Source organism: Stenotrophomonas sp. STEN063 (assembly GCF_056854515.1).
Genome location: NZ_JBXFWF010000034.1, coordinates 1 through 46,666, shown reverse-complemented (window position 1 = coordinate 46,666; position 46,666 = coordinate 1). Strand labels below are relative to the sequence as shown.

The window sequence follows — 46,666 nt, the reverse complement described above, 5'->3', positions numbered from 1 at the left end:
GGGGGTTGGGCCGCCAAATTGTCGGGCCTCGCCTGGCTGGCAACGCGACTGGGGGGTTACGCCCCCCGCCGTGCTGGGCGGGGCTCTACAGGGGAGGGCTCCTGCAAGGGGCGCCGGCAAGGCCCCTGCGGAGCATGGCCCGGCCTTGGCTATGGCAGCCCCTAAGTTCCTGATTTCTTCCGGTAAAAGCCCCCTAAATGGCGGCGAAAAACCTGCCCTTGTGGTAGACTCCGCAGGTTGATCCGAGTTTCCGGCAGGGTGGCCCTTCAGGGTGCCGCCAACGGACGGGATCGCTACCAGACAACGGAACCCGAATGGCAGAAAACGCCAAGGAAATCATCCAGGTCAACCTGGAAGACGAGATGCGCAAGAGCTACCTCGATTACGCGATGAGCGTGATCGTCGGCCGCGCACTCCCCGATGCCCGCGATGGCCTCAAGCCAGTACATCGCCGCGTCCTTTTCGCGATGAACGAGCTGGGCGCGCACAGCAACAAGGCGTACTTCAAGTCGGCGCGTATCGTCGGTGACGTGATCGGTAAGTACCACCCGCACGGCGACCAGTCGGTCTACGACGCGCTGGTGCGCTTGGCGCAGCCATTCTCGCTGCGCTACATGCTGGTGGACGGCCAGGGTAACTTCGGTTCGGTTGACGGCGACTCGGCAGCAGCAATGCGTTATACCGAGGCCCGCATGTCGCGCCTGACGCATGAGCTGATGGCCGATATCGACAAGGAAACCGTCGATTTCCAGCCCAACTACGATGAAAAGGAACTGGAGCCGACGGTCATGCCGACCCGGTTCCCGAACCTGCTGGTCAATGGTTCTGCCGGTATCGCGGTGGGCATGGCGACCAACATCCCGCCGCATAACCTCACCGAAGCCATCACGGCCTGCATCGCGCTGATCGACAATCCGTCGATCGACGTTGATGGTCTGATGGAGCACATCCCGGGCCCGGATTTCCCCACCGCCGGCATTATCAATGGCACTGCCGGCATCATCGCCGGCTACCGCACTGGCCGTGGCCGTGTGCGTATCCGTGCCAAGGCCGATATCGAAGTGGCCGACAATGGTCGCGAGTCGATCATCGTCACCGAGATTCCGTACCAGGTGAACAAGGCGCGGTTGATCGAGAAGATCGCCGAGCTGGTCAAGGAAAAGAAGCTCGAAGGCATCAGTGAGCTGCGCGATGAGTCCGACAAGGACGGCATGCGCATCTACATCGAAATCAAGCGCGGCGAGTCGGCCGAGGTTGTGCTCAACAACCTGTACCAGCAGACCCAGATGGAGTCGGTGTTCGGCATCAACATGGTGGCGCTGGTCGATGGTCGGCCGAAGCTGTTGAACCTCAAGGAAATGCTGGAGGCGTTCATCCGCCACCGCCGTGAGGTTGTCACCCGCCGTACCATCTTTGAACTGCGCAAGGCGCGTGCGCGTGCGCACGTGCTGGAAGGCCTGACGGTTGCCTTGGCCAACATCGATGAAATGATCGAGTTGATCAAGACCTCGGCCAACCCGGCTGAAGCCAAGGAGCGCATGCTCTCCAAGGTGTGGCAGCCAGGTCTGGTTGGCGCCCTGCTGGGCGCTGCCGGCGCCGAGGCATCGCGTCCGGAAGACCTGCCCAAGGGCATTGGCCTGGTCAACGGCAACTACCAGCTCAGCGAAGTCCAGGCAACGCAGATCCTGGAAATGCGCCTGCACCGCCTGACCGGGTTGGAGCAGGACAGGCTGACCGAAGAGTACAAGCAGCTGCTGGAATTCATCGCCGGCCTGATCCGCATCCTGGAAAACCCGGACGTGCTGCTGCAGGTCATCCGCGAAGAGCTGGAGAGCGTGCGTGCCGAGTTCGGCGACGAGCGCCGCAGCGAGATCCGCCACAGCGAAGAAGACCTGGATATCCTGGATCTGATTGCGCCGGAAGACGTGGTGGTGACGCTGTCGCGTGCCGGTTACGTCAAGCGCCAGCCAGTCAGCGCCTACCGTGCGCAGCGCCGCGGTGGCCGCGGCCGCAGCGCCGCAGCGACCAAGGACGAGGATTTCATCGAGCAGCTGTGGCTGGTCAACACGCACGACACGCTGCTGACCTTCACCAGTTCTGGCAAGGTGTTCTGGTTGCCGGTGCATCAGTTGCCGGAGGCCGGTTCCAATGCACGTGGCCGTCCGATCATCAACTGGATCGCGTTGGAGAACGGTGAGCGCGTGCAGGCCGTGTTGCCGGTGCGCGAGTACGACGAGAACCACTTCGTGTTCTTCGCCACCCGCAACGGTACGGTCAAGAAGACTCCGCTGAGCGAGTTCGCGTTCCGTCTGGCGCGCGGCAAGATCGCCATCAACCTGGACGACGGCGACGCGCTGGTTGGCGTTGGCCTGACCGATGGTGAGCGTGACATCGTGCTGTTCGCCTCCAACGGCAAGACCGTGCGCTTTGGCGAAGACAAGGTCCGCTCGATGGGCCGCACCGCCACCGGCGTGCGCGGTATCAAGATGCCCAAGGGCGAGGAAGTGGTCAGCCTGATCGTCGCCGAGAGTGCCGGCGGGGTTGAGGATGAGAACGAAGAGGACAATGGCGTCGAGGAAGTGGCAGCGGACAGCGGCGAGATCGTCGAAACCGCAGACGATGCCGGCGTGCAGTACATCCTGACCGCGACCGAGAACGGCTATGGCAAGCGCACCCCGCTGGCGGATTACCCGCGCAAGGGCCGCGGCACCCAGGGCGTGATCGGTATCCAGACCAGCGAGCGCAACGGCAAGTTGGTCAGCGCGGTGTTGCTGGGTACTGGCGATGAAGTGCTGTTGATTTCCGACGGTGGCACCCTGGTGCGTACCCGTGGCTCGGAGATCTCGCGCGTCGGCCGTAACACCCAGGGCGTGACCCTGATCCGTCTGTCCAAGGGCGAGAAGCTGCAGGCGGTTGAACGCCTGGATGCTTCGCTCGATGCCGAGGACGAGGTGCTGGAAGAGGATGCTGCAGGTACCGTGGAAGCAGTGGCACCGGCAGCGCCGGAGGCCTGATTCTTCGGGCTTTGAGTTTGGAAAAAGCGCCGGCATGCCGGCGCTTTTTTTGTGCTCTTGTCTGGCTTTATCAGCCAGGAGCTTGCCCTCACCCCAACCCCTCTCCCGCGCGCGGGAGAGGGGCTGACGCACCGCGAGCGCAAGCATTGCTAGCCCCTCTCCCGTTCACGGGAGAGGGGTTGGGGTGAGGGCAAGCTCCTGGCCAGCAGCCTCAAATCCCAAGCCAAATCCCTGCGACTAATGTCGCAGCGACATTCCGTGCCAGCTGTCCGACTCTCTACCGGCAACATCCTTGGAGAGGGAGAGGCACCAGATGTACCAGGATCTCGGTCGCAACCAGGCCAACTACACCGCGCTGTCGCCGTTGAGCTTCCTGCGCAAGGCGGCAACCGTGTATCCGCAGCGCGTGGCGGTCATCCACGGGGAGCGCCGCCTGGATTGGGTGCAGGTCTACCAGCGCTGCCGTCGGCTGGCTTCGGCCCTGCAACGCCTGGGTATCGGCAAAGGCGATACGGTTGCCGCGCTGCTGCCCAACACTCCAGCAATGATCGAACTGCATTACGGGCCGGCGATGCTCGGCGCGGTGTTGAACACGCTCAACACCCGGCTTGATGCGCAGACCCTGGCTTTCATGCTCGACCATGGCGAGGCCAAAATCGTATTCAGCGACCGTGAGTTCGCACCGCTGATGGAACGGGCGTTGGCACTGTGCAAGCAGCCGCCGCAGGTCATCGACGTCGATGATGCAGAGATAGAAAGCGGTGCGTTCCTTGGTGAGATCGAGTACGAGGCGCTGCTGGCCGCCGGCGACCCTGACTTCGCGTTCGAGCTACCAGTCGATGAGTGGGATGCCATCACTCTGAACTACACCTCGGGTACCACTGGTGATCCCAAAGGCGTGGTCTATCACCATCGCGGCGCGTACTTGAATGCGGTTGCGAACATCATCGACTGGGGCATGCCACAACACCCGGTGTACCTGTGGACGCTGCCGATGTTCCACTGCAACGGCTGGTGTTTCCCGTGGACCATGGCTGCGGTGGCCGGCACCCAGGTCTGCATGCGCCGGTTTGATCGCAAGCGTGTGCTGGAGTTGATGCGCGAGCATGGCGTCAGCCACTACTGCGGCGCGCCGGTCATCCATGCCGCACTCGCCGCTGCGCCGGAGGAAAGCAAGCAGGGCTTGGTCGGTATCAAGGGCCAGGTCGCGGGTGCGGCGCCGCCGGCAGCAGTGCTGGAGGAAATGGAGCGCATGGGCGTGGAGATCACCCACGTCTACGGCCTGACCGAGGTCTATGGCCCGGCGTCGATCTGCCAGCCGCAGGCCGAGTGGGCGCAGCTGCCAATTGCAGAACGTGCCGAGCTCAACAGCCGCCAGGGCGTGGCCTGCCTGCTGCAGGAAGACATGCAGGTACTGGACCCGGAGACTCTGCAGCCGGTGCCATGGGATGGCATCAGCGTTGGCGAGATCATGTTCCGCGGCAATATCACCATGCAGGGCTATTTGAAGAATCCGCGAGCAACGGCTGAGGCGTTCGCCGGCGGTTGGTTCCATACCGGTGATCTGGCGGTGGTGTATGCCAACGGCGCGGTGAAGATCCGCGATCGCTCCAAGGATGTGATCATCTCCGGGGGCGAGAACATCTCGTCGCTGGAGGTGGAAGATGTGCTGTGCCGGCACCCGGCGGTATTGGCGGCTGCGGTGGTCGCGCGACCGGATCCGAAGTGGGGCGAAACGCCTTGCGCCTTTGTTGAGTTGAAGGAAACCTCGCATCTGGAATCGGCCGAGGCGTTGGCGCATTGCCGCCAGCATCTGGCCGGTTTCAAGCTGCCGAGGCGCTTTGTCTTCGGTCCGCTGCCGCGCACGGCGACGGGCAAGGTGCAGAAGTTCAGCCTCCGCGACGTCGCCAGGGAGCTGGTCGATATCGAGTGATGCGCCAGCCTGTCGGTGAGGCGAGCTCCGTAGTGCCGAGCCATGCTCGGCATGGGCATTACCAGTAAAGCCTCTGCCGAGCATGGCTCGGCACTACAGGGAACGCATCTGCCGGGCATAGCTCGGCTCTGCAGGTGCGATTGGCGCCGCGTCCCGGGCGGTGACTCAGCGCGGCGTACGCACCATGCGTTCGAGCAGGTGCTCGACGATGCCGGCGGGGTTGGCGGTGCGGCCTACGTGGGTGACCGAGGTCTGCACCACCGAGCTGCGCTTGGCGGTCAGGAAGTGGAAGCGGGCGCGCGGTGGCAACTGTGCGATCGGCCCGGCACCTGGCTCACCACGGCAGATCGCGACGATGGCATCCAGCCACGGCTGCACACCAGCCAGATCAAGTTGCGGTGCAAACGCCTGCAACCGCGCGACATCGATCTCGATGGCGGCCTGCAGGTGTCCTGCGCTGGGGCAGGAGACGATCACGCCGACGTTGATGAATTCTTCGCGCTCCACCCGCGGTACGACGCGGATGATGGCGTAATCATAGGTGTGCAGCGTGGGCACGGATGGCCTCCTGTACGAAGGCTTCGCGCAATTGCAGGCGGCGCTTCAAATAGCTGGCGTAAGCAGAACGGTAGGCTGTCGCATCGGCAAAGGCGGGCTCATTCTGCAGCCAGCTGTCTGGAATCTGCGCGACGATGCCGTCGATGACCGCGTCGGTCAGCAGGGGAGCCAGCGCCGCGTCGGCGTCGGCGATGCGGCTGGCGACTGGCAGCAGCACGTGGTCCTTGATCAATACGAAAGGCTTGCCGCAGGCCTCGCCGGCGTTCTCCCAGTCGTGGTGGAAGTACAGCGCCGCGCCGTGATCGATCAGGTAGAGCTTGCGGTGCCAGACCATCAGGTTGGGGTTGCGCGCGGTGCGGTCCACGTTGCTGGTGTACGCATCAAACCAGACGATGCGCGAAGCCAGTTCGGCATCCGGTTGCATCGCCGCAGGGTCGTAATTGATCGCGCCGGGCAGGTAGTCGCTGCCGAGGTTGGTACCTTCGCTGGCGCGGATCAGGTCCTGGATCTCCGGGTCGGGCTCGGTACGGGCGAACTCGCGGTCCAGTTCGACCAGGACGATGTCCGGCATCGGCAGGCCCAGCGCCTGTGCAAGCCGACCAACCACCAGCTCGGCGATCAGTGCCTTGGGGCCTTGGCCGGCGCCGCGGAACTTGATGACGTACATGCCATCGTCGTCGGCTTCGATCACCGCTGGCAGTGAGCCGCCTTCGCGCAGCGGGGTGATGTAGCGGGTGGCGTGAACAGTTTTCACGGGAGTACGCGGTCAGAAAGAAAGGCAAGCCTAGCGCAAAGCCGGTGTGTTCGGTGGCTCGCTGGTTGCCCCCGGCGCTGGACGCATGCCGTGGATGACAGGGCGTGGCTGTGCGATCTGTGGCGTGGAGTCGTTAGTCAAAGTGAAGAGTGGTGGATGAGGTGGATACTGCCAGTGCCGCCCTGCGATGGGCTGGCAATCACCCGGTTGCGTCCTTCGCGCTTGGCCTGATACACGGCCAGGTCGGCGCGCTCCAAGGCGCTTTCCAGATCGTCCGCTGCTGCCACCATGGTGACGCCAAAGCTGGCGGTGATGGTCTGCTTCGCCGGTGAGCAGTGCATCTCGCTGATGCCAGCACGTATGCGTTCGGCGACGCGGGCAGCGGTGGCCAGATCAGCGCAGCGCAACAACAGTACAAATTCCTCGCCGCCGAAGCGCGCGACCAGATCGCCAGGACGGGTCATCTGCTGCAGCAGTACACCGACCTGCCGCAACACGTTGTCGCCGGCGGCATGGCCCCAGGTGTCATTGACCTGCTTGAAATGATCGACATCGCAGGCAAGCAACGCCCACTGGTTGGCGGGGCCGTGTTGCAGGCGCTGGTTCGCTATCTCGAAGAAGGCGCGGCGGTTGAGCAGCAGGGTGAGCGGATCATGGTTGCGCTCATGGCGCAGCTCTCCCATCAGTTGCTGGGCCAGCCCACCCAGCAGCAGGAACAGCAGCCACAGGTTGAGCAGCAGGTTGAAGGCCAGCATCCACAGCCACAGGCCGGAACGCGGCAAGCCGCTGCTGGTGAACCAGCCGGCCAGCAACCAGGCCAACAGCGGACGCAGGATCGCGTATGCCACCAGCAGCAGATAGGTCCTGCGTAGCAGGCGCTCGAAGAGAGTGTCCGGTTGCTCGCGGCCAAACAGCGCCTGTAGTGCCAGGGCGAGCAGCAGGCCCATGCCCAGGTTGAGGAAAACGATGCGTGCGCCCAGCACGTCGCTGAGCCTGGAGAAGCAGAACAATGCGAACAGGGTGATCAGGCTGATGGCCAGCGCGGCCGGGACCGGCACTCTGCCGCCGGATCTGAGCGCGAAACCCTGCGCCGTGGCCCAACTGCCCGCACAGTACAAGGCGCCGGTCAGCACCGACCAGGTCGCCAGCCGGTTGTTGTCCATCAGGATCTGTGCGGCCAGCGGAAAGGCAGTGCAGATATAGCCGGCCGCCAGCCACAGCAGGTAGCGGTGGTCGCGTAATGAACGCCAACCGGCCAGCAGCGCCAGTCCCAGCAGCAGGGAGGTAGCGGGGACTACAAGTGGGAAGTACTGTTCAGCGGTGGCGCTCAAGGGTCAAGCCACGTTCGACGAATTGGATAGGCGAGGGTGCGAAGTATATGGGCAGGCAGGCGATATGCGATGGTTGGCGCAGCACGCGCACGGCTTCCGCTTGGTGGTGCAGCGGAGTCGGGACGAAGGCCGTGCTGGGCCTGTTTGCGGCCTTGGCGCTGGCGTCCTGCAGTACCGTGCCATCGCCTGCGCCGGGCCCATCGGCAACGCAGGTGCGCGATGAGGTCGTGCGGCGCATTCCGCCGACCGTCGATGATCGCATTGGTTGGGCAAGCGATATCCGCGTGGCCTTCGAGGCGCAAGGCATCGAGGCGTCGGTCGAGAACATCTGCGCGACCTTGGCGGTGATCGAACAGGAATCTGGCTATCGCTCCAATCCCGACGTAGCCAATCTGCCGCGGATTGCCCGGGGCGAAATAGACCGCCGTGCCGCTGCCATCCACATTCCCAAACTACTGGTGGATGCCGGCCTGAAGGTGAAGGGCGGCGACGGGCGCAGCTACGGTGAGCAGTTGGCGCGGGTGCGCAGCGAACGAGACCTGAGTGAGTTGTACGAGGAGATCATTGGCCGCGTGCCGATGGGGCAGCGCTTGTTTGCCGGCAAGAATCCCGTGCAGACCGGCGGCGCGATGCAGGTAAGCATTCCGTTTGCGCAGGCCAATGCACAGAACTACCCCTATCCGGTGTCGCGCAGCATCCGCGATGAAGTATTCACCCGGCGCGGCGGCGTGTACTTCGGCATCGCCCATCTGCTCGACTATCAGACGCCCTATACGCAGAAGGTGCATCGTTTCGCTGATTACAACGCGGGCCGTTACGCCAGTCGCAATGCGGCGTTCCAGAGCGCGGTGAGCAGCCTGACCGGTGTTTCGCTCGCGCTGGATGGCGATCTGCTGGTGCCGGATGCGCCCATCGACAAGCCAGGCCAGACCGAACTGGCGGTGCGCAGGCTGGCGCCGCGACTGGGTATGGATGAGCGTGAGATACGGCGCGCGCTTGCGCTGTCGGATCGCCTGGATTTCAGTGGTAGCGCGCTGCACTCGCAGGTGTTCGCCATGGCGGATGCACGCGCCGGGAAGGCCGTGCCGCGTGCCTTGATTCCCGGCATTCGCCTGGACAGCCCCAAGATCACCCGCGAACTGACCACCGAGTGGTTCGCCAACAGGGTGGACAGCCGTTACCGCCAATGCCTGCAAAGGTAGTGCCGAGCCATGCTCGGCAGCGGCGTTACCGATAAGCAGATTGTAGGAGCGGCGTCAGCCGCGAAGCCGACGCCAATGAAGTGCGGGAAGAGCTGCGATCTGGCAGATCAGCAGCTTCGCGGCTTACGCCGCTCCCAAAAAATCCTGATCCGCGCGTCAGCTTGATGACCGCTACGGCCAATGGCGCAGCGTAGTGCCGAGCCACGCTCGGCAGGGGCTTTACCGATACACAGTCTGTAGGAGCGGCGTAAGCCGCGAAGCCGACGCCAATGAAATTGTGCAGGAGTAACCGTGATCAGATGGACCACCAGCTTCGCCGCTGACGCTGCTCCCACAACCGCACAATATCGTTTGGCTTGCTTCTTCAGGCCTTGACCGGGCGCCGTGCCAGCGCGCGGGCGCCGGTGATGATCATGCGGATCATCTGCGACATTTCCTCGATCAGTTCAGGGTCGCGCTCTTCGGGCAGATCAATCGCACTGCCGCCCATCGCGAACACCAGCCGGGTAATGGCTTTGGCGGCCAGCGCGGGTTCGTGCAGGGTTGCACCGTCCAGTGCAGCCAGTCGCACCAGGTCGGCTTTCAGCTCTTCCTCGAAGTACCCCAACTCGCGGTCCACCGCATGCTTGAACGCATCCGAGCCGGCCGTGCCTTCACGCAGCAGCACATGCATCAGCCGGTCGTCGGCGCGCAGCTGCTCCATGAAGGTTTCCACCGACAGACGGATCACGCCGCGGTTGCTGTCGGCTGCGCGCAACCGCGCCTGACCGATGATGGTGCGCAGCGAACGGCCGGCCAGGTCTATCAGGGCAACCGTCAGTTCGTCCATGTCGCGGAACTGGCGATAGAACGAATTTGGGGCGATCCCGGCCTCGCGCGCGACCTCGCGCAGGCTCAGCGTGGACACGCTGCGGTGCGGGCCGATGAGGGCGAGGGCGGCGGCCAGCAGGTCGTCACGCGAGATGGAAGCCTTGCGCGCCGGGTGCAGGTCGTCTTGTGCGGGCAGGGGCTGTTCGCGTGCTGTCATGGGGCTCGGGCCGGTCAGGTGCGTGAATCATAGCCTGTACTGGCAATATACAACTGTATACACAGTCGTATGCTCGGACGTATAGTGCGCCCCATGAGTGCTGTCTACCGCAATACCGCGCCGCCACCGATCCCGTGGCTGAGCGAAGGCTTCTTTGATTTCTGGTCCACCCGGGTGCATCCGCTGTGGACGCTGCGGCGGCCAGTGGCCCGGCTGGTGGCGCGCCACAAGGCCAGCGCCGACGCCGTCACCCTGGAATTGCAGCCCAATCGCCACTTCCGTGGCCTGCAGGCCGGGCAGCACGTCAATCTGGGCGCGGAACTGGATGGCCGCCTTACCACGCGCAGTTACAGCCCTGTCCTGCTTGAAAATGGTCGTCTGGCGATCACGGTCAAGCGTATTGCCGGTGGCAAGCTCAGTCAGTACCTGTCTGAACAGGCGGGCATCGGCGAGGTGTTTGCCCTGGGGCAGGCCTTTGGCGAGATGCTGCTGCCAGCAACGCCGCCGCCGAAGCTGCTGATGCTGGCTGCAGGCAGCGGTATCACCCCGATGCGCGCCTTGCTGCGGCAGTTGGATGCACAGGGCATGCCGGGCTCCGTGGACCTGATCTATTGGGTACGTCAGCGCGAGCAGTTGTGCTTCATCGATGAGTTCAATGCCATCGCCGCCCGCCACCCGTCGTTCCGTCTGCATCTGGCGGTGACCGCTGAGGGCGCCGCGCGCGTGGACAGTCATGATCTCGACTGCCTTGGGGATCTGCAGGCAGCGCATGTGCTGGCCTGCGGCCCGGGCGGTTTTGCCAATGCCGCCCGCGCACGTCTGCAGGACCAGGTGGCGCATTTCGACAGCGAGGCGTTCAGCGTGCCGCAGCTGGCCGAGGTGGAGCAGGGCAGTGTGCAGATCCAGCTGCTGAAGACCGGTCGCACGCTCACCGTGCCGCGCGGGCTTGCCTTGCTGCCTGCGCTGGAAGCGGCCGGCATCAAGCCAGCCAGTGGCTGCCGGATGGGCATCTGCAACACCTGTGTCTGCGGCAAGGCCTCGGGCATCACCCGCCACACCGTGACTGGTGATTACACCAGCGAACCTTCCGTGCCGCTCAAACTGTGCGTCAGCAGCGCCAGTACCGATCTGACCCTGGAGCTGTAAGTCATGTCTTCCGTGCACAACCGCGTGCTGTCAGCTGCCGAACTGCAGACCTTCGGTGATGAACTCGACGCCGTAAAAGCCCGCCATCAGGCCTTGCTGGGTGCCAGCGATGCCCGCTACATCCGCCGGATCGTCGCGGCGGTGCGTTGGACCGGTGTCGCCGGACGCGCCCTGTTGTTCCTGGGCGCATTCGTGCACAGCGTGCTGGTGCCGGCATGGATTGCTGGCGTGCTGCTGCTCGCGCTGTCCAAGATCCTGGAAAACATGGAGCTGGCGCATAACGTCATCCACGGGCAGTACGACTGGATGGGCGACCCGCAGCTGCAGGGCAAGACCTACGAATGGGATATCGCCGGCACTTCGGAGAACTGGCGCAAGACCCATAACTTCCGCCACCACACCTATACCAATGTGCGCGGGCTGGACGATGACATCGGCTACGGTCTGCTGCGGATCTTCCCGGAGCAGCGTTGGCATCCGTTTTTCCTGGCCCAGCCGTTCGTGGCGGTGGTGTTCGCGCTGCTGTTCGAGTGGGGCATCGCGATACAGGATCTGCGCATCGGTCGCGTGCTGGTCGGCAAGATGACCCTCAAGCAGCTGTGGCACCAGGCCCGCCCGGTCGGTCGCAAGGCGATGCTGCAGGTCCTGAAGGACTACGTGCTGTTCCCCGCATTGGCCGGCCCGTTCTTCCTGCCGGTGCTGCTTGGCAACGTGGCGGCCAATATCATCCGCAACGTCTGGACCTACGTGGTGATCTTCTGTGGTCATTTCACCGCCGATGCCGAGACCTTCCCCAAGGAATGCATCCGCAACGAAGGCCGTGGCCATTGGTACCTGCGCCAGCTGCGCGGATCGTCCAACCTGACCGGCGGCAAGTGGATGGACGTGATGACCGGCAACCTCAGCCATCAGATCGAGCACCATTTCTACCCGGATATCCCCGCCAACCGCTACGCGGCGATGGCGGTGGAGGTGAAGGAGATCTGCGCGCGTTACGGCCAGCACTACAACACCGGTTCGCTGCCGCGCCAGTTCGGCCAGGTGATGTGGCGCATCCTGCGCCATGCCTTCCCGAGCAAGCCGGCACCGGAACGGCCGTTGGTTGCTGAGCCGCGCGCCGAAGTTGGCTGAGTTGCTTGCACCCCCGGCAGGCACGCGCCATGGGTCGGACGAAAGCATGGTTGTCTGGTGTGAGCGCCGATCAGTCTCCCAGTTCGCTCACGGCCTTGGCAGATGTTCGGGAGGTGCGGACTGTCGGCTGGTCGCGCAAGCCAAACAGTGGCCGCAGTAGCCCGCTGCGGCGGATCAGTTCATAGGCGCCAAGGCATAAAGCGAACGTCACTGCGATCAGGATGGCTGCCTCGATGCCAGGGCTCAGCTGCAGCGGCTTGAGCTTGTGTGCCAGCACGACAATCACTGTCTGGTGCAGGATGTAGAGCGGGAACACCGCCAGGGTGAGATAACGCAGGATCGGGCTGTCGGCCTCGCGCCAACGGTAGGCAAAGCCCAGCAAGGCGGCGATCGCGCACCATTGGTCCACCGCCCAGGCAACCCGGAGCGCAAGGCGAAGCGCCAGCGGCGGCGGTTGCGCGTCGTTGTAGCCGGCGAAGTACCAGGTGTGGATCAGCGCTGCATAGCAGACGCCTGCCATGGTCAGTGACAGCCAGCGCAGGCGCTGCAGCGACTCCCAGAACCGGCTGCTGAAGGCGGCGAGATAACCGATCAGGAACACGCTGCCGTACTGGGCATGGTTGTACCAGTCATCGGTCAGCGCATGGGTCTGCTCGAAGCGGTTGACCAGCAACAGACGCGCGATGGCCAGGACTGCCACCGGGACAATCAACGCGCCCCAGCCGTTCAAGGCTAGACCGGTCCATTGGCGCAGGCGCTGCAATGCGGAGCTGGGCAACAGCCGCCACAACAGCCAGGCCAGAACGGTGTAGCTCCACAGATAGGGCAGGAACCAGAGGTGGTTCCAGGTCGGGACGCGCAGGCAGCCGTCGCTGTCACAGAAACCCTGGTAACCGCTGAGGTACTTGCCGTAGAACGCCCAGTAGGACTCGCTGTATCCGCCGGGTAGTTGCTCGACCACCTGGTAGTAGGCCTGTGGTGGCACGATCACCGCCATCCCGAACAGCAATGGCAGCAGCAACTGCCATGAGCGGCGGCGCAGTAGGCCGGCAGACTGGCGTTCGAACATGAAGGCGGTGGCGACACCGGAGATCAGGAACAGCAGCGACATCCGCCATGGCGAGGTCAGCAGCATGAACGGCTCCGGCGCAATGCCCGCGGCCGGGCTTTTGACGTGCCAGTCCCAGCTCACGTAGTACATGCCAACGTGGTAGATGACCAACAAGCCAAAGGCGATTACCCGCAGCCAATCCAGGTCATGGCGTCTGTGCATTGCGTGTCCAGCGTATGGAGAGGGGCGTCATTGCAACCCGGGACGCGCTCCCGCGGTGCAGGAAGGGCCGATCTGCGGGGGTCTGGGGACGAGTGGCGGCGATCCGGGGACGGGCAGCGACGGCTGCGGCGGCCTCGCCGTCTAGAATGCGCAGATGAATCAAGCTGCGTCATCGACCTTGTTGAATCGCTCCATCCCCTGGCGCCAAAGCATGGAGCTGCTGTTCTGGTTGCTGCTGGTGTTGATCAACTGCAGCGGCAATGCGATCACCACCTGGATGGATGCCAATCGCACCGGTGCGCCCACCATGGAATGGTGGGAACCCTGGGTCTGGGAATTCTCCAGTGGACTGGTCTGGCTGCTGTTGCTGGTACCAGCGATCGTCTGGTTCAGCAGGCGCTGGCCGCTGCATCTGGACAACTGGCGACGACGCCTGCCCTGGTACCTGCTGGCCAGCGTGCCGATCTCCCTGCTGCACGTGCTGGCGATGTTCGGGCTGAGAATGCTCGCCTATGCACTGGTGGGGGAGCGCTATCAGGTCGGCTCCTGGCTGGACGAGCTGCTATACGAATACCTCAAGGATGTGCGCACCTACGCCGCCATCCTGTTCTGCATCGATGGCTACCGCTTTCTGCTTCGCCGTCTGCAGGGCGAGGCACAGCTGCTGGCCGAGCCTGATGAAGGGCCGCCGGTGGAGCCCATCGATCATCCGGAGCGGCTGCTGGTCCGCAAGCTGGGCCGTGACTTCCTGATCGCAACGGCCGATATCGAATGGGCGCAGGCCGCCGGCAACTACGTCAACCTGCACCTGCGCGGACACGACTACCCGCTGCGGATCACCATGGCTGCACTGGAGCAGAAATTGGATGCGGCCTGTTTCGTCCGCGTCCATCGCAGTTGGTTGATCAACCTGGCACATCTGGTATCGATCGAACCGCTCGAAGGCGGCGAGGCCTTGCTGCATATGGCTGATGGCAAGCAAGTCGCCTGTAGTCGGCGTTATCTGTCGGCGCTCAAATCAAGGTTGAGCAACCGCCGGGAGGAAGCTGCCTCGCCTTGAGCACGTCTGGGGCGGGGCTCTTGGCGCGCTGGCAAAAAGCGGCACAATGCGTTCATCCGGTCCACACGAGATCATCACGATGCAGAAGTCGGTTCTTGCAGCAGTATTGGCGACAACGATTTCGCTCGCTGCGCTTGTCGTCCAGGCGCAGGAGACACAGCCCTTGTTGAACGAGATGCAGGTGATGGCGGAGGCAGATAAGGCGCTGAATGCAAGGTTTGGCCGCGCTGACTCGATGGTCAATGGACCGCGTTTTGACACGGCCAACAACGCGTGGACGCTGTTGATCGAGCGTGGTGAATCCAGTGCGCTCCACCGTTACCAGATATCCGTCAACGAGACCTCGGGTGAGGTCTGCGTGCGCGAACTACCAGCCACCGATTGCGTCACCAAAGGCAACGCGGAAGCTGCATTGCAGGCAGCACGTGACAAGCGGCAAGCGCTGGCAGAGGCAATGCTGCATCCGGCGCCTGATCTGCAGGGCGTGATGAAGGCGGTCTTGCGGCATCAAACAGCGCCCGGAGGCTATCTGGCAAGCAACCGCATGCCGGTTTATGTCTCCATCCGTTCACCCAAGGGCGAAAGCGCAATTGACCTGTCGTCCGAGTCGATCCGGGACCTTGGAGACCTCGGCGTCAAGCTGATGCCGGGCTCGGCGTGGCAATCACCGAGAGAGGACGCGCGTGTAGACACTTCGATGACGATGGGCTTGGGCATTCCTACCCGGCGTCCGGATGGCGATTACGACCTTGGCTTTGGGTTCTGGTGCGGCGGAACCTGCGGATCGCAGCACGCTGCCGTGCTGCGCCGCGACGCGTCAGGTTGGCGTGTTCTCTCTTCGACGATGACCATGATCTTCTGAGCTGCGTTTGTTCATGCGCGCTTTGCATATACGTGAGTAGTGCGCAACTTGGCGCATGTTGGCTTTACTTGGGCAAGAGGGATTTTCATGAGGCATCAGCGTGCACGTGCAAAAGCCGACTTGGGACCCTTGGATGCAAGGACCATTGGCATGGTGGTACGACCGCTGTTCCGGCGCCGTAATGACTACAGCCAAGCCACTCTCGATGAGCTCCCTTCTGAACTCAGTAGGTTTGGGGTTCTGACCGTCAAAGATCTGCGGCTCCTGATGAAGAAGCACAGACGGACCCTCCTGGAAAACGAGAAGACCAGAATGCGTCATGCGGAGGTGTCATGGCTGGGTCAGCAGGCGGATTCTGCCTATTTCGATGCGTTCGCGGGGAAGTCCTGGTACGCCCTTCCCGGCCTCGTAAGGCAAGCCATGGAACTGGAATTTGGCGAGGAAGCTGCGGTGTATGTTCTGGAACGCTAGTTCCAGCAACTTTGTACGTAGTCACTCCGCAACGGCCGGCTCACAGTGTTCTGGCCTTCTGTGTGGATGCACGCCATCGGATGATGTTCATGTAATGTCAAGACTGTTGCCGGAGGACAGGTCTCACGGGATTTTTTACCGCCAAATCCCGGCACAATGCCGAAAGGGGAACTTGAGTTGGGCAGCCCTGTGAGGGAGGCTGGCGCCAGGAGCGGAATGATCGATCCGCCAACCCCGTTGCGGCTGTTGGTGCGTTTGATCTCCCAACCCTTGGACGGAGTGCTGCGATGAGCCTGGTTATCTGGCGGCGTTGTTGGATGGTTTTCCTGGTGCTGGGCGGGGTAGTGACGCCGGTCGCCGCGCAGCAGGGCAGGGAGGTGACCCAGCCGCCGGTACTGATTGCGATCTCCAAGGACGAGCAGCCAATCCAGCTGCAACGGGCGATCATCGACGGCGAAGTGCAGGCCGGTGTCGCCCAGACCCGGATTGAGCTGGTGTTCCACAACCCCAATCGGCGGGTGATGGAGGGTGAGCTGCAGTTCCCCTTGGCCGATGGCCAGCAGATCAGTGGCTTCGCCCTGGATATCGATGGGCAGCTGCGTGACGCGGTGCCGGTTCCGAAGGAACGTGGGCGGCAGGTGTTCGAGGCGATCACCCGCCAAGGCCAGGACCCGGCGTTGCTTGAGCAGACCGCCGGCAACCAGTTCCGTCTTCGCGTGTATCCCTTGCCTGCTGGCGGCAGCCGCCGGGTGCAGTTGACCATCCGCGAGGTGATGCCGCTGTCCAGCGCGGGCTGGCAATGGCGTTTGCCATTGCAGTTTGCCGCGTCCGCCGGCGAGGTTAGCCTGCGCCTGCGCGCGAGCGGCGCGGACAAACTTGGGCAGGCGCCGTTCCGGCTGATGACCGGCGCGCTGGATTGGCAGGGCAGCGGTCGCCAGTTGCCGGCGCAGCTGCAATGGCAGCTGCCAGCCAAGCCGCAGTGGGCGCTGCGGGCCGCGCGCCACGACGGACAACAGTATCTGCTTGCCCAGCTGCCGGTGGCAGCGCTGGCTGCGCGCCGCATTCCGTCAAAGGTCGGCCTGCTATGGGATGCATCGGGATCGGCGGGGACACGCAACCGGGTGCGCGAGTTCGCGCTGCTCGATCACTATTTCGCAGCGATGGGCGAGGGCAGTGTCGTGTTGACGGTGCTGCGCGATACGCCTGAAGCGGAGCGGCGTTTCAGCATCCGCAACGGTGACTGGAGCGCGTTGCGGCGCGTGCTGGAGCAGACGCCGAACGATGGTGCCAGCGCGCTGGCATCCTGGAAGCCGGATGCAGCGCTCGGCGAATACCTGCTGCTCAGTGATGGCCTGTCCAACTGGGGGGCATCGGTTTCGCCAGTGTTGGCGGCAGACCAGCGCTTGTTCGCAATCAGCAGTGCAGCCGCCGGCGCCGACATGGCGCGCCTGCGTGGTTGGAGCGAGGCGAATGGTGGCAGCCTGGTGCAGCTCGAAATCGACGATGTCGGTGCGGCGGCGAGGCGCTTGCTGGCTGAGCCGACGGCGGTGGAAGTGGCGCCCGCGCCAGGTCTGCATGATGTGGTGATCGACCGCCGCAGCCTGGAGCAAGGCTGGCTGTGGCTGTATGCACGTGCCGATGCGGTGCAGAGCAAGGTGCAGGTGCGGATCAATGGCGGCCAGTGGCAGACACTGAGCGTTGCGCCTGACAACGCTGATGCGCGTCTGATGGCCGGGTTGTGGGCGCAGGCGCGCCTGCAGCAACTGGCTGCGGACCCGCGCGGCAATCGCGAGGCGATGCAGTTGCTGTCGCAGCAGTTCGGCATGGTCAGCGAAGGCAGCTCGCTGCTGGTGCTGGACACGATCGAGGACTACCTGCGTTATGCGATCCGTCCGCCGGCTGCGTTGCGTGCTGAATATGAGCGCCGATTTGCTCGTCAGCTTGCTGACCGCGAGGCTGCGCGTAAAGCCCATCTCGATGATGTGGCCGAGCAATGGAAACAGCGTCAGGCATGGTGGGACAAGCGTTGGCCGAAAGATGCACCGCCGAAGGTGGCGCAGTCTGCGCAGTCGGAGAGGCTTCGTTTGCACGACGCGCCGGCACCGGCAATGGCGTCGCCCTTGCCCGCGCCGCCACCGCCACCCGCTTCGCCCGCTCCGCCCGCGTATGTCGAGGCCGAATCATCGTCATTGGACAGGGTAGTGGTTACCGGCAGCGCTGCTGCTACGCGCCAGTATCCTGCCGTCGATATGCCGGTCAATTCCGGCGAGGTCCAGATCAAGCTCGGCGCCTGGGAGCCGGACTCGCCGATCGCACAGCGCCTGCGCAAGGCACCTGCCGCCGAGTTGTATGCGTGGTATCTGGACGAGCGCGAGGCCAAAGCCAGCAGCAGCGCGTTCTTTCTGGATGTGGCCGATCTGCTGCTTGCTGCTGGGCAGCGTGAGCTTGCGCTGCGGGTATTGTCCAACCTGGCCGAGATGGAGTTGGACAACAGGCACATGCTGCGCGTATTGGGCTATCGCTTGATGCAGGCCGATGCGCCCGCGCTTGCGGTGCCGGTGTTCGAGCAGGTGCTGGTGATGGCTGAGGATGAGCCGCAGAGCTTCCGCGATCTGGGTCTGGCGCTGGAAGCGGCAGGGCGTCCGCAGCAGGCGGTTGATCCGCTGTACCAGGTGGTGCAGCGGCCATGGGACGGTCGCTTCGATGGCGTCGCGTTGATCGCGCTGGATGAGCTGACGAATCTGCTTGCACGTGGTGGCCAGTCGCTGGAAGCAACCCAGGTGGACCCGCGCCTGCGCAAGGCGATGCCACTGGACCTGCGCGTGGTGCTGGCCTGGGACGCGGATAACAGCGACATGGATCTATGGGTGACCGACCCCAACGGCGAACGAGCGTACTACGGCAATCGTTTGACCTATCAAGGTGGGCAGATGTCGCAGGACTTCACCGGCGGTTATGGTCCAGAACAGTTCTCGCTGCGTAATGCCAAGCCGGGCATCTACAAGGTGGAGGCAAACTATTTTGGCAGTCGCCAGCAGTTGGTGACTGGTGCGGCTACTTTGATGCTGCGCTTGAGTACCCATTGGGGTACGCCGAAGCAGAAGGATCAGGCGGTGACCATGCGCCTGCAGGGCGCCACCGATACCGTGTTGGTGGGTGAGTTTGAAGTGCGTTGAGTCAGTTGCTGCGCCAATCTGCGCTTTGTTTGTGGGAGCGGCGTAAGCCGCGAAGCAAACAATGCGTCAGTATGAAGGATTGGCAGCGTCAGCTTCGCGGCTTACGCCGCTCCCACAAAAAAAGGCCGATGCCAGAATGCTGGCATCGGCCTTTCGGTGCCGCTTGCTTACTTGCGACGTGCCAGCAGGCGGTAGCTGCCGGTGGCGTTCGGATCGAAGCTGTGCGCGAACACGATGTAGCGGCCGGCTTCCAGGTCGATTTCCAGGTTCGGATCGAGGCTGGATTCGCTGTCATCCTGCTGGGCGACTTCTTCGCCGTTGCGCATCAGCGTGATCATGCCATCCAGGCTGGACGAGCCTGCGGTCATGCTGATCACGTACTTGCCCTTGCGCGGGATCTCCAGCGTGTACATGTCACGATTGCCAGCACGCAGCTGGCCCTGTACTTCGCGACCGATCTTCAGCTCGGGGCGAATCGGGCCATCGGGCGCGGCTGCAGTGGCGGTAGCCAGCTGGAACACGCCGCCACGGCTGTTCACCGAGCGCACCGAGACGTTGTACTCGCCAGCATCCAGCACCTGGCTGATGCGCGAATTGACACCGCCGCCGCCATCGTCATCACTCAGGGTGATGTCGCCGCCCTGGATGGTCAGCATGGTGTCCAGCTCCTTGCCACTGGCATCGAGCTGCACACGACGCCGTTCCGGCAGGTTCAGCACGAAACTGCGGGTGTCGTCGGCACCGATGAAGCCGCTGACGGTGCCTTCGAGCGGCAGGTTGGTGCCGTCGTTGAAGACCAGGCCTTCGGGGAAATCCGACTGCTCGACGCCAAGGTAGAACGCTCCGGAAGCTTCGCCCAGGCCACCTGCGGTCAGCGTGTAGCGGCCCGGTTGCAGGGGAGCGACCAGGCGCGAGTTGAGGTTGCTGCCACCGTCATCGTCTTCCAGGTTGAGGCCGTTGCCGCTCAGTTCGAGACGGGCATCGAACTCGCTGGATTCGAGGTTGATGGTGTACAGGCCGGGCTTGTCGACCTGCAGGACGAAGGTCTTGTCGCCGTTGCTCAGCCAATCGGTGACCCGGCGGCCAGCGGTCAGCGGCTTGCCGTCATAGGCGACGATGGGTTCGGCCGACAGCTGGAACGGGCCGAAGGCGCGGGCATCGGCGCCGCTGACGGCGACCAGGTACTGGCCGGCCTTGTCGGCGCGCATGCTCAGCGTGGCATTGCCTTCGTCACTGCCATCGGTGCGGGATACCAGTACGTCGCGGTTGAACACGGCCAGCGAGCCTTTGAGCGCGCCGTTGAGCTTCAGCGATACCGCCTGGCCGGCGCCCATCTGCAGCGAGAACAGCTGGCTGCGGGTGCCGTCGCTGTAATTGATCTGGCTGGAAGAGGTGATTTCGCCGGATACATCGCCGTCAACGGCGAGTGGGCGGGCCGGGCCGGCGGCATGCGCGGGGGCGTGCACGGCGGCGGCAATGGCAAGGGACAGCAGTCCGGCTGCAAGTCGCTTCACTTTAACTCCTTGATATTGGAAGCAGAGGTAAAAAGCAGCCACGCTGCTTGCGGGGGCAGGCAGCGTGGCGTTGGCCCACTACGCCAGTTGGCGGAATGGGCGGTGTGGCTTAGTTGATTACCGCAGCGGCCGCATCAGCAGCGGCGCTGGCAGCCTCTTCGGCAGCATCCTTGCGGTTGCTGTTCGGTGCGGCGACATCACCACCGAGGTCGGTGGTTTCCAGCTCGAACACGCCCTGCTGGCTGCCCAGGCTGGTGACCGCAACGATGTAACGGCCGGCGCGCAGGTTCAGGGTCAGCTGGGCGTTGGTGCCGTTGCCGCCGTCGTCGTTCTCTTCGTCGACGCCCGGGCCGGTGATGTGCAGCACCGAATCGAAGCCATCGGCGATCGCGTCGAACTGGATGTGCTTGGGGGCGTCCAGATTCAGCACGAAGGTGCGGCGGCCACGCGAATCCATCATTGATTGAGCGGTCTGGCCCACGGTCAGCGCAGTGCCGTCACGGGTAACCAGGCCATTCTCGGTCGGGGTCAGCTTGACGTTGAGCTTGAACGAGCCGGTGTTGCCGTTCACCGAGGAAGCAGCGACGGTGTACTCGCCCGGCTCCAGGTAGGTGCGGATGCGGGCGTTGAGGTTGCCGCCGTTGTCATCGTCTTCCAGCTCGACGTTGCGGCCGTTCAGGCGCAGGTAGGAGTCGAATGCGCTGGACTCCAGGGTGATGGCATACAGCCCGGCCTTGTCGACCTTGAGCTTGTATTCCTGCTTGTCACCCATCAGCCAGTCGGTGATCTCGCTTTCGGCGCCCAGCGGCTTGCCGTCATACGGCACGACCTTGGCGCTCTTGAGCTTGAACGGGCCAAACGCGTCGGCGCTGGCGCTGTTGACTGCGACCAGGTAAGTGCCGTCCTTGGGGGCGCGGAAGGCCAGGTTGACCGAGCTGGAGGAGTCGCCTTCGCTCGTGCCCGAGGAGGAGGCATTGGCGATCATGTTCTGGCCGTCGAACACCGCCAGCTGGCCGCTGAGCGAGCCACCCAGTTCCAGAGAGACGGCTTCGCCGTTCTTCATGGTGATCTTGTAGCCCTGGTGACGGCTGCCGTCGTTGTAGTTCAGGGTGCTGGACGAGGTGATTTCACCAGAGACCGTTTCCCCGACGGTCAGGTTCGAGGCCTTGTCGCCGCCGCTGGGGGCAAGGCCGCCCAGCTTCTGGCAGGCGCCAAGGGCCAGGGTCAAGGTGATAGCTGCAAAGAGGCGAGCGTGTCTGGCGTTCAAGCTTAGGTCCTTCATGGTCAGAAATGTCTCCTTTTCCCGTCTTCGCGGGTCAGGGGGCGATTCTAACGTTAAGTTGTGTCTATTCAGCGAGAACGTCTTCACGCCCCAAAGCCCCAATTCAGGAGGCAGCTGGATGCTAGAATTGACAGCTTGTCTGCCTCACTAGACCGACCATGATCGAACTCAATCCCATCCGCCAGCGAATCACCGATCTCACCGATCGCGTGCTATCGCTCAGGGGGTATCTTTGACTACGACGTCAAGAAAGAACGCCTCGAAGAAGTAACCCGCGAACTCGAAAATCCGGACATCTGGAACAACCCCGAGTACGCCCAGACGCTGGGCCGTGAACGCTCGATGCTGGACAAGACCGTTACCGGCATCGCCGATGTACTGGACGGCCTGTCCGAGGCCACCGAACTGCTTGAGCTTGCCGAAAGCGAGCAGGACGAGGACACGGCGCTGGCCGTGGTGGCCGACCTGGACAAGTTCCAGTCGCACATCGAGAAGCTCGAATTCCAGCGCATGTTCTCCGGCGAGATGGACAGCTGCAATGCGTTCGTCGACATCCAGGCTGGTGCCGGTGGTACCGAAGCCCAGGACTGGGCGGAAATGATGCTGCGCATGTACCTGCGCTGGTGCGAATCGCGCGGCTGGAAGACCGAGCTGATGGAAGTGTCCGGTGGCGACGTCGCCGGTATCAAGTCGGCCACCTTCCGCGTCGAAGGCGAGTTCGCCTACGGCTGGCTGAAGACCGAGATCGGCGTGCACCGCCTGGTGCGCAAGTCGCCGTTCGACTCGGACAACCGCCGCCACACCAGCTTCACCTCCGTGTTCGTGTCGCCCGAAGTCGATGACAACATCGAGATCGACATCAACCCGGCTGACCTGCGCACCGACGTATACCGTTCCTCCGGTGCCGGTGGTCAGCACGTCAACAAGACCGAGTCGGCGGTGCGTATCACCCACATCCCGACCAATACCGTGGTTGCCTGCCAGACCGGCCGCAGCCAGCACCAGAACCGCGACACCGCGATGAAGATGCTGGCCGCCAAGCTCTATGAGCTGGAAGTGCAGAAGCGCAACACCGAGCGTGATGCGCTGGAAGCGACCAAGTCGGACATCGGCTGGGGCAGCCAGATCCGTAACTACGTGCTCGACCAGAGCCGTATCAAAGATCTGCGCACCGGCGTTGAACGTACCGATACGCAGAAGGTGCTGGACGGCGACCTGGATGAGTTCATCGAGGCCAGCCTCAAGTCGGGCCTGGAAGCCGGCGCCAAACGCAGCGACGCGTGATCCGGAATGGCCCTGCGCGGGCCATTCCCTTGTTGTACGGTGCGGTTTCACCAGGCGGTGGCCGCACCTTGGTTATCTCCCCCAAATAGAAATCAAAGCCATGACCGAACAGACCCCTGAAACGCAGCAGCTCCCCGTCGACGAGAACAGCCTCATCGCCGAGCGCCGCGCGAAACTCACGGCGCTGCGCGGGCAGGGCATCGCCTACCCGAACGACTTCCGCCGCGAAGACTTCGCCGGCACGTTGCAGGCCGAGTACGCCGATGCCGAGGCCTGGACCAGCGAAGCGCTGGAAGCCACTGGCCGCACGGTGAAGATGGCTGGCCGCTTGATGGCCAAGCGCATCATGGGCAAGGCCAGCTTCGCCCAGATCCAGGACGAGAGCGGCCGCATCCAGCTGTTCCTGCAGGCTACCGCGCTGGGCGACATCTACGCCGCCTTCAAGGGCTGGGACGTGGGTGACATCATCGCCGTCGAAGGCGGCCTGACCCGTACCAAGACCGGCGAGCTGTCGGTCAAGGCGACCAGCATCCGCCTGCTGACCAAGTCGCTGCGCCCGCTGCCGGACAAGTGGCATGGCCTTGCCGACGTCGAGCAGCGCTACCGCCAGCGCTACGTCGACCTGATCGTCACCCCGGAATCGCGCGACGTCTTCATCAAGCGCTCCAAGATCATCCGCGCGATGCGCGCATGGCTGGACAACCGCGACTTCCTCGAAGTCGAGACGCCGATGATGCATTACATCCCCGGTGGCGCCACGGCCAAGCCGTTCACCACCCACCACAATGCGCTGGACCTGGACCTCTATCTGCGCGTTGCGCCGGAGCTGTACCTGAAGCGTCTGGTGGTTGGTGGCCTTGAGCGCGTCTACGAAATCAACCGCAACTTCCGCAACGAAGGCGTCAGCACCCGCCACAACCCGGAATTCACCATGATGGAGCTGTACGAGGCCTACGCCACGTACAACGAAGTGATGGACCTGACGGAAGGCGTGATCCGTGACGTCGCACAGAGCGTGCTCGGTACCACCGTCGTCGAATGGGATGGCGCGCAGATCGACCTGGCCCCGGCGTTCCGCCGCTGGCGCATGGACGAAGCCGTGCGTCACCACAACCCGGAGATCTCGGCCGCCGACTGCACTGATCGTGATGCGCTGCTGCGTCATTGCGAACGTCTGAAGATCCGCGTCAAGCCGAGCTATGGCTGGGGCAAGCTGCTGCTGGAGATCTTCGAAGCCACGGTCGAGCACACCTTGATCCAGCCGACCTTCATCACCGACCACCCGGTCGAGGTCTCGCCGCTGGCCCGTGCCAGCGACAACGACGCTGGTTACACCGACCGCTTCGAACTGTTCGTCAACGGCAAGGAGCTGGCCAATGGCTTCTCCGAATTGAACGATCCGGAAGACCAGGCCGCACGTTTCCAAGCCCAGGTCGAAGCCAAGGACGGTGGTGACGACGAGGCCATGCATTACGACGCCGACTACATCCGTGCGCTTGAATACGGCATGGCACCGACCGGCGGCCTGGGTATCGGCATCGACCGTCTGGTAATGATGCTGACCGGCCGTGCCTCGATCCGCGACGTGCTGTTGTTCCCGTACATGCGCCCGGAAGCCTGATCCAGGGCGACCCGACTGCAGCCGCAAGAACAAAGGCCTTCCCCTGACCGGGAAGGCCTTTTTTTGCAATGTAGTGCCGAGCCATGCTCGGCAGAGGCTTTACCAGCGAAAAGCTGCCCTCACCCCCAACCCCTCTCCCGTGAACGGGAGAGGGGCTAAGCCGCGGCCAATCGGCCTCCTGCGCGCGTGAGACGGGTTTGTAGTGCCGAGCCATGCTCGGCAGAGGCCTTCCCGATACCACTTCAGCCCAGCACAGCCTGCACCCCCAGATTGATCAGCATGCCGCCAGCCAACAACCAGACGAACAACAGCAGAGCCAACAGCATCGGCTTGGCGCCGGCCTGACGCAGTGCTGAAGCATGCGTGGTCAGGCCCAATGCAGCCATCGCCATCGCCAGCAGCACGGTGTCCAGGTCAACCAGCACCTTGACCAACTCAGCCGGCAGCAACTGCAGCGAGTTGAAACCAACCATCGCGATGAAACCAAACGCGAACCACGGAATGGTGATCTTCGAACGCTCGCCATTGGCGTTGTTCTGGCCGCGGGCCAGCAAGGCAGACAGGCCAACCAGGAACGGCGCCAACATCATCACCCGCACCATCTTGGTGATGACGGCAGCATCGGCGGTGGGCTCACTGACCGCACGGCCGGCAGCCACCACCTGCGCAACTTCATGCACGGTAGAGCCGGTAAACACGCCGAACGCGGTTTCATCCAGCGGCATCCAGCCCGCCGACACGCCCCACTGGTACAGCAGCGGGTACAGGAACATCGCGATCGTGCCGAACACCACCACCGTGGCCACGGCGACGGCAACCTGTTCGGCGCGGCCCTTGATCACCGGTTCTGCCGCCATCACCGCGGCGGCGCCACAGATCGAACTGCCGGCGCCGATCAGCAGGGCCGAGTTGCGGTCCATGCCCAACAGCTTGGTGCCCAGCCACCAGGCCAGGCCGAAGGTCGAGCACAACACCAGCGCATCGATTGCCACGCCAGCAATGCCAACCTGGCCGATGTCCTGCAGGGTCAGCCGCAGGCCATAGAGAATGATGCCGGCGCGCAGCAAGGTGGCCTTGGAGAAACCAACGCCAGCGTCGGCGCGCGTTGCCAGGCTGCGATAAACCGTGTTGCCCAGCACGATGCCGATGACGATGGCCAGGGTCAGCGCGCTGATGCCGTGGTTCTGCATCCATGGCAGGGTGCCCAGCCAGATCGACAGGCCGGCGACGGCGGCCGTCAGCAGCAGGCCGGGGAGGCGGGAGAGGGGCATCGAGGTCAGCCCTTGGGTCGAGGTGTTCATAACGTAGGGTTATTAGAAGATGGCCCATGCTGCACCTACGGTTATTACCTGTAAAACGGATAATATTGGTTGAATCAACCGATTTTCGAGATAGGTTATGCATCTATCCCTGCGCCAGCTGCAGATCTTCTCCGGCATTGCCGAGGCCGGCACCACGACGGCAGCAGGCGAGTTGCTGGGCCTGTCGCAATCGGCGGTCAGTGCTGCGCTGGTCGAACTGGAGAACCTGCTCGGGTTGGCCTTGTTTGACCGGATTGGCCGCAGATTGGTGCTGAACGGCCATGGCCGGGCACTGCTGCCACAGGCGCGGGCCCTGCTCGCGGGGATGACCGATATCGAGCGGCGGTTCCGGGCCGACAGCCAGACCGGCGCCGCCGTGCGTTGGCAGGTCGGCGCCAGCACCACCATCGGCAACTACCTGATGCCGGCACGTATCGCCGACCTGCAGGCCTCCAATCCACACGCCCATGTGGAACTGGTGATCGGCAATACCCGCGAGGTCACCACCGCCGTGCAGCGATTGGAAGTGGATGTCGGCTTGATCGAAGGACCAAGCCACGAACCGGGTCTGGAAGTGGCGCACTGGCAGCAGGACGAGCTGGTGGTGGTGTTTGGCGAACGACACCCGCTTGCCGCGCAGTTCAGGAACGGAGCCGACCTGGCGATGCTGCGGCGGGCGCGCTGGCTGCTGCGCGAGCCCGGTTCCGGCACTCGCGAGGCCGCCGAGCAGGCATTGTTGCCGCATCTGCATGGACTTGCCGAGGTGCTGCAGCTGGGTGGCACCGAGGCGATCAAGCAGGGGGCGGTGGCTGGGCTGGGCCTGGCCTGCCTGTCGCGGCATGCGGTGGCCGACCTGGTGACGCTGGGCAAGCTGCAGGTGCTGGCCACGCCGTTGCCGCCGTTGAAGCGTCAGTTGTGGGTGGTGCGCCATCCCGGCAAGCGGATTCCGTCCAGCCTGCGCCAATTGCTGGGCCTGCCGGCGGAGGTGTTTAGCGACGATTGAGCGCGGTCGGCCGCCGGAGCCCGTACAATACGCCCATGCCTTTGATTACCTTGCAGAACGTCGACTACAGCGTCGGCGGCCCGTTGTTGCTGGAAAAAGCCGAACTGTCGATCGAGACTGGCGAGCGTATCGCCCTGATCGGCCGCAACGGCGCCGGCAAATCCACTCTCATGAAGCTGATGGCTGGCGAGCTCAAGCCCGATGACGGCGAGGTGCGCGTACAGCAGGGCGTGCGCGTCACCCGGCTCGAGCAGGAAGTGCCGCATGGCGCTGCCGGCAGTGTGTTCGACGTGGTCGCCGATGGTCTTGGCGAGCTCGGCCATTGGCTGGCCGAGTTCCACCGCCTGAGCCACGCCGAGGTCTTCGATGGCGAGGCCATGGGCAATGTACAGGCCAAGATCGATGCCGCCGATGGCTGGGGCCTGGACCAGCGCGTCGAGGAAACCCTGACCAAGCTCGACCTGGATGGCGACGCCGAATTCGGCCGTCTGTCCGGCGGCATGAAGCGCCGTGTGCTGCTGGCGCGTGCGCTGGTCGCCGGCCCTGATGTGCTGCTGCTCGACGAGCCGACCAACCACCTGGACATCGAAGCCATCGATTGGCTGGAAACCTTCCTCAAGGGCTGGAACGGCTGCGTGGTGTTTGTCACCCATGACCGCCGCTTCCTACGCGCCCTGGCTACCCGCATCGTTGAGATCGACCGTGGCCAGGTGACCAGCTGGCCGGGCGACTGGGACAACTACGAGCGCCGCCGCGAAGAGCGCCTCAACGCGCAGGCGCAGGAAAACGCCCGCTTCGACAAGCTGCTGGCGCAGGAAGAAGTCTGGATCCGCCAAGGCATCAAGGCCCGCCGTACCCGCGACGAAGGCCGCGTGCGCCGGCTCAAGGCGATGCGCAACGAGCGCAGCCAGCGCCGTGAGCTCGGTGGCAACGTCAAGCTGGAAGCGGCCGGTGCCGAGAACTCCGGCAAGAAGGTCATCGACATCAAGAACATCTCCTTCTCGTTCGGCGAGCGGGTGATGGTCAAGGATTTCGAAACCACCATCCTGCGCGGTGACCGCATCGGCCTGATCGGCCCCAACGGCAGCGGCAAGACCACCTTGCTGAAGCTGCTGCTGGGCGAACTGCAGCCGGACAGCGGCGAAGTGCGCCAGGGCACCAACCTGCAGATCGCCTATTTCGACCAGTACCGCGCCACCCTGCGCGAGGACTGGAGCGCGATCGAGAACGTGGCCGAAGGCGCGGACTTCATCGATCTCAACGGCAAGCGCAAGCATGTGCATGCCTACCTGCAGGACTTCCTGTTCACCCCGGAACGCGCACGCGCGCCGATCACCCGCCTGTCCGGTGGCGAGCGCAACCGCCTGCTGCTGGCCAAGTTGTTCGCACAGCCGTCCAATCTGCTGGTGATGGACGAACCGACCAACGACCTGGATGTGGAAACACTGGAACTGCTGGAAGAGCTGCTGGCGGATTACACCGGCACCTTGCTGCTGGTCAGCCATGATCGTGACTTCCTCGACAACGTGGTGACCTCCACGCTGGTGCTGGAAGGCGAGGGCAAGGTGGGCGATTACATTGGCGGCTACAGCGACTCGCTGCGCCAGCGCCCGGCACCGACCCAGACCGCAATGGCGGTGGCCAAGGCTTCGGCGACGGCAGCACCCGCTGTTGCGCCTGCGGCTCCGGTTGCTGATGCCGCACCTAAGCGCAAGCTGAGCTTCAAGGATGCGCGCGAGCTGGAACAGTTGCCGGCCAAGATCGAAAAGCTGGAGCTGGACGTGGAAGGCCTGACCTCGGCAATGAACGATCCTTCGTTCTACACCCGCAGCAGCGCTGAAGTCACTGCCCACACGCAGCAGCTGACCAAGGTGCAGGCCGAACTGGATGCCGCCTACGCACGTTGGCAGGAACTGGACGCCTGAACCGGTTCTGATGGGCCACGCCTTGCTTCACCTGCCGTCCTCGCCGAGGGCGGCAGGATGGTGTCCATGGATGCTGTGAGGTGATGATGAAACGGCCGTTCGACGTTGCACGTATCGACCATGTGGTGTTCCGGGTCCGCGACCTGGAGCGCAGCATTACGTTCTATTCAACCGTGCTCGGCTGCGAGGTGGTGCGTCGACGCGACCATCTTGGCCTGGTGCATCTGCGTGCAGGCGCGTCGATGATCGACCTCATCAGTCTGGATGGCAGCTTGGGTGCGCGCGGTGGCGCGGGTCCGGGACCGGAGGCGCGCAATGTTGATCATCTGTGCCTGCGGATCGAGCCTTTCGATGAGGCCAGCTTGGTGGCATATCTTTCCTTGCATGGCGCAACGCCGGTGGCGGCAGCCGAAGTGAATTTCGGCGCTGAAGGGGATGGGCTGTCGCTGTATTTCAGAGATCCGGATGGCAACACCATTGAATTGAAGGGGCCGGTTTCGGCGGACGTGCGCTGACGCTCTGCCCCCTCCCTTGCACCGAAGGTGCAGGGGAGGGCTGGGGAGGGGTGCTTTGAGCTGTTGATCCGCAGGTTTCACGGAGTTCAACTGCCGCGCCGATGGATTGCTGGGAAGGCTTCTGCCGAGCATGGCTCGGCACTACAACCGCGTGGGGGAGGGGGCGTCTCGCAGTAGTCCTGCAATCGCGCAATTGGCGAAGATCAAACGCACCCCTCCCAACCCTCCCCTTCGCTGCGCGAAAGGGAGGGCTCAGCTGCTCGGCCGAAGGGGGGGCTCTGCGCTTCGCTCCCTCCCTTGCACCGCAGGTGCAGGGGAGGGGTGGGGAGGGGTGCTTTGAGCTTTTGATTTTGGTTTTTGGGGCTTGCAACTGGAGCGTTGATGGGTTGCTGGGAAGGCCCCTGCCGAGCATGGCTCGGCACTACGCCACCTCCCTTGTGGCGAAGGTTCAGGGGAAGGGTGCTCTTCGCCATGAGCCCAAGCGCTTGCGGCCCAACCATGCTCCGCGCATGCTCATGCCATTCAACAAGAGCAGCAGCCATGCACCGTAGACTCACTATGCTCCTGCTGCTCGCAACAGCCTTCGCCTTGCCCGCATACGCCGAAGTCAAAGACGCCACAGCAGCGGGCTTCACCGTCGAGAACGCCGTCCTGATTCCAGCATCACCCGAGCGCGTCTGGCAGGCGATGACCGCCGACATCGATCATTGGTGGCCGAAAGATCACAGCTGGTGGGGCAAGGCAGCAAAACTGTCCATCGATGCCCGCGCTGGTGGCTGTTTCTGTGAAATTGCTGGCGCGCAACAGGCGCAGCACCTGCAGGTCGTGTTTGTCGATCCGGGAAAAACCCTGCGCATGACTGGCGGACTTGGACCGATGCAGGGCATGGGCCTGCATGGCGTCGCCGAGTGGACGTTGCAGGCAGAAGGTACATCTACCCGGGTGACGTGGCGCTACCGGGCTGGCGGCTACAGCCCAGACGACCTCAGCGCCTTGGCGCCGGTGGTGGACAAGGTCCAGGCGCAGCAATTGGACGGCCTGGCACGCTGGCTGCAGGCCACCCGCTGAGGATCATTCTTCCTCGTCGGCAGTTGCTTCTTCGCCACCGCCCGGCAGTTCCAGGAAAGCCCAGAACGCCACCTTGTCCTCGGCCCAGCTGGCGGAGGCTTCGGAGAGCACATCCAGCAAGGTATCGAAGTCCGCCGGGCTGCCCTGGCGCAGGTCGTTGGCATCGCTGAACAGCAATGCATAGCCGTTGGCAGGCAACCAGGACAGGTCACGCAGGCCATCGGACAGGGCATCCCAGTTGCGGCTCCAGCCTGCGGGGAAGTCGAGTTGCGTGCCGAGTCGCATCAGCAAGGTGCGCTTGTCGGCGCAGCCTTCCAGGTCGATGCGGCACACACGCAGCCCTGCATCGCGTGCAACCGCCGCCAAGCCACCAAGGTCGCCATCGCCGACGCCGTAGACGCCGGCCTGGCTGACATCCTCCAGGCCCATATCGAAACCGCTGTCACTCATGGCGTACTCCTGGCGGGGACTTCAAAGCTGCGGAAGCTCTCGTAGTGGTCGTCGGTGTAGTACCAGGCATCCGGCGGGTCACCGCCGGTGACGATGCGTCTGGCGCCACGATGGCTTAGACCGGGGGTATCCACGGTGTATTCGCGGTAATAGCCACGCGGGCGCTGTGGCAGCTGGCGCTCGCGGTTGCCGAAGGTGCTGCCGTCCTGGCGATGCGGGTACGGTCCGCCGCGCTGGATCAAGTCGATGGTCGCGCGCGCTTCTGCCGGCAGGAAAGCCGGGAGCGGATCTTTGCTGCGCTCGTCGCTACGTCCGTTCTGGCTGGTCTCGGCCGCTACAGGCAAATCCTGCGACAGCGACGGCGCGAACTGCGGTGGTGCAGGTTGCTGCAGCACGCGCATGCCCCACAGTCCGCCGATCAGCAGGACAATGGCGACGACCAGGAGTAAGGGCTTGCGCATGGGCAGTAGGAAAATTCCGGGACAGGTGACGATTATCACGCCATGACAGCGGGTTTGTTGAACAGATGGTTCAGTAGGCTGGCTTCACGCAACGGTAACAACGATCGCGCAGATCGCCCCTGCGGTGTCCATCGCCCAAGCGCGGGACAAAGTTTCCTCTACAACACCCTTGGTAAGTTGCTGCATCGTCCCTACCATTGATAGCGCACCGTCTGGTTTTTCGACCAGACACAGAAACCGGCTATCCAAAGGAGATCCCTCATGGCTTACACCCTGCCCAAGCTGCCTTACGCCTACGACGCCCTGGAACCGCATATCGATGCGGCCACGATGGAGATCCACCACAGCAAGCACCACCAGACCTACATCAACAACGTCAATGCTGCGCTGGAAGGCACCGAATACGCCGATCTGCCGGTTGATGAGCTGGTGAAGAAGACCAAGTCGCTGCCGGAAAACCTGCAGGGCCCGGTGCGCAACAACGGTGGCGGCCATGCCAACCATTCGCTGTTCTGGACCGTGATGTCGCCCAATGGCGGCGGCGAGCCGGTCGGTGACGTGGGCAAGGCCATCGAATCGCAGCTGGGCGGTTTCGAAAAGTTCAAGGAAGCCTTCACCAAGGCCGCGCTGACCCGTTTCGGCAGCGGCTGGGCGTGGCTGAGCGTCACCCCGGACAAGAAGGTTGTCGTCGAGTCCTCGGCCAACCAGGACAGCCCGCTGATGGACGGCAACACCCCGATCCTGGCGCTGGACGTGTGGGAACACGCCTATTACCTGAAGTACCAGAACCGTCGCCCGGAATACATTGGCGCGTTCTTCAATGTGGTCGACTGGAACGAGGTCGAGCGTCGTTACCAGGAAGCGATTGCCTGATAGCGGTGGCATGAAGAGGTCGCCCCATGTCGGGGCGGTCGCCAGTACGAAGGCCGGGCATAGCCCGGCCTTCGTCGTTGATGGCGCCGCGAGCCCGATGTTGTGGGAGCGGCGTCAGCTGCGAAGCCGGAACTGCTCCGGCTGCGGCCAAACTGGCAACCTGATGACGCTCCAGCTTCGCGGCTGACGCCGCTCCCACAAGCGACCGTCGGCAACTGCCGCGTCAGGGTTGCTCGGCGTCATCAGGCGCGGGGACCCGGGTGATGCGCAGCGTTGCCATCATGCCTAGTGGCTCGGGCGTGGGTTGCGCGTCAGTGGCGGGTAGCTGGATCGCCTGCTGGGTGATGTCGGCGAAGCTGCGGACCTGGTACAGCACATCCAGCCCATGCTGCGCATCGCTTGCGAGGCGGGCATCGCCTCGACGGTTGGACGGATTCCTGCGTGCGGGCTGATACCCCGGCAGTTGCCGAACAAGCTCCTCGGTGGGCGCAGCAAAGTCACCGATGATCAGCGACGGCAGGCCATCAGCCGTGGCATCCATCCATGAGCGCAGGTCGGCAGCCTGATGGCCGCGTGCGACCGGATTGTTGTCGCCGGGGCACATGCTGGCGGCGTAGATGTTCAGTTGCGCCTGTTGCAGCTGCAGGCGCTGCATGCCGGCGGCAGTGGGGGCGTCGTCGCCGTGCAGCAGGGTGATGCCGTCCTGCTGTGCCTGCAGGCGGGTCAGTACCGCATTGCCGCGGCGCACCGGTTGGCTGGGGCGGTCGGCGCTGACGAAATCACAGCTGTACTTGAGTCGGCTGCCCAGCCAGCAGGCAGGGTTGGGGGTGTTGGTCAGCTGGCGCACGTCCTGTACCACGATCACGTCCGGCCGCAGGTCCTGGATCAGTGCGGCGATCCGGTCGCGCTGGCCGGTCCAGACCTCACCACTGTCGGGGAGACGCAGGTTGGCTACCTTGATGACCGGCAACACCGGCTCGGCCATGACACCAAATGACAGGACAAGCAGTCCAAAACAGCCCCAGCGCAGCATTGCAACGCCTCAAGATGAGGGGCTGTCATGCTAATGCTTTCCGCGTGGAAGGGGCGTGCATGCGCTGGCACTCAGGTTTTGCTGGTGCGGGCGGTAGGTGTTTTGCTGGGCTGAACCGGTCTGGCGGGCGGCTTGATGCGTTACGCTTGCAACCTTTGTATTCACGGATCGCCCGCAGATGACGACCAACGACGTGGCAGCAGCCCCGAACCCCAAGGCAAAGATGCCGCGCCAGATCGGCTACATCATCGGTAACGAGGCGTGCGAACGCTTCAGCTTCTACGGGATGCGCAACATCCTGGTGCAGTTCCTGATCACCTCGCTGCTGTTGCAGGAGATCACCGCCGAAGGCCGTGCTGGCGAGGCGAAGGACATCATGCACAGCTTCATGATCGGCGTGTATTTCTTCCCGCTGCTCGGTGGCTGGTTGGCCGACCGCTTCTTCGGCAAGTACCACACCATTCTCTGGTTCAGCCTGATCTACTGCGTCGGCCATCTGTGCTTGGCCTTGTTCGAGGGCAACCGCCAGGGCTTCTTCCTGGGCCTGGGCCTGATCGCGCTGGGCGCCGGCGGCATCAAGCCGCTGGTCGCTTCGTTCATGGGTGACCAGTTCGACCAGGGCAACAAGCATCTGGCCAAGATCGTGTTTGACGCGTTCTACTGGATCATCAATTTCGGCTCGCTGTTCGCCTCGCTGCTGATTCCGCTGGCGCTGAAGAACCTCGGCCCGCAGTGGGCGTTCGGTATTCCCGGCATCCTGATGTTCGTGGCCACCTTCGTGTTCTGGCTGGGACGCAAGCGCTACGTGCTGGTGCCGCTGCCGCCCAAGGACCCGCATTCCTTCGCCAACGTGGTGCGTACCGCGCTGCTGGCACAAGCCCCGGGTCAGGGCCGCATGGGTCTGGTGGTGGCGGTGCTGGGCGTGGTGCTGGCGCTGGCTTCGTTCGCGTTGGTGCCCAGCCTGGGCATCGTGATCTGTCTGTGTCTGGCGCTGGTCTCAGTGCTGGCCGGTATTGGCGGCGGCACCATGCTGCAGCTGGACCGCGCTCGCGGCGTGCACCCGGAGGCGGCTGTCGAAGGCGTGCGTTCGGTGCTGAAGGTGCTGGTGATCTTCGCTCTGACCACCCCGTTCTTCTCCCTGTTCGACCAGAAGGCCTCGACCTGGGTGCTGCAGGGCCAGCAGATGAGCATGCCCAGCTGGTTCACCGCCTCGCAGATGCAGGCGCTTAACCCGCTGCTGGTGATGATCCTGATCCCGTTCAACAATCTGGTGCTGTACCCGGCGCTGCGTCGTTTCGGCTTCGAGCCGACCGCGCTGCGGCGCATGACCGCCGGTATCGCCTTCAGTGGCCTGGCCTGGATCGTGGTGGGTGGCATCCAGGTGGTCATGGACGGTGGTGATGCCATGTCGATCTTCTGGCAGGTGCTGCCATATGCGCTGCTGACCTTCGGTGAAGTGCTGGTCTCGGCCACCGGTCTGGAGTTCGCCTACAGCCAGGCACCGGCATCCATGAAGGGGGTGGTGATGAGCTTCTGGAACCTGACCACCACCATCGGTAACCTGTGGGTGCTGCTGTCCAACGCGGCGGTGCGCAACCACGCGGTCACCGACCGTATTGCCAGTACCGGTCTGAGCGAAACGGCGTTCCTGATGTTCTTCTTCGCTGGCTTTGCCTTCATCGCGGCGCTGGCGTTCGGTATCTACGCACGCCGTTACAAGATGGTCGACAACTACCGGGCGGTTTGAACATGCAAGGACCGATAACCCTGATCCTGATCGCCATCACCGCGCTGGTGTCGTGGATGGCGTTCAACAACCGCAAGCTGGCTGATCGGCTGATCCTGTGGCCGCCGGCGATCGACAAGCACAAGCAGTACGACCGGCTGGTGACCTACGGGTTCATCCATGCTGACTTCGGCCACCTGTTGTTCAACATGGTGACCCTGTATTTCTTCGGCCGCTCGATCGAGGTCATCATGCTCGGCACCACCGGGCAGTGGTGGGTCTATCCGCTGTTCTACCTGTCGGCGCTGGTGGTATCGATCCTGCCGACTTACCTGAAGAACCAGAAGAATCCGAACTATTTGAGTCTGGGTGCTTCAGGGGCGGTGTCGGCTGTGCTGTTTGCCTACATCCTGATCGCGCCGTGGAAGCTGATCCTGGTGATGTTCATCCCGGCGCCGGCCATTCTGTATGCCGCGTTCTACGTCGGCTACAGCATCTGGATGGACAAGAAGGGCGGGGACAACGTCAATCACAGCGCGCACCTTGCCGGTGCCGCTTTCGGTGTGATGTTCATGCTGATCATGGAGCCGGAGCTGCTGCAGCACTTCCTGCAGAGTCTGATGAATCCTACTTTCCGCTTCTGATCAGCGGAGAGGGAGCTGGGGGCTGTATCGCCCCTCATGCCGGGGGCCGCGCGCATCGTGTCGTCGCGGCCCCGTTTCGTTCATGGCAGCTGCGCCCTGGACGCGCCGCACGCGTGAGCGCTGGTGGCTGGCTCAGGCGGCGTAGCTGTCGAGCAGACGCGAATAGACTTCGTTGTCGATTTTCTTGAATTCCCAGCCGTCGGTGTCGCCAGCGACGGCCAGCTGGAACAGGCCTTCCAGCAGGGTGGAGTCATGGTCGTTGGACGGGATCTGCATCGTGCGGTCGTTGTCGAACACGGGACACCTCGGCTGTCAGCTGTTGTTTGCGGGTATACGCAGCAAATCCCGTGCCAGCTTTTGAGACGCAGTCCATGCTTTGATGGCAGTGGCGCTGCTGGCGCCGATGTCGGAAAGTGACGCAAAGTGGCGCTTCCGACCGCCAGCTCGCGTCATCACGTCGCTTTCACCAAGTCCACCGCGTTCCGCAGGAGTCCTCATGAGCTTGAGCAAACCACCAGTTCCAGATATCGAACATGACGCGGCTGCAAGCCGCTTCCAGACCCTGGTTGATGGTCAGCGCGCGGTGCTGGATTACGAACTGGACGGCGGCGTGATGGTCATCACCCATACCGGGGTGCCGGAGGCCATCGGCGGGCGTGGTATTGCCGCGGCATTGACCCGGTTCGCGCTGGAGCATGCACGCGCTGCAGGCTGGAAGGTGATACCGGCCTGCGCTTATGCCGCAGCTTTCATGCAACGTCATGGCGAATATGCAGACCTGCTGGGATAATTCGCTGGCATGGCCAAGCCCGACCGGGCGGCCGCACACACCTCCAAGGGATCAAAGGGCATGAACAGGTTGGTACGGGGATCGTCTGCCGCAGCGGTATTGCTGCTGGCATTGGCTGGTTGCAAGCAGGATGAGCAAGGTGCGCCGGTCGCACCGGCCGCGGAACCGGTGCAGGCACCGGTTGCGGTCGCACCTGCGGCAGCTGATCTGCGCGATGTGATTGAAAACACCCCAAGCTATGTCATTGGTATCAGCTACCCACCGGCAGCCGCCAAGTACCCGGGTCTGGCCAATGCGCTGAGCGATTATGCAGGCCATGCCAAGGCTGACCTGTTGAAGTCGGTGTCCGAGCTGGGCAATGACAAGCCCACCGCCCCGTATGAATTGTCACTGGCCTTCGACATGCTGGTGGAATCACCGGCGGTTGTCGCGGTTTCCGCCGATGGCAGCAGCTACACCGGTGGCGCCCACGGCCAGCCGTTGGTAGCCCGTTTTGTATGGCTGCCCGAGCAGCAGCAACTGCTCAAGGCAGAAGACCTGATCACCACGACCAAGGGCTGGCAGGCGATCAGCGATTTCACCGAGGACAAGCTGCTGGAGCAGGCCACCGTGCGTGCGCAGGGCGAGGACATGTCGCCGGAAGAACAGCAGGCCCAGGTCCGCAACCTGTCCAAGATGATCGACGAAGGCACCACCGCCGACGCCACCAACTTCGGTCAGTTCCAGCCCGTGCTGGATGCGGCCGGCAAGATTTCTGCGCTGCGCTTCGTATTCCCGCCCTACCAGGTGGGGCCGTATTCGGATGGCACGCAGACGGTGGATGTGCCGGCGTCAGTGTTGTTGCCGCATGTCGCGGCGGCTTACCAGGGGCTGTTCGCACGCCCCTGATACTCAGGAGGTCAGTGATGGATGCAGGGCTGCAACGACGTGTGGAAGCACTGCTGCAGGAGGCCGATATCACCCCAGGCGGTGACAGGCCGCAGGACCTGGACATCCTCGACCCACGCTTCTATGCGCGGGTGCTGGCCGAAGGCTCGCTCGGTCTGGGCGAGAGCTACATGGAAGGTTGGTGGCAGGCGCATTCGCTGGATGGCCTGCTCACCCACCTGCTGGATGCGCGACTGGACGAGCGCGTGCATGGCAGCGACGAAGTCTGGGACGCGCTCAAGGCCAAGCTGTTCAACCTGCAGAGCGGGCAGGGCAGCTACGAGGTCGGCAAGCGGCATTACGACCTGGGCAACGACCTTTACCGGGCCATGCTTGGCAAGCGGCTGGTCTACAGCTGCGGATACTGGCGCAATGCCAGCAATCTGGACGACGCGCAGGAAGCCAAGCTCGAACTGATCTGCCGCAAGCTCGGCCTGCAGCCGGGTATGCGTGTGTTGGATATCGGCTGTGGCTGGGGCGAGGCACTGAAGTTCGCGGCCGAGCGTTATGGCGTGCGCGGCGTGGGCGTAACCATCTCGCAGGAGCAGGCCGCGTTTGCCCGTGAACTGTGTGCCGGCCTGCCGGTCGAGATACGCCTGCAGGACTACCGCGAGCTGGACGAGCACTTCGACGCCGTGTTCTCGGTGGGTATGTTCGAGCACGTCGGGGTCAAGAATTACCGCAGCTACTTCGAAGTCGCCAGGCGCTGCCTGGGCGAGCAGGGCTTGTTCCTGCTGCACAGCATCGGCACCAATGTCAGCCGCGACCGCACCGACCCGTGGATCGCCAAATATATCTTCCCCAACTCGATGCTGCCTTCGGCGGCGCAGATCACCCATGCGATGGAAGGGCTGTTCGTGCTGGAGGACTGGCACAACTTCGGTACCGACTACGACCGTACCCTGCAGGCCTGGCGCGACAACGTGGAAGCGGCCTGGGAGCAACTGGACGCGCGCTACGACGAGCGTTTCAGGCGCATGTGGCGCTTCTACCTGGCTGCGTCGATGGCGACCTTCCGTACCCGCCACTCGCAGCTGTGGCAGCTGCTGTTGTCGCCGCGCGGGGTTCGTGAGGGTTATCTGGCGCCACGCTGAACGTGGAACGCTGTCAGCGCAAAATTGATTTAAAAGTTTATATTACACATGTGTATTATCTGCCTCATCCCAGAATGAGCCGGATAGCCCATGAGCAGCTTCGACGCGACCGAGACCCGGATTGATGCCACCTGCGCCCGCTGGCCGGGCTTTCCCCGTGAGCCGGCGGTGCTGGTGCGTCTGGTCAAGGGCATCTACAAGACCGTCCATGACCGCGCCAACGCGGTGTTGCGTGATTTCGACCTGAGCCACGCCGAATACAACATTCTGATGATGCTGTACGGCACGCCGGACCGCCCGCTGAACCCCTCGGAACTGGCCGAGGCCGCCACCGAAAAGTCCGCCAACATCACCCGCCTCACCGACCAGCTCTGCAACAAGGGCCTGCTGGAGCGGATTCCTGACACCAATGACCGGCGCAAACTGGGTCTGCACCTGACCGAAAAAGGCCTGGCCTGCATCCAGAGCCTGCTGCCGGAGATGGCCGAACTGCTGGTCCTGCAGGTACAGGGCCTGGATGAGAGTGAGCAGCACCAGCTCGAACGGCTACTGAAAAAGATGCTTGATGGCATCGAGGCCATCTGAGTACGCCATGTCTGCCATCCCATCATCGGTAAGCGCGTCGGCGACGACGCCCTGGTATGCCGGCATGCGCGGCTTCCTCAAGGGCGAGGCTGACACCTGGCTGTTCGTACTGCGCACCACCGTGGCCTTCTTCCTGACCGGTTGGTTGGCCATGCGCCTGCAACTGCCACAGCCGGGTACGGCGATGATGACCACGGTCATCGTCATGCACCGGCAGAGCGGCATGGTGCTTGCCAAGGCCTTCTACCGGGTGCTCGGCACCTTTGCCGGTGCGGCGGCCGCGCTGCTGATCGTGGCGTTGTTCCCACAGCAACGCGAACCCTTCCTGCTGCTGATGGCGTTGTGGATCGCTGGCTGTGTGGCCGGCGCTACCCTGCATCGCAACTTCAAGTCCTATGCCTTCGTGCTTGCCGGTTACACCGCGGCCATCATTGCCTTGCCGGTGATCTCCACCCATCCCGGGCAGATCTTCGATTCGGCGGTGGCGCGCATCAGCGAGGTGCTGTTGGGCCTGCTGGTGACCGCGGTGATTAGCGATACCATTTTCCCGGTGCGCCTGCGTGACACCTTGCGCACGGCGGTGAACAACCAGTATGAGAGTTTCCTTGGTTTCATGCGTGGCGCCCTGCTTGGCGAGGTGCCACGCGAGCGCATGGAGCAGGCACATCTGCGCGTGGTGCGCGACGCGGTGACGCTGGAGGATCTGCGCAGCTCGGTGATCTTCGAAGACGGGGAAGCGCGTGCGCGCAGCGCGCACCTGCAGGGCTTCAACCAGCGCTTCATGGCGGCGTCGACCACGTTCCAGTCCCTGCACCATCTGATCAACCGCTTGCTTCGCCAGCCCGACCCGGCCGCGGGCCAGGCGCTGCAGGCCTTGTACCTGCCATTGGGTGCCGCCCTGCAAGCCAGTGAACAATCGCCGGCGCAACTGGCAGAGCAGATCCACGCCGTACGCAAAGGCCTTGCTGCGCGCTCGGTCGAGCTGCGGGCTGCTCTGGGCGACGTCACCCAGGTCGAGGACTTCGATGTGGGGGCGCAGTTGTTGCGGCGCTTCGTCAAGGAGCTTGAACACTACGTGCATGCACGTCGGCAGCTGACGCTGCAGGTCGCACCGACCGAAGACGATGCACGTGCGCAGTTCATCCGCGGCAATGATTATCTCGGTGCCGCGGTGGCGTTCACCCGCACAGCCATCACCATGCTGCTGTTGGGTGCGCTATGGGCCGCCAGTGGCTGGGCGATGGCGGTCAACGTGATGTTGCTGGCAACCATCTTCTCCGGCTTGTTCGCCACCATGCCAAATGCGGCGCGGATGACCGGCAAAGTCGCCTGGGGCTATCTGCTTGGCGTGTTCGCAGCCTATGTCTGTGACTACATGGTGCTGACCCGGATGGAAGGTTTCGTCCTGCTGGTTGCGGGGTTGCTGCCGTTTTTCGTGGTCGGCCCCTATATGGTCAGCCGCCCCAAGCTGTCGGTGTTCGGGCTGGGCTATACGATGGGCCTGGTCAATATCCTGGCCATCACCAGCGTGCACGCCTTCGACCCGGTGCGCTTCTTCAACGAAGGCACCTCACAGATGATGGCGATGGGCGCGGCGGTACTGAGCTTCGCGTTGATGCCACCGCTGGTGGGCACGGCATGGTTGCGGCGGCGACAGATGGCGGGCTTGCGCGCACAGGTGCGCTTGGCGGCGCAGGCGCCGTTGCGTGGGCTCCAGCACCGTTTCGAAAGCATCAACAGCGACCTGCTGCACCAGATCGTCACCCACACGGCGGCGGGCAGCGATGAGTCCCGCCAGCAGCTGGCCTGGGCCTTGGCGGTCAACGAAACCGGCCGCGCCCTGATCCACCTGCGCCAGGATGTGGCGCGTGAACCGGCATCGACGCAACTGCGCCAGTGCGTGGATTCGGTGGTACGGGCCTTGGCCGATTTCTTCGCCCTGCCGGATGCATCGGCATGGCAACGCGCCGACACCGCGCTGACCGAGGCCATCGCGCTGGCGCGCGCACAGGCCGTCGACGGCGGTGTCGCCGCGCGGGTGCTGCTGCACCTGCGCCTGGTGCGATTGGCGATGGTGGATGACAGCTCGGTCATGGCCGCCTACATCGCACCCACTGATTCAAAGCCGGAGGCACCTCGCCATGCCCATTGAGATTGCATTCGCGGGAACCCTGTTTCCCGGGTTGCTGTTGTTGTTCGTATTGGTCTGCATCGCGCTGTGGGCGCTGGACACGCTGGCTGGCCGTCGCGGTTGGTACCGCAACGTCTGGCACCCGGCCTTGTTCCGCACCGCGGTCTTCATCTGTCTGTTTGGTGGCTTCGGCCTGCTGCTGTTCTGAGAATTCCCCATGACCCCCAAAGTCCAATCCATTCTTCGTTTCTCCATCACCGCCGTGGTGGTGGCGATAGCTGCCTTGATCGCGATGGCGATGTGGCGGCATTACATGTACTCGCCGTGGACCCGGGAGGGCCGCTTGCGCGCGGAAGTGGTACGCGTGGCGCCGGATGTCTCCGGCCCGGTCAGCGCGGTCGCGGTGCGTGACAACCAGTTGGTGAAGCGCGGTGACGTGCTCTACCAGATCGACCCGGCGCGCTACCAGAACGCCTTGAACCAGGCACGCGGTAATCTGGCTGCCGCACAGGCCGCGGCACGTGCGGCTGGTGCAAGCATCCAGGTAGCGGCGGCGGGAGCTGCACAGCAGAGTGCGAATGCCACTCGCTACGAGCAGCAGTACGAGCGCCGCCAGCGCATTACTGGAAGCTTGATCTCCGAAGAAGCGCGTACCGATGCGCTCAGTGCTGCGCAGGCGGCGCGCGCCGGGGTGGCACAGGCGCAGGCAAGCCGTCAGCAGGCCAGTGCGTCACAGCAGCAGGCACTGGCTGCAGTGGAGCAGGCACAGGCGGCATTGGATACTGCAGAGTTGAACCTGGAACGCACCCAGGTGCGCGCGCCGGTGGATGGTTATGTGACCAATCTGGAAGTGCGGCAGGGCGACTACGCTACTGCCGGTGCGGCCAAGCTGGCGGTGATCGATACCAATTCGTTCTGGGTCTACGGTTATTTCGAAGAGACCAAGCTGGCGCAATTGCATGTGGGCGACGGCACCCGCGTGCAGTTGATGAGCGGGCAGGAGCTGCACGGCCATATCGAGAGTATTTCGCATGGCATCACCGATGCGGATAGCCCGACCGGCAGTGACCTGCTGGCGAATGTGAACCCGACCTACAACTGGGTGCGGCTGGCGCAACGGATTCCGGTTCGGATCAAGCTGGACGCGGGTTCGTTTGCGAAGGGCGTCGTGCTGGCCAATGGCATGACCGCTACGGTGATTGTGGAGCGTGGGCGGCAAGGCTGAGTTGGGTTTGCTTTGTGACTGGGGCGGGTTGGTTGTACGGAGCCAGAAGCACAAAGCCAGAAGCGCAAAGCCAGAAGCGCAAAGCCAGAAGCGCAAAGCACAAAGCACAAAGCACAAAGCCCCCTCATCCGCCCTCCGGGCACCTTCTCCCGCAGGCGGGAGAAGGGATGGCTGGCTTTCCGTGTGCTGTTGGCTGGCTGCGCAATGCTTGAGCGCAAGCGATGCTGCAGGCCCAGCAGTGTCCGACGGCTCCCTTCTCCCTCTTGCGGGAGAAGGTGCCCGAAGGGCGGATGAGGGGAGCCTTTGACTTGATCCCACAGCAAAAAAAAACGCCCGGCAAAGCCGGGCGTTTTCATTCCACCAAAACCAGCAACTGCTTACTTGGCAGCAGCACCGGTGGTCAGGCCACGCTTCTCCAGCAGCGGCTCGATCTGCGGCTCGTGGCCGGCGAAGTTGCGGAACAGCTCCATCGCATCAACGCTGCCACCCTTGGACAGCAGGGTCTTGCGGAAGTGGTCGCCGTTGGCGCGCGACAGGCCGCCGTTCTCGCGGAACCACTTCTGGGTGTTGGCATCCAGCACTTCCGACCAGATGTAGGCGTAGTAGCCAGCCGAGTAGCCGCCCATGATGTGGCTGAAGTACGGGGTCTTGTAGCGCGGCGGGACCGGCGCGTAGTAGATGCCGTCCTTGACCAGTGCTTCATGCTCGAACTTCATCACGTCCTTCGGTGCCGGGATCTGGCCAACACCGATCTGGTGCCAGTTCTGGTCCAGCATCGCTGCGCCCAGGTACTCGGTGGTGGCAAAGCCCTGGTTGAACTTGGACGCGGCAATCACCTTGTCCAGCAGCGCCTGCGGCATCGCCGAGCCGTTCTGGTAGTGCTTGGCGTAGTTGGCGAGGATGGTCGGCTCGTCGGACCACATCTCGTTCACCTGCGAGGGGAACTCGACGAAGTCACGCGGCACCGCGGTGCCGGCGAAGTACGGGTACTTCACGTCCGAGAACATGCCGTGCAGGGCGTGGCCGAACTCGTGGAAGGTGGTGGTCACTTCGTCCCAGGTCAGCAGGGTCGGCTTGCCGGCCGGCGGCTTGGGGATGTTGAGGTGGTTGGCGACCACCGGCTTGTCGCCGGTCAGGCCGGACTGCGACACGTAGGCATTCATCCATGCACCGCCACGCTTGGACTCGCGTGCATACGGATCGAAGATGAAGATCGCCAGCTGGCTGCCATCGGCGTCGAACACGTCATAGACGGTGACGTCGTCGTGGTAGACCGGCAGGTCGGTACGCTGCTTGAAGCTCAGGCCGAATTCCTTGCCGGCGGCGAAGAACACGCCGTTCTCCAGCACGTTCTTCAGCTCGAAGTAGGGCTTGAGCTGGGATTCGTCGAAGTTGTACTTGGCCTGGCGCACCTTCTCGCTGTAGAAGGCCCAGTCCCACGGCTGCAGTTCGAACGTCGGCTTGCCGGCGGCCTTCTGCTCGCTGTCGATCATCGCCTGCAGGTCGGCGGCTTCGCGCTTGGCGTTGGTGACGGCGGCCGGAGCCAGCTGGCCAAGCATGGCATTGACCGCTTCCGGGGTCTTGGCGGTCTGGTTGCCCAGCGAGTAGCTGGCGAAGTTCGGGAAGCCCATCAGCGCGGCCTTCTCGGCGCGCAGGGTCATGATGCGCGAGACCAGCGCGGTGTTGTCGTACTCGCCACCCTTGCTGCCACGGGAGATCGAGGCTTCGTAGATCTTCTGGCGCAGTTCGCGGTTGGCCAGGTTGGTCAGCGGCGGCTGGCCGGTGGTGTTGAGCAGGGCGATGACGTACTTGCCATCCAGCTTGCGGGCCTTGGCAGCTTCGGCGGCGGCAGCGATCTGCTCGGCCGACAGGCCATCAAGCTGCTTGACGTCATCAACCACGATGTAGGAAGCGTTGACCTCGGCCAGCACGTTCTGGCTGAACTTGGTGCCCAGGTTGGCCAGCTCGGCGTTCATGTCCTTGAGCTTGGCCTTGTCGGCATCGCCCAGCTTGGCACCGGCGCGGACGAAGTTGTCGCGGTACTTCTCGACCAGACGCAGGCTTTCAGCGTCCAGGCCCAGGTTGGCGCGGTTGTTGTACAGGGTCTCGATACGCGAGAACAGCTTGCCGTTGAGATTGATGGCATCGCTGTGCGCGGCGAATTTGGCCGAATAGTCGGCCTGCAGCTTCTTGCGCGCGTCGTTGGTGTCGGCGCCGATCAGCGCGAAGAACACGGTGGTGGCGCGGTCGAGCACGGCGCCGCTGTTTTCCAGCGCGATCAGCGTGTTCTCAAAGGTCGGGGCGGCCGGGTTGTTGGCGATCGCTTCCACTTCCTGCAGCTGCTGGGCCATGCCAGCGTCGAAGGCCGGCGCGAAATCGGCGTCCTTGATCTTGTCGAACTGCGGGTAGTGCAGCGGCAGCGGGCTTTCAGCGAAGAACGGATTGGCCTGCTGGGCCGACTGGGTGGTCGCAGTGGGTGCGGCCTGGCTGTAGGCCGGCAGGGCAAGACCCAGGGTCGCGGCAAGGGCGAGGGCGAGACGGGTGTTCAAGGCGGAAACTCCGGTAAAAAGACTGATCTTTCAGGGTACCTGCAGGCGCGCCCGTAGGGGTGTGTCGAATGGCATGGTTGCGCTGAAAGGCCACATCTTGCATGCCGTTGACGCCGCGATGGCGTACGCTGGCGGTTCTGTCAGGAGCCGCGCCATGCCCAATGCCTTCGATTTCGAGTTGACCGCACTGGATGGCCGTCCGCTGCCGCTGGCCGCCTTTGATGGCAAGGTGCTGCTGATAGTGAACACAGCGTCCAAGTGCGGCTTCACCCCACAGTACGAAGGGCTGGAGCAGCTGTGGCAGGAGCTGGGTCCGCAGGGGCTGGTGGTGCTGGGCTGCCCCTGCGACCAGTTCGGCCACCAGGAGCCGGGCGATGCCGCCGCCATCCAGGACTTCTGCAGCATCAACTACGGGGTGAGTTTCCCGCTGTCGGCCAAGCTCAAGGTCAATGGTGCCGACGCTGATCCGCTATGGCAGTGGCTGCAGCGGCAGAAGCGCGGCGCGCTGGGCATCGCCGCGATCAAATGGAACTTCAGTAAGTTCCTGATCGGCCGCAACGGGCAGGTGCTTGCCCGTTACGCACCGACCGCACGCCCGGAGACGCTGGAGGCGGATATCAAGGCAGCGCTGTAGGCGTGGTGGTGTGGGAGCGGCGTAAGCCGCGAAGCTGGTATTGCCGAATGACCTGACAGCTCCGCGATCCAATGATTCGAGCCTCCGCGGCTTACGGCTGAAGGCCATAAGCCACTCGAGAGACGCGCTTACTTTTCTACGAAAGCGCGCTCGAACACGTAGTGACCCGGCGTGCCGATGCGCGTGGACACCTCAAAACCGCGTGCGTCCAGCACGCTGCGCAGGTCGGCCAGCATCTGCGGGCTGCCGCAGATCATGAAGCGGTCGTTGGCCGGATCCAGCTGCGGCAGGCCGAGTGTTTCCTGCATCTGGCCGCTTTCCATCAGCGAGGTCAGGCGGCCCTGGTTGGGGAAGGGCTCGCGGGTGACCGCCGGGTAGTACAGCAACTTGTCGCGGACGATATCGCCGAGGATCTCGTCGTTCGGCAGTTCCTGTTCGAAGTACTCGCGGTAGGCCAGATCCTTCTCGTAGCGCACGCCGTGGCAGACGATCACCTTGTCGAAGCGCTCGTAGGTTTCCGGGTCCTTGACCACGCTCAACCACGGCGCCAGGCCGGTGCCGGTGCCCAGCAGGTAGAGATGCTTGCCGGGGTGCAGATCGCTGATCAGCAGGGTGCCGGTGGGCTTCTTGCCAACCAACACCTTGTCGCCGGGCTTGAGGTGCTGCAGACGCGAGGTCAGTGCACCTTCCTGCACCTTGATGCTGAAGAAGTGCAGCTGCTCTTCCCAGTTGGCGCTGGCGATGGAATAGGCACGCAACACCGGGCGGGCGCCTTCGTTTTCGTTTTCCAGCCCGATCATCACGAACTGGCCATTCTCGAAACGGAAGCCGCTGTCGCGGGTGGTGGAGAAGCTGAAGTAGGCGTCCGTCCAGTGACGGACTTCAAGCACCGTTTCGGCGCCAAAAGCGGAAGACATGCCGTGATTCGTAGATTGGAGACCGGTCTATTCTAGCCGATTTCCCATAAATGGGAATGAATCTCATTTGACCGAAGTGTGGATAGTGCCGAGCCATTCACGGCATGGGCTTTATAGCTAGAGCCACAGCCGAGCATGGCTCGGCACTACAGGAGGGGCTCACTGCAAAGAATGAC

General features: G+C 63.5%; 40 protein-coding genes. 26 read left to right on the top strand and 14 right to left on the bottom strand.

Annotation, left to right across the window (positions count from 1 at the left end):
- Window positions 1-314 precede the first annotated feature (314 nt).
- Together gyrA and AC1VWL_RS10940 are read left to right on the top strand one after the other, a co-directional pair.
- Entirely contained in the window at window positions 315-3,014 is a 2,700-nt protein-coding gene (gene gyrA, locus AC1VWL_RS10945) for a DNA gyrase subunit A (RefSeq protein ID WP_482986701.1), read from the top strand.
- 313 nt (window positions 3,015-3,327) lie between these two features.
- Window positions 3,328-4,947, top strand: coding sequence for an acyl-CoA synthetase (locus AC1VWL_RS10940; RefSeq protein WP_482986700.1), 1,620 nt, complete (start codon window positions 3,328-3,330; stop codon window positions 4,945-4,947).
- A 165-nt stretch (window positions 4,948-5,112) separates the two neighbouring features.
- On the opposite strand, the gene AC1VWL_RS10935 is transcribed toward AC1VWL_RS10940, so the two are convergent.
- From AC1VWL_RS10935 to AC1VWL_RS10925, 3 genes are all read right to left on the bottom strand, one after another.
- Window positions 5,113-5,505, bottom strand: coding sequence for a DUF3037 domain-containing protein (locus AC1VWL_RS10935; RefSeq protein ID WP_481546387.1), 393 nt, complete (start codon window positions 5,503-5,505; stop codon window positions 5,113-5,115).
- Window positions 5,483-6,259 carry a HipA family kinase gene (locus AC1VWL_RS10930; protein WP_482986699.1) on the bottom strand — a complete coding sequence of 259 codons (777 nt, stop codon included), beginning with the start codon at window positions 6,257-6,259 and terminating at the stop codon, window positions 5,483-5,485. The genes AC1VWL_RS10935 and AC1VWL_RS10930 overlap by 23 nt, the downstream gene beginning before the upstream one ends.
- 137 nt (window positions 6,260-6,396) lie before the next feature.
- The gene (locus tag AC1VWL_RS10925) at window positions 6,397-7,590 is read right to left on the bottom strand and encodes a GGDEF domain-containing protein (RefSeq protein WP_482986698.1); all 1,194 of its coding nucleotides are present in this window, start codon (window positions 7,588-7,590) and stop codon (window positions 6,397-6,399) included.
- A 131-nt stretch (window positions 7,591-7,721) separates the two neighbouring features.
- Between AC1VWL_RS10925 and AC1VWL_RS10920 the strand changes: the two genes are divergently transcribed.
- On the top strand, window positions 7,722-8,792 hold the full coding sequence (locus AC1VWL_RS10920) for a DUF1615 domain-containing protein (RefSeq protein ID WP_482986697.1): 1,071 nt from the start codon (window positions 7,722-7,724) through the stop codon (window positions 8,790-8,792).
- 364 nt (window positions 8,793-9,156) lie between these two features.
- On the opposite strand, the gene fabR is transcribed toward AC1VWL_RS10920, so the two are convergent.
- The gene (fabR, locus tag AC1VWL_RS10915) at window positions 9,157-9,819 is read right to left on the bottom strand and encodes an HTH-type transcriptional repressor FabR (protein WP_282266051.1); all 663 of its coding nucleotides are present in this window, start codon (window positions 9,817-9,819) and stop codon (window positions 9,157-9,159) included.
- A 93-nt stretch (window positions 9,820-9,912) separates the two neighbouring features.
- Between fabR and AC1VWL_RS10910 the strand changes: the two genes are divergently transcribed.
- Window positions 9,913-10,965 (top strand): ferredoxin reductase, encoded by a 1,053-nt coding sequence (locus tag AC1VWL_RS10910; RefSeq protein ID WP_482986696.1) that lies wholly within the window; start codon window positions 9,913-9,915, stop codon window positions 10,963-10,965.
- A gap of 3 nt (window positions 10,966-10,968) precedes the next feature.
- Window positions 10,969-12,096 carry a fatty acid desaturase family protein gene (locus tag AC1VWL_RS10905; protein ID WP_482986695.1) on the top strand — a complete coding sequence of 376 codons (1,128 nt, stop codon included), beginning with the start codon at window positions 10,969-10,971 and terminating at the stop codon, window positions 12,094-12,096.
- A 70-nt stretch (window positions 12,097-12,166) separates the two neighbouring features.
- On the opposite strand, the gene AC1VWL_RS10900 is transcribed toward AC1VWL_RS10905, so the two are convergent.
- Window positions 12,167-13,369 (bottom strand): acyltransferase family protein, encoded by a 1,203-nt coding sequence (locus tag AC1VWL_RS10900; RefSeq protein WP_482986694.1) that lies wholly within the window; start codon window positions 13,367-13,369, stop codon window positions 12,167-12,169.
- 154 nt (window positions 13,370-13,523) lie between these two features.
- Between AC1VWL_RS10900 and AC1VWL_RS10895 the strand changes: the two genes are divergently transcribed.
- The 4 genes from AC1VWL_RS10895 (at window position 13,524) to AC1VWL_RS10880 (ending at window position 18,938) form a co-directional block, all read left to right on the top strand.
- Window positions 13,524-14,429 (top strand): LytTR family DNA-binding domain-containing protein, encoded by a 906-nt coding sequence (locus AC1VWL_RS10895; RefSeq protein ID WP_482986693.1) that lies wholly within the window; start codon window positions 13,524-13,526, stop codon window positions 14,427-14,429.
- Window positions 14,430-14,508: 79 nt separating this feature from the next.
- Window positions 14,509-15,291, top strand: a complete 783-nt coding sequence (locus AC1VWL_RS10890; protein WP_482986692.1) for a hypothetical protein — start codon at window positions 14,509-14,511, stop codon at window positions 15,289-15,291.
- A 150-nt stretch (window positions 15,292-15,441) separates the two neighbouring features.
- A complete protein-coding gene (locus AC1VWL_RS10885) occupies window positions 15,442-15,762 on the top strand; it encodes a hypothetical protein (RefSeq protein ID WP_482986691.1) in 321 nt (106 codons plus the stop codon).
- Window positions 15,763-16,049: 287 nt separating this feature from the next.
- Entirely contained in the window at window positions 16,050-18,938 is a 2,889-nt protein-coding gene (locus AC1VWL_RS10880; protein WP_482986690.1) for a VIT domain-containing protein, read from the top strand.
- A gap of 167 nt (window positions 18,939-19,105) precedes the next feature.
- Here the strand turns inward: AC1VWL_RS10880 and AC1VWL_RS10875 are convergent, their stop codons facing one another.
- Entirely contained in the window at window positions 19,106-20,452 is a 1,347-nt protein-coding gene (locus tag AC1VWL_RS10875; protein ID WP_282266029.1) for an ABC transporter substrate-binding protein, read from the bottom strand.
- 109 nt (window positions 20,453-20,561) lie between these two features.
- Window positions 20,562-21,734 carry a PPC domain-containing protein gene (locus tag AC1VWL_RS10870; protein WP_482986689.1) on the bottom strand — a complete coding sequence of 391 codons (1,173 nt, stop codon included), beginning with the start codon at window positions 21,732-21,734 and terminating at the stop codon, window positions 20,562-20,564.
- A gap of 158 nt (window positions 21,735-21,892) precedes the next feature.
- On the opposite strand from AC1VWL_RS10870, the gene prfB reads away from it, so the two are divergent.
- Window positions 21,893-23,018 (top strand): peptide chain release factor 2 gene (gene prfB / locus AC1VWL_RS10865; RefSeq protein ID WP_282266025.1). Its coding sequence is split into 2 segments (ribosomal slippage): window positions 21,893-21,967 and window positions 21,969-23,018, totalling 1,125 coding nucleotides; the frame shifts between segments, so codons are not numbered across the junction.
- Window positions 23,019-23,118: 100 nt separating this feature from the next.
- The gene (gene lysS / locus AC1VWL_RS10860) at window positions 23,119-24,639 is read left to right on the top strand and encodes a lysine--tRNA ligase (RefSeq protein ID WP_482986688.1); all 1,521 of its coding nucleotides are present in this window, start codon (window positions 23,119-23,121) and stop codon (window positions 24,637-24,639) included.
- A 242-nt stretch (window positions 24,640-24,881) separates the two neighbouring features.
- Here lysS and AC1VWL_RS10855 read toward each other — a convergent pair whose 3' ends face one another.
- A complete protein-coding gene (locus AC1VWL_RS10855; protein ID WP_482986687.1) occupies window positions 24,882-25,910 on the bottom strand; it encodes a YeiH family protein in 1,029 nt (342 codons plus the stop codon).
- A 127-nt stretch (window positions 25,911-26,037) separates the two neighbouring features.
- Between AC1VWL_RS10855 and AC1VWL_RS10850 the strand changes: the two genes are divergently transcribed.
- The 4 genes from AC1VWL_RS10850 (at window position 26,038) to AC1VWL_RS10835 (ending at window position 30,451) form a co-directional block, all read left to right on the top strand.
- Window positions 26,038-26,943: a LysR family transcriptional regulator gene (locus AC1VWL_RS10850; RefSeq protein ID WP_482986686.1), complete on the top strand. Its 906-nt coding sequence runs from the start codon at window positions 26,038-26,040 to the stop codon at window positions 26,941-26,943.
- Between the two features lie 35 nt (window positions 26,944-26,978).
- Window positions 26,979-28,868 (top strand): ATP-binding cassette domain-containing protein, encoded by a 1,890-nt coding sequence (locus AC1VWL_RS10845; protein ID WP_296246612.1) that lies wholly within the window; start codon window positions 26,979-26,981, stop codon window positions 28,866-28,868.
- An 86-nt stretch (window positions 28,869-28,954) separates the two neighbouring features.
- Window positions 28,955-29,383, top strand: coding sequence for a VOC family protein (locus tag AC1VWL_RS10840; RefSeq protein WP_482986685.1), 429 nt, complete (start codon window positions 28,955-28,957; stop codon window positions 29,381-29,383).
- Between the two features lie 558 nt (window positions 29,384-29,941).
- Window positions 29,942-30,451, top strand: coding sequence for an SRPBCC family protein (locus AC1VWL_RS10835; RefSeq protein ID WP_482986684.1), 510 nt, complete (start codon window positions 29,942-29,944; stop codon window positions 30,449-30,451).
- A gap of 3 nt (window positions 30,452-30,454) precedes the next feature.
- Here AC1VWL_RS10835 and AC1VWL_RS10830 read toward each other — a convergent pair whose 3' ends face one another.
- Window positions 30,455-30,901: a barstar family protein gene (locus AC1VWL_RS10830; RefSeq protein WP_282266007.1), complete on the bottom strand. Its 447-nt coding sequence runs from the start codon at window positions 30,899-30,901 to the stop codon at window positions 30,455-30,457.
- Entirely contained in the window at window positions 30,898-31,362 is a 465-nt protein-coding gene (locus tag AC1VWL_RS10825) for a guanyl-specific ribonuclease (RefSeq protein ID WP_482986683.1), read from the bottom strand. The genes AC1VWL_RS10830 and AC1VWL_RS10825 overlap by 4 nt, the downstream gene beginning before the upstream one ends.
- Before the next feature lie 261 nt (window positions 31,363-31,623).
- On the opposite strand from AC1VWL_RS10825, the gene AC1VWL_RS10820 reads away from it, so the two are divergent.
- Entirely contained in the window at window positions 31,624-32,235 is a 612-nt protein-coding gene (locus tag AC1VWL_RS10820; RefSeq protein WP_303746572.1) for a superoxide dismutase, read from the top strand.
- A gap of 223 nt (window positions 32,236-32,458) precedes the next feature.
- Here the strand turns inward: AC1VWL_RS10820 and AC1VWL_RS10815 are convergent, their stop codons facing one another.
- Window positions 32,459-33,268 (bottom strand): endonuclease/exonuclease/phosphatase family protein, encoded by an 810-nt coding sequence (locus tag AC1VWL_RS10815; protein ID WP_482986682.1) that lies wholly within the window; start codon window positions 33,266-33,268, stop codon window positions 32,459-32,461.
- A gap of 178 nt (window positions 33,269-33,446) precedes the next feature.
- Here AC1VWL_RS10815 and AC1VWL_RS10810 point away from each other — a divergent pair, with 178 nt between their 5' ends.
- Window positions 33,447-35,015 carry a POT-type proton-dependent oligopeptide transporter gene (locus AC1VWL_RS10810; RefSeq protein WP_481534199.1) on the top strand — a complete coding sequence of 523 codons (1,569 nt, stop codon included), beginning with the start codon at window positions 33,447-33,449 and terminating at the stop codon, window positions 35,013-35,015.
- A 2-nt stretch (window positions 35,016-35,017) separates the two neighbouring features.
- Complete coding sequence (locus AC1VWL_RS10805; RefSeq protein ID WP_282270348.1) at window positions 35,018-35,638, top strand: rhomboid family intramembrane serine protease; 621 nt, start codon at window positions 35,018-35,020, stop codon at window positions 35,636-35,638.
- Window positions 35,639-35,770: 132 nt separating this feature from the next.
- Here AC1VWL_RS10805 and AC1VWL_RS10800 read toward each other — a convergent pair whose 3' ends face one another.
- Window positions 35,771-35,935 (bottom strand): hypothetical protein, encoded by a 165-nt coding sequence (locus AC1VWL_RS10800; RefSeq protein ID WP_482986702.1) that lies wholly within the window; start codon window positions 35,933-35,935, stop codon window positions 35,771-35,773.
- 199 nt (window positions 35,936-36,134) lie between these two features.
- On the opposite strand from AC1VWL_RS10800, the gene AC1VWL_RS10795 reads away from it, so the two are divergent.
- The 7 genes from AC1VWL_RS10795 (at window position 36,135) to AC1VWL_RS10765 (ending at window position 42,390) form a co-directional block, all read left to right on the top strand.
- Window positions 36,135-36,428, top strand: coding sequence for a GNAT family N-acetyltransferase (locus AC1VWL_RS10795; RefSeq protein WP_482986681.1), 294 nt, complete (start codon window positions 36,135-36,137; stop codon window positions 36,426-36,428).
- Between the two features lie 60 nt (window positions 36,429-36,488).
- The gene (locus AC1VWL_RS10790) at window positions 36,489-37,316 is read left to right on the top strand and encodes a DUF3298 and DUF4163 domain-containing protein (protein ID WP_482986680.1); all 828 of its coding nucleotides are present in this window, start codon (window positions 36,489-36,491) and stop codon (window positions 37,314-37,316) included.
- Window positions 37,317-37,333: 17 nt separating this feature from the next.
- Entirely contained in the window at window positions 37,334-38,449 is a 1,116-nt protein-coding gene (gene cfa / locus AC1VWL_RS10785) for a cyclopropane fatty acyl phospholipid synthase (protein ID WP_482986679.1), read from the top strand.
- Between the two features lie 90 nt (window positions 38,450-38,539).
- A complete protein-coding gene (locus AC1VWL_RS10780) occupies window positions 38,540-39,034 on the top strand; it encodes a MarR family winged helix-turn-helix transcriptional regulator (RefSeq protein ID WP_482986678.1) in 495 nt (164 codons plus the stop codon).
- A 7-nt stretch (window positions 39,035-39,041) separates the two neighbouring features.
- Entirely contained in the window at window positions 39,042-41,186 is a 2,145-nt protein-coding gene (locus tag AC1VWL_RS10775) for an FUSC family protein (RefSeq protein ID WP_482986677.1), read from the top strand.
- Window positions 41,176-41,373: a DUF1656 domain-containing protein gene (locus AC1VWL_RS10770; protein WP_282270361.1), complete on the top strand. Its 198-nt coding sequence runs from the start codon at window positions 41,176-41,178 to the stop codon at window positions 41,371-41,373. Before AC1VWL_RS10775 ends, AC1VWL_RS10770 begins: the two co-directional genes overlap by 11 nt.
- Window positions 41,374-41,382: 9 nt before the next feature.
- Entirely contained in the window at window positions 41,383-42,390 is a 1,008-nt protein-coding gene (locus tag AC1VWL_RS10765) for an HlyD family secretion protein (RefSeq protein ID WP_482986676.1), read from the top strand.
- A gap of 377 nt (window positions 42,391-42,767) precedes the next feature.
- Here the strand turns inward: AC1VWL_RS10765 and AC1VWL_RS10760 are convergent, their stop codons facing one another.
- Window positions 42,768-44,939: a M3 family metallopeptidase gene (locus AC1VWL_RS10760; RefSeq protein ID WP_481534193.1), complete on the bottom strand. Its 2,172-nt coding sequence runs from the start codon at window positions 44,937-44,939 to the stop codon at window positions 42,768-42,770.
- Between the two features lie 154 nt (window positions 44,940-45,093).
- On the opposite strand from AC1VWL_RS10760, the gene AC1VWL_RS10755 reads away from it, so the two are divergent.
- Window positions 45,094-45,573 carry a glutathione peroxidase gene (locus AC1VWL_RS10755; RefSeq protein WP_482986675.1) on the top strand — a complete coding sequence of 160 codons (480 nt, stop codon included), beginning with the start codon at window positions 45,094-45,096 and terminating at the stop codon, window positions 45,571-45,573.
- A gap of 128 nt (window positions 45,574-45,701) precedes the next feature.
- On the opposite strand, the gene AC1VWL_RS10750 is transcribed toward AC1VWL_RS10755, so the two are convergent.
- Window positions 45,702-46,490 carry a ferredoxin--NADP reductase gene (locus AC1VWL_RS10750; RefSeq protein WP_482986674.1) on the bottom strand — a complete coding sequence of 263 codons (789 nt, stop codon included), beginning with the start codon at window positions 46,488-46,490 and terminating at the stop codon, window positions 45,702-45,704.
- Window positions 46,491-46,666: the final 176 nt, after the last annotated feature.

Excerpts from the sequence above, each read along its gene's own strand:
- gyrA (WP_482986701.1), top strand. The coding sequence starts at position 315 with ATGGCAGAAAACGCCAAGGAAATCATCCAGGTCAACCTGGAAGACGAG.
- AC1VWL_RS10940 (WP_482986700.1), top strand. The coding sequence starts at position 3,328 with ATGTACCAGGATCTCGGTCGCAACCAGGCCAACTACACCGCGCTGTCG.
- fabR (WP_282266051.1), bottom strand. The coding sequence starts at position 9,819 with ATGACAGCACGCGAACAGCCCCTGCCCGCACAAGACGACCTGCACCCG.
- AC1VWL_RS10910 (WP_482986696.1), top strand. The coding sequence starts at position 9,913 with ATGAGTGCTGTCTACCGCAATACCGCGCCGCCACCGATCCCGTGGCTG.
- AC1VWL_RS10905 (WP_482986695.1), top strand. The coding sequence starts at position 10,969 with ATGTCTTCCGTGCACAACCGCGTGCTGTCAGCTGCCGAACTGCAGACC.
- AC1VWL_RS10900 (WP_482986694.1), bottom strand. The coding sequence starts at position 13,369 with ATGCACAGACGCCATGACCTGGATTGGCTGCGGGTAATCGCCTTTGGC.
- AC1VWL_RS10895 (WP_482986693.1), top strand. The coding sequence starts at position 13,524 with ATGAATCAAGCTGCGTCATCGACCTTGTTGAATCGCTCCATCCCCTGG.
- AC1VWL_RS10890 (WP_482986692.1), top strand. The coding sequence starts at position 14,509 with ATGCAGAAGTCGGTTCTTGCAGCAGTATTGGCGACAACGATTTCGCTC.
- AC1VWL_RS10885 (WP_482986691.1), top strand. The coding sequence starts at position 15,442 with ATGGTGGTACGACCGCTGTTCCGGCGCCGTAATGACTACAGCCAAGCC.
- AC1VWL_RS10880 (WP_482986690.1), top strand. The coding sequence starts at position 16,050 with ATGAGCCTGGTTATCTGGCGGCGTTGTTGGATGGTTTTCCTGGTGCTG.
- AC1VWL_RS10870 (WP_482986689.1), bottom strand. The coding sequence starts at position 21,734 with ATGAAGGACCTAAGCTTGAACGCCAGACACGCTCGCCTCTTTGCAGCT.
- lysS (WP_482986688.1), top strand. The coding sequence starts at position 23,119 with ATGACCGAACAGACCCCTGAAACGCAGCAGCTCCCCGTCGACGAGAAC.
- AC1VWL_RS10855 (WP_482986687.1), bottom strand. The coding sequence starts at position 25,910 with ATGCCCCTCTCCCGCCTCCCCGGCCTGCTGCTGACGGCCGCCGTCGCC.
- AC1VWL_RS10850 (WP_482986686.1), top strand. The coding sequence starts at position 26,038 with ATGCATCTATCCCTGCGCCAGCTGCAGATCTTCTCCGGCATTGCCGAG.
- AC1VWL_RS10845 (WP_296246612.1), top strand. The coding sequence starts at position 26,979 with ATGCCTTTGATTACCTTGCAGAACGTCGACTACAGCGTCGGCGGCCCG.
- AC1VWL_RS10840 (WP_482986685.1), top strand. The coding sequence starts at position 28,955 with ATGAAACGGCCGTTCGACGTTGCACGTATCGACCATGTGGTGTTCCGG.
- AC1VWL_RS10835 (WP_482986684.1), top strand. The coding sequence starts at position 29,942 with ATGCTCCTGCTGCTCGCAACAGCCTTCGCCTTGCCCGCATACGCCGAA.
- AC1VWL_RS10830 (WP_282266007.1), bottom strand. The coding sequence starts at position 30,901 with ATGAGTGACAGCGGTTTCGATATGGGCCTGGAGGATGTCAGCCAGGCC.
- AC1VWL_RS10825 (WP_482986683.1), bottom strand. The coding sequence starts at position 31,362 with ATGCGCAAGCCCTTACTCCTGGTCGTCGCCATTGTCCTGCTGATCGGC.
- AC1VWL_RS10820 (WP_303746572.1), top strand. The coding sequence starts at position 31,624 with ATGGCTTACACCCTGCCCAAGCTGCCTTACGCCTACGACGCCCTGGAA.
- AC1VWL_RS10815 (WP_482986682.1), bottom strand. The coding sequence starts at position 33,268 with ATGCTGCGCTGGGGCTGTTTTGGACTGCTTGTCCTGTCATTTGGTGTC.
- AC1VWL_RS10810 (WP_481534199.1), top strand. The coding sequence starts at position 33,447 with ATGACGACCAACGACGTGGCAGCAGCCCCGAACCCCAAGGCAAAGATG.
- AC1VWL_RS10805 (WP_282270348.1), top strand. The coding sequence starts at position 35,018 with ATGCAAGGACCGATAACCCTGATCCTGATCGCCATCACCGCGCTGGTG.
- AC1VWL_RS10795 (WP_482986681.1), top strand. The coding sequence starts at position 36,135 with ATGAGCTTGAGCAAACCACCAGTTCCAGATATCGAACATGACGCGGCT.
- AC1VWL_RS10790 (WP_482986680.1), top strand. The coding sequence starts at position 36,489 with ATGAACAGGTTGGTACGGGGATCGTCTGCCGCAGCGGTATTGCTGCTG.
- cfa (WP_482986679.1), top strand. The coding sequence starts at position 37,334 with ATGGATGCAGGGCTGCAACGACGTGTGGAAGCACTGCTGCAGGAGGCC.
- AC1VWL_RS10780 (WP_482986678.1), top strand. The coding sequence starts at position 38,540 with ATGAGCAGCTTCGACGCGACCGAGACCCGGATTGATGCCACCTGCGCC.
- AC1VWL_RS10775 (WP_482986677.1), top strand. The coding sequence starts at position 39,042 with ATGTCTGCCATCCCATCATCGGTAAGCGCGTCGGCGACGACGCCCTGG.
- AC1VWL_RS10770 (WP_282270361.1), top strand. The coding sequence starts at position 41,176 with ATGCCCATTGAGATTGCATTCGCGGGAACCCTGTTTCCCGGGTTGCTG.
- AC1VWL_RS10765 (WP_482986676.1), top strand. The coding sequence starts at position 41,383 with ATGACCCCCAAAGTCCAATCCATTCTTCGTTTCTCCATCACCGCCGTG.
- AC1VWL_RS10755 (WP_482986675.1), top strand. The coding sequence starts at position 45,094 with ATGCCCAATGCCTTCGATTTCGAGTTGACCGCACTGGATGGCCGTCCG.
- AC1VWL_RS10750 (WP_482986674.1), bottom strand. The coding sequence starts at position 46,490 with ATGTCTTCCGCTTTTGGCGCCGAAACGGTGCTTGAAGTCCGTCACTGG.